This is a genomic window from Streptomyces sp. NPDC093261 (genome assembly GCF_044753645.1).
In the GTDB taxonomy this organism is placed as follows: Bacteria; Actinomycetota; Actinomycetes; order Streptomycetales; family Streptomycetaceae; genus Streptomyces.
The window spans coordinates 25011-81241 of record NZ_JBIVNO010000023.1; the positions used below are offsets into that span (position 1 = coordinate 25011).

The following is a 56231-nucleotide window of genomic DNA, read 5'->3' on the forward strand; positions in this document are numbered from 1 at the left end:
TCACCGTCCCGACGGTCGAAGCCACGGTCACGGTCGAACCCACGCTCACGGTCACGGTCGCGGTTGAAGCCGCCCCGGTCGTCACGGCGGTCACGGTCGAAGGGGCGACGGTCACGGTCGCCGTCCCGGCGGAACCCGCCACGGTCGTCACGACGCTCGAACGAACGACCGCCCCGGTCACCGTCCCGACGGTCGAAGCCACGGTCACGGTCGAACCCACGCTCACGGTCACGGTCGCGGTTGAAGCCGCCCCGGTCGTCACGGCGGTCACGGCGCTCGTACGACGACGAACCCGCCGGACGCTCCGCGCGCTCGGCCTGCTCGACGTCCTGGGCGGTCGGCTGCTCCGGCACGGAGACCTCAAAGGCCTGCGCCTCGACGGCCTCCGACGGCTCGGCGGAGACGGTGCCCTGCCCGTCCGCCGCCGCGGCTGCCGCCACCGCCGCCTCCGGGTCCTCGCCCCGCTCCCGGGCGGCCCGGGCGATCAGCCAGTCGGCCTCCTCGCGCAGCTCGGCCGCGCGCCGCGTGGCACGCTCCAACTGCTTGGTGAGGTGGGCGACTTCGCGCTCGGCCTGCTGCGCGGCGTTCCCGGCCGACTCGGCCTGGACCTCGGTCATGGAGCGGGCGCCGGTGATCTCGGCGACCTCGGGGTCGAACGCGGCCCCGCCCTGGATGATGTGGCGCGAGGCGTCGACGCCCGCGTCCTCCATCAGCCGGAAGATCTGGCGCCGCTGGTGCGGCAGGGCGAGGGAGACCACCGTGCCCGTACGCCCCGCACGCGCCGTACGCCCGGCGCGGTGCAGGTAGTCCTTGTGGTCCCCGGCCGGGTCCACGTTGAGCACGAGGTCGATGCCGTCGACGTGGATGCCGCGGGCCGCCACGTCCGTCGCGACGAGCACGTTGACGTACCCGTCCTTGAAGTCGGCCAGGGTCCGGGTGCGCGCGCCCTGGGTCATGCCGCCGTGCAGCGCGTCCGCCTTCGCCCCGGCCTCGCGCAGCTGCTCGGCCACGCGGTCGGCGCCGAGCTGGGTGCGCACGAAGATGATGGTCCGGCCCTTGCGGGAGGCGATGGCGGCGGTGACCGGGGCCTTGTCCTTGGGCTTCACGATCAGGATGTGGTGCGACATGGTCGTCACGGCGCCCTGGGCGGCGTCGACCTCGTGGCTCACCGGGTCGGTGAGGTAGCGGTCGACGAGCGTCTGGATCTCGTTCTCCATGGTCGCGGAGAAGAGCATGCGCTGACCGCCGGCCGGCACCTGGTCGAGCAGCTCGGTGACCTCGGGCAGGAAGCCCAGGTCGGACATCTGGTCGGCCTCGTCGAGCACGGCGATCTGCACGTCCTCGAGGGAGCAGGCGCCGCGGTTGATGATGTCGCGCAGGCGGCCCGGGGTGGCGACCAGCACGTCCACGCCGCGCTCCAGGGCGTAGATCTGGTTGCCCATGGAGGTGCCACCGCAGACGACCTTCATCTTCAGGCCGAGGACGTCGCCGTAGGGCTGCAGCGCGTCGGCCACCTGCATGGCCAGCTCGCGCGTCGGGGTCAGGATGACCGCCCGCGGCCTCTTCTTCTCGGTGTGCCCGCCGGCCAGGGTGGCGAGGGTCGGCAGCCCGAAGGACAGCGTCTTGCCGGAGCCCGTGCGGCCACGGCCGAGGATGTCCTTGCCCTTCAGGGCGTCCGGGATGGTCGCGGCCTGGATCGGGAAGGGGACGGTGACACCGTTCTGCGCGAGCTTGCGGACGACGCCCTCGGGGAGACCGAGATCCGCGAAGGTGATCTCGGGAGCGGTGTCCTTGTCCTCGGTCTCCTCGGACAGAACGACGTGCTCAGTACTGGCAATGGACATGCGAAATGCGAACCTTCCGGAGTTCACGGCACGCGCCCAAACATCCGTGAAGTCGCATTCGACCGCCTCGATGCGGTCCGGCCACGGCAGGGGAGAGTACGCGCCACACGCGGCGCGTCTTTTAGGCGCCGGGCAAATGGGATCAAACGATCTACCACCATACGCACCCACCCCCACCAAGCGCAAACCGAATCCCAGGCACGCCGGGTGACCCTCACCACACGGACCGTCCGGGCACCGCGGGCCCCGGCTAGACCGCCGCGGCCCCGGCCTCGGGGGCCGCTTCCCGCACCACCAGCCGTGCGGACTGCTGCGCCGAGGAGGAGGGATCCACGGTCGAGGGAGTCGGTGACGGCGGGTTGGGCTCGCTGGTCGGCGACGGCTGCTCGCTGGCGGTGGGGGTGGGATTCCCCTTGGTCGGGTCGGGCGGCACCGCGCCGCCGCCCCCGGCGCCGCCGCCCGCCGACTGCCCGCCGCTCGGCTTGGGGTCCTTGGCCCCGGCGCCGTGCGACGCCGATGCGGAGGGCGAGCCGGAGGCGTCCTTGCCGGACTTCCCCGACGTCGACGAGCCGCCCTTGGCCGCCGCACCGCCCAGGTCCGCGCCACGGCCTCCACCCCACCCCGAGCCCCCGTCCGGGGCGGCCGCGCCGTGGCGCCCCGCCGAGTGCGACGGCGAAGGGCTGCCCGCGTCGTCGCCCACGCTCATACAGCCGGCGGCCGCGGCGACGGCGATCGCCGTGGCGGCCAGACGAACGGATACGTAACAGGCACGCACGGGCAGCCACCTCCGGGGCGGTGAGAAAAGTCCCCCTGCCCAACTCCCGTCACCCGCAAGAGGACACGCGCCTCGCGCGAAGAGCGTCACACGTCACAGCGAGGCAGGGCGAGGAGCGGGTGAACGGGGCGGCACACCGGCCGCATCCGGACATACCGCCGCCACGGAGAGCCCTGGGGCACGGCACACACCGCGGCTCAGCCATACCCCAGCGCGTGCAACCGCGCGTCATCGATCCCGAAGTGGTGCGCGATCTCGTGCACCACCGTCACCTCGGTCTCCGCGACCACGTCCTCCCGCGTCTCGCAGAAGCGCAGGATCGGCCCGCGGTAGATGGTGATCCGGTCCGGCAGCACGCCCGCGTACCACTCCCCGCGGTCGGTCAGCGGAGTGCCCTCGTACAGCCCGAGCAGCTCGGGATCGCCGGCCGGCGGCTCGTCCTCGACGAACACCGCCACGTTGTCCATCAGCCGCGTCAGCTCCGGCGGGATCCGGTCGAGCGCCTCGGCGACCAGCTCCTCGAACTCCTCGCGCGTCATCTCCAGCACAGGGCCATTGTCCGGTACGACACCCTCGGACGTGAGGCGTCGGGCGCCCCGCATATCGCCCCGGCGATCTGGGCATACGGCACCAATGGTCCGTGTCCCCCTCGTTCCCCGCGTCCCCGTCACCGTCCGGAACCGCACACGCAGGGCACTTGGCACTCTCGCCCGGTACCACCGCTCGCTCCGCCCGCACCCCGCCGCCGAACTCGTCCCGCAGCCGCACCCCTGGCTCCGGGCGCTCGGCATGGTCGCGGTGGTCCTCCTCGGCACCTGGCTGGGCCTGCTGGTCGTGGGCGACGTACGCGTGCCGGTCGGACCCGTGAACACCACCATGGCCCTGCGCCCCTCGCTGGCCGGGGGCACGAAGATCAATGTCTCTCCGCTGGGCGCCCTGCGGCTGGACAGCCACGAGGCCCCCGTCCGCCTCGACGTCAATGTCGACCAGCTCGACCCCGTCCGCGCCCAGGCCCTCGTCGACCACCCCGAGCGGATCTCCGGGCTCCAAGCGGAGATCACCCACGACGTCGAACACGGCACGCTCGACCTGGCCGTCCGCTCCTGTGTGGCGGTGGCCGCCGGCGCCACCGCGCTGGGCCTGGCCGTCTACCGCCGCCCCCGCCGGGCCCTGGCGGCCGGCGGCCTGGCGCTCGCGCTGCTCGCGGCGTCGGGCGCGACGGCGTACGCCACCTGGAACCCCAAGTCGGTCCTCGAGCCGAAGTTCTCCGGACTGCTCTCCTCGGCCCCCTCCCTGGTCGGCAACGCGCGCAGCATCGTCACGGAATTCGACGTCTACCAGAAGGAGTTGGCCCGCCTGGTGACGAACGTGACCAAGCTGTACGACGTCACCTCGACCCTCCCGGCATACGAGCCCGACCCGACCACCATCCGGGTCCTGCACGTCTCCGACATCCACCTCAACCCGGCGAGCTGGAAGATCATCGCCTCGCTGGTACGGCAGTACGACGTCAACGTGATCGTGGACTCGGGCGACACCATGGACCACGGCTCGGCGGCGGAGAACGGCTTCCTGGACCCCATCGCGGATCTGGGCGCCCCATACGTCTGGGTCCGGGGCAACCACGACTCGCGCACGACCCAGCACTACCTAGAGCACATGAAGAACGTGCACGTCCTGGACGACGGCAGGGCGATCACACTCGCCGGCGTGCGCTTCGCGGGGATCGGTGACCCGCAGTTCACCCCCGACCGGTCCGTGGCCCCCGGCGGTGACCGCGCCGAGGAGCTGGCGGGCGCGCGCCTGGCCTCCGCCCTGCGCGACCAGAAGGCCGCCGGGAAGCCCGTCGACGTCGCGATCGCGCATGAGCCGACGGCCGCCCGCCAGACGGACGGCGAGGTGCCCCTGGTTCTGGCCGGCCATCTGCATCACGAGGGGATGGAGATCATGCCGTACGGCACCCGGCTGCGCATCGAGGGCTCCACGGGCGGCAGCGGGCTGCGCGCGGTCGAGCACCAGTACCCGGCACCCATCGAGGCCTCGATCCTCTATCTGGACCGGGACACCCGCCGCCTCCAGGCATGGGACGAGATCAGGCTCGGCGGCCTGGGTGAGACCACGGCGGAGGTGACCCGCCATCTGGCCCAGGGGAACACGCCGGGAGCGGCCCCGTCCCCCGGCGCGGCCTCCCCGGGCACCACACCCACGGACCGCTCCGCCACCGCCCCCAGCCGCTCCTCCGCAGGCCCGAACCGCTCCGGCGCGCACCCCGCACCGAGCGCCCCCTAAACCGTTTTGGCGAACCCTCGCCCGATCCCATATGCTTCTCACGTCCCCGACGCGCTGAGAAGCGCCCAGGCGGGCCGATAGCCCTCATCGTCTAGCGGCCTAGGACGCCGCCCTTTCAAGGCGGTAGCACGGGTTCGAATCCCGTTGGGGGCACGCAACATCGTGTGCGACACTGTCGTACGCGCAGCTTGGTCCTGTGGAGCAGTTTGGAGTGCTCGCCACCCTGTCAAGGTGGAGGCCGCGGGTTCAAATCCCGTCAGGACCGCTGAGGTTTCACGTGAAACCTCGTGGCTGGGTAGCTCAGTTGGTACGAGCGTCCGCCTGAAAAGCGGAAGGTCGCCGGTTCGACCCCGGCCCCAGCCACCACCGCCCTCGCCAGGGCATACGGCCCCACCGAAGATCTTCGGTGGGGCCGTTTTCATGCTGCCTACGCCAATCGGTCCGCCAACGGCTCCCGAGCGTGCACCGAACCCCCTGTGATCCCAACCCGGGCCAGTAGGACATGCGTGATTTCCTCAGTCGCTCTCCAGCCCGGGTAACGGTTTCGTCACCTGGAGCAAGCAGCCCCGGCGCTTCGGGCCGGAGCGGAGCTCAGCAGCAGGCTTCCTCCATCCCGCGCTGCCCTTCCGGATGAACGAGGCGCGCCAAGCCCGCAACGACGTCGGGTGAGTCACCCGGTCATGCGGCAGTCCGGGCTCTGGCGCGGCGGCTGGCGTTGGCGCGTTCGGTGTCGAAGGCGACGATGGGGTCGTTGCTGCTGGTCCAGGGTGTGGCGCCGCACCAGGGGCCGATGCGGCGGAACTGATCGAGAGCCTGGTCGAACATTCTCGCGTGGCTGAGTCTGTGGGCGAGAAGGTGGCGCAGCACAGGCAGGTACGGATTGTCCTCGGGGACCTGGTTCAGAGCCCGGTGCACGTCCGCGAGTAGGCCCTTGCGCCTGGACGAGGGAGCTGACGGCAGCTTGCCCTGGCGTTGAAGGTGGTCGTGGAACTGGCGCATGTGCAGTGCGGGAACCTTGCGGGCGTACCCGCTGCCGCGAGCGGCGGGCCGGCACGGCCGGGATCCAGTTCGTCACGGGAGGGCAGGCCGTACCGGGTCGGGTCGAAGCGCCGCGCGGCTGGTTTCGCCCGTGCTCGTGCCAGCGGCTGCCGGAGAATCAGGCCCACGAGCAGGACAAGCACTGCGAGGTCGGGGAGGATCTGCGTCACGGCACAAGATCATGGAGTTGCGGGTGGGCGGGTTCCACCACGGCCCGAGGCCAGGAGCGCTCCGCGCATCCGACACCCTCCCTCGCAGTTGCCGGTCACCGCCAGTGGCGAGCCGTCACACCAGCGGGGCTCCCGTCGCGGCCACCCGCGATCACGGCAAGGGGCGCGGATGGCGCTTGGCATGTTCCCGCTCAGGCGCTACGTTCTGGCGGTCGACGCAGCCGTGCGGGTGGGGGAGATCATGGGCGGGAACCAGGCGAAGGCCATGGGGGACGTCGAGCTGGAGAAGGACCGGGCGCGCTACGGTCTGCTCGCGGTGATCATCAGCAACCTCGCGATCGCCGGAGTGGCGGTCTTCGGGGTGTGGCGCCTGGGCGGCGACAAGTCCGTGATCGTCGGCGTCCTCACCGCGGCCTTCACCGCCGTCAGCAGCATGACCACCGCGTATCTGGGCATCAAGGCCGTCTCCAACACGGCCAGGTCGATGGCCCAGGAGAGAACGGCCCGCGCCTCGGCCACCCCGGCCCCGGCCGTCCCGGCCGCCCCCACACCGGCCACGCCGTCCACGCCTGCCACCCCGGCCGCCCCCGCCGCGACCGACTGACCGGCCCTCCCCCGACCGGCAGGCGAGGCGCCTCCCGCCCCGGTCCAGCAGGCATGATCACCACCCGGCGAATCGCCGGAGGCAAATCGTTAGCCATGAATTTCGCCAAGGTGAGATCCTGGACCGCGTATGTCTACGCATCCCGCCCCCGCCCTCGGCGCCCTCGCCCCCCGCCTGGCCCAGCTGTCCCTGCGCGACGCGCACCGTCTCGGGCGCAGGCTCGAGGGCGCGCGCAAGATCCGTAAGCCGGAGGCCCGGGCCGCCGTGCTCGGCGAGATCGAGGCGGAGGTCGCCAAGGCCGAGGACCGGATGGCCGGGCGCGCCGCCCGTGTCCCCGCCGTCACCTACCCCGAGCAGCTCCCGGTCAGCCAGAAGAAGGACGAGATCGCCGCCGCCATACGCGACCACCAGGTCGTGATCGTGGCCGGCGAGACCGGCTCCGGCAAGACCACCCAGATCCCCAAGATCTGTCTCGAGCTCGGCCGCGGCGTCCGCGGCATGATCGGCCACACCCAGCCCCGCCGTATCGCCGCCCGGACGGTCGCCGAGCGGGTGGCCGAGGAACTGGACACACCTCTCGGCGAGGCGGTCGGCTGGAAGGTCCGCTTCACCGACCAGGTGAACCCGGACGCCACCTTCGTCAAGCTCATGACGGACGGCATCCTGCTCGCCGAGATCCAGACGGACCGCGAGCTACGCGCCTACGACACGATCATCATCGACGAGGCCCACGAGCGGTCCCTCAACATCGACTTCCTGCTCGGCTACCTCGCCCAGCTCCTGCCCCGTCGCCCGGACCTCAAGGTCGTCATCACGTCGGCCACGATCGACCCCGAGCGTTTCTCCCGGCACTTCGGCGACGCGCCGATCGTCGAGGTCAGCGGTCGTACGTATCCCGTGGAGGTGCGCTACCGCCCCCTCCTCGAAGACGACTCCGGCGACGCCGACCGCGACCAGATCACCGCGATCACCGACGCCGTCGAGGAGCTGATGGCCGAGGGCCAGGGCGACATCCTGGTCTTCCTCTCCGGAGAGCGCGAGATCCGCGACACCGCGGACGCCCTGACGAAGAAGCAGTACCCCCGCGCCGTAGGCGCTGATTGGCAGAGCACCGAGATCCTGCCCCTGTACGCCCGGCTCTCCCATGCGGAGCAGCACCGCGTCTTCCAGCCGCACACGGGCCGCAGGATCGTTCTGGCCACGAACGTCGCCGAGACCTCCCTCACCGTCCCGGGCATCAAGTACGTCATCGACCCCGGCTTCGCCCGTATCTCGCGCTACAGCCACCGCACCAAGGTCCAGCGCCTGCCCATCGAGCCGATCTCGCAGGCCAGCGCCAACCAGCGCAAGGGCCGCTGCGGACGTACGTCGGACGGCATCTGCATCCGCCTCTACGACGAGGAGGACTTCGAGACCCGGCCCGAGTTCACCGACGCCGAGATCCTGCGTACGAACCTGGCCTCCGTCATCCTCCAGATGACCGCGGCCGGTCTCGGCGACATCGATAAGTTCCCCTTCATCGACCCGCCGGACCACCGCAACATCCGCGACGGCGTCCAGCTCCTCCAGGAACTGGGCGCGCTGGACCCGGACCAGAAGGACCCGCGCAAGCGGCTCACCGACACCGGCCGCAAGCTGGCCCAGCTGCCGGTCGACCCGCGCCTCGCGCGCATGGTCCTGGAGGCGGACAAGAACGGCTGTGTCCGCGAGGTCATGGTCATCGCCGCCGCGCTGTCCATCCAGGACCCGCGGGAGCGCCCCGCCGACAAACAGGCCCAGGCCGACCAGCAGCACGCCCGGTTCAAGGACGAGACGAGCGACTTCCTCGCCTATCTCAACCTCTGGCGCTACCTCCGCGAGCAGCAGAAGGAGCGCGGATCGTCGTCGTTCCGCCGGATGTGCAAGCAGGAGTACCTGAACTTCCTGCGCATCCGCGAGTGGCAGGACATCTACACCCAGCTGCGCACGGTCGCCAAGCAGATGGGCATCCATCTGAACGAGCAGGACGCCCCCGCCGACCGCGTCCACATCTCGCTGCTGGCCGGTCTGCTCTCGCACATCGGCATGAAGGACGTGAAGGAGTCCAAGGACTCCGGTCCCGGCACGCGCAGGGACGGCGGACGCAACGAGTACATCGGCGCCCGCAACGCCAAGTTCGCGATCTTCCCCGGCTCGTCCCTGTTCAGGAAGCCACCGCGCTTCGTGATGTCGGCCGAGCTGGTGGAGACCTCCCGTCTGTGGGCCCGGGTCAACGCGAGGATCGAGCCCGAGTGGGTCGAGCCGCTCGCCGACCACCTGCTCAAGCGGACCTACAGCGAACCGCACTGGGAGAAGGACCAGGCGGCCGTGATGGCGTACGAGAAGGTCACGCTCTACGGCGTCCCGATCGTCGCCCAGCGGAAGGTGAACTACGGGCGGATCGATCCGGAGGCGAGCCGCGAGCTGTTCATCCGCAACGCGCTCGTCGAGGGCGACTGGCGCACACACCACAAGTTCTTCGCCGACAACCGCCGGCTCCTCACCGAGGTCGAGGAGCTGGAGCACCGCGCCCGGCGCCGGGACATCCTGGTCGACGACGAGACGCTGTTCGACTTCTACGACCAGCGGGTGCCCGACCATGTGGTGTCCGGCGCCCACTTCGACTCCTGGTGGAAGCACAAGCGGCACGAGCAGCCCGACTTCCTCGACTTCGCGCGCGAGATGCTCATCAACGAGAAGGCGGGCGCGGTCACCAAGGACGACTATCCCGACTCCTGGCGCCAGGGCCGGCTGAAGTTCAAGGTCACCTACCAGTTCGAGCCGGGCGCGGACGCGGACGGTGTGACCGTCCACATCCCCCTTCAGGTCCTCAACCAGGTCACGGAGGAGGGCTTCGACTGGCAGATCCCGGGCCTGCGGGAGGAACTGGTCACCGAGCTGATCCGCTCCCTGCCCAAGCCCATCCGGCGCAACTACGTCCCGGCGCCGAACTACGCGAAGGCGTTCCTGGAGAAGGCGTCGCCCCCGGAGGGACGCGAGGGAACGCGGTCCCCCCAGGAGCCGCTGACCACCGCCATGGCGCGCGAGCTGAAGCGCATGGTCGGCGTGCCCTTCGAGGCCGAGGACTTCGACCGGTCCAAGGTGCCCGACCACCTGAAGATCACCTTCCGGATCGTCGACGAGCGGCGGCGCACGCTGGCCGAGGACAAGGATCTCGAGGCGCTCAAGCTCCGGCTGAAGCCGAAGGCGCGCCAGGCCCTCTCCCAGGCCGCGGCGGCCACGGCCGAGCGGCAGGGCGGGGAGTCCCTGGAACGCACAGGCCTGAAGGACTGGACGATCGGCTCCCTCACCCGTGTCTTCGAGACCCGGCGGGCCGGACAGCCGGTGAAGGCGTACCCGGCGCTGGTCGACGACGGGGACACGGTCTCCGTTCGCCTCTTCGACACCGAGGAGGAGCAGGCGCAGGCGATGTGGAAGGGCACCCGCCGTCTGATCCTGCGCAACATCCCCGTCAATCCGGCGAAGTTCGCCTCCGAGAAGCTGACCAACCAGCAGAAGCTCGGCCTGTCCGCGAACCCGCACGGCTCGATCCAGGCCCTGTTCGACGACTGCGCGACGGCCGCCGCGGACAAGCTGATCGGGGACTTCGGCGGACCCGCGTGGGACGAGGAGTCGTACCGGAAGCTGTACGACAAGGTGCGGGCGGAGATCGTCGACACCACGGTCCGCACGGTCGGGCAGGTGCAGCAGGTGCTGGCCGCGTGGCAGGCCTGTGAGCGCCGCCTGAAGGCCGTACGGAGCCCGGCGCTGCTGCCGAACCTGACGGACGTACGGGCCCAGCTGGACGCCCTGGTGAAGCCCGGCTTCGTCACGGAGACGGGCATCCGGCGCCTGTCCGACCTGATGCGCTATCTCGTCGCCGCGGACCGCCGGCTGCAGCAGATGCCGACCAACGTCCAGCGGGACACGACGCGTATGGCGAAGGTCCACGAGATGCGCGACGAGTACGCGTGGCTGCTCGAACAGCTGCCCAAGGGCCGGCCGGTCCCGCAACAGGTCCTGGACATCCGCTGGATGATCGAGGAGCTGCGCGTCAGCTACTTCGCGCACGCGCTGGGCACGGCGTACCCGGTGTCGGACAAGCGCATCGTGAAGGCGATCGACGCCGCAGCGCCGTAACGGTTCGTTCACGGTGGGTGAGTTCGACCAGGGGCTCACCCTCCTGTACAGTCTCTTCTCGCAGCGCACCGCACGAAACACCGGACATCCGGACCTTCGGTCGATCGCCGCGAAACCTGGTCCTGTGGAGCAGTTTGGAGTGCTCGCCACCCTGTCAAGGTGGAGGCCGCGGGTTCAAATCCCGTCAGGACCGCAGCAGAGCCCCGCATCCCGTCGGATGCGGGGCTTCTTCGTGTCGTCGTCGCGCCGGCCCCGCCGCCAACTCGCCCGCCCCTGCCACCCGGACGCCAGGCCGTGCCCGCCGCACCGCCGCCCTCGCGAGGCTGAGGTCCGCCTTCTTCGGCGCGGGCCTTCCGCACCCCTCCCGGCGCCGCCGCGGGCCGGGCAGGCCCGGAGGCTGTTTCCGGGCGCCTCGCGGTCGCCGGGGGCCATCTGTGCGCCCGGGGCGTCTTGACGGTCCCGCCTTCCACCGGTACCCCAGAACTCAGGACCCTGACCCTTCGGGCCCGGGAGGTGGCGTATGGCGGCATCCGCTCGGCACGAGACCCGTGCTCTGCTCCGTGCCCATCTGTCCGCCGCTTCCGGGTACCGCCATCTGACCCGGCACTGCGCGATCTGCCACCACCTTCTGCGGCTGGCCATGGAACCAGCCCAGCGGGGCGAGGAAGACCCCGGGACGGTACCCGAGGAGGACCACGCCCCGACGGCGTGACGTCCCCCCGGGCCCTGGTCCGGGGAGATTGGCAGGGTGTCCGCCGGGGCACTCCTGCACGTACGGCCCACCCAACACCCCCCGCACCAAGCGGTGTTCCTCTAGCAAGGACACCATGGGCACAACAAGACTCCGGGAGTGTGACGGGTGTCACCGGATGAGTTTCGCGGCAGGGGGACCTTACACCCCTCCTACAACAGGTCAATTTAATATGTGCAATTGCACTGTCTTCCGAGGTCCCGCACAGCAGATCCGACACCCCTCCCCAGACTCCGACAAGGCCGCGCACAGCCGGGCCCCGCACCCCGGTCGAGGGCACAAAAAAGATCGCGCTGGACCCGGCGGAGTCCAGCGCGATCGACGACGCACCCGTGTCGTGCCTCTACTGACCTTGGGCGAGGGACCTGTTGGGGCAGAGCCCGCGTCGCTTGGAGCTGTGGTTCGGACGTCGCGGCAGATTGGGGGACCCGCCGATATGTCCGGCTATGCAGTTGTTCAGGCCTCGCTGCGCTGCTGCGGGATGCCCGCGAGCAGGGCGCGGACCTCAGCCTCGCGGTAGCGGCGGTGCCCGCCGAGCGTGCGAATCGACGTGAGCTTGCCGGCCTTCGCCCACCGCGTGACCGTCTTGGGGTCGACGCGGAACATCGTGGCGACCTCAGCCGGGGTCAGCAGCGGCTCGGCATCAGGGGTGCGAGCGGTCATGAGCGGCCTCCTCGGGAGAACCGAACCTTCTCGGTTCTTTCCTCTAAATTCTGCACCTTGACCCGCGTTGCCCGAAATGGCGGACGCGAGTCGAGTCGGTTATAGGACGAACGGCTTGTCCTCGGCACTACAACTACACCATCTGTCCAGCCGCGTCGGCCAAACCGATGGAATTGCCCTCCCAGGTGTTCATCAGCGACGGAAGCCGATGGACCATGCCATAGCGGACAGTCACGCCACTGTGACGATCAGTCACAGGACGATCAGGAGGCACCAGACCCCCCAAAGAGTGCAATGCTGAGATTCCGCCCAAAAGTGGTTACATCTGGACAGAGGGAGCCTCCCCCGGGCTCCTTGTCCTATTTTGGCATGAGGAGGGCCGTAAGACGCAAGGTCCTTGTAAGTGCTGTCCGTCACGCTTGCGGCATAAGCCCGGATCAGGGCATACGTCACCCAGGTGGGACTGCGGTAGGTCAACCATGGGCCAAGGGTTATGACTTCACCATGTCCTGGAGGTCACAATTCGTGCACTGGTTCCCGAAGGCCCCATCGCGGAACCGCCCTGCCCCGGGCCCGCCGGCCGCGGGAGGCCCGCCCTCAGTTCGCCGAGCGGCGGTCCCGCACGGCCCGCCAGCGCTCCACCAGCCGCCCGTACGCCTCCCCGGCCGTGGCCCCGTCCCCGTGCCGCAGGGCCTCGATGCCCTCGGCGACGTCCGCGGCCGAGTGGTCCGTGTCCAGCGCCGCGGGCGGCAGGACATGGACGAGCCCGCCGTAGTCCAGCTCGACCAGCGACCGGGGGTGGAACTCCTCCAGCCACCGCCCCACATCCACCAGCCCGTCGATCAGTGGGCCCTCGTCGATGGCGTCCCTCAGGGTGCGCAGCGCCCGCGCGGTGCGCCGCCGCGCCTGCACCATCGGCGTGCGGTAGCGCAGCATCGGGGGGATCCCGGGCGACCCCTGGTCATAGCGCCGCTCGGCGTCCGAGACCAGCACGAACCAGTGCAGCGGCACCTGCCAGGTCGCGGTGCGGATCCACGGGCGGGCGTCCGGGTTGCCCTCCAGCCAGCGCTCGTAGTCCTGGGCGGCCTGGCGGCGCACGACCGGCGGCAGGACGGCGTCCAGGACCGGCGCCGGCAGTTCCTGCGTCAGCTCCCCCAGCGCCTGCCAGCCGCGCAGCCGGGTGCGCCACGGACAGACGCAGAGCACCCCCTCGACCTCGGTCACGAAGGCATCGCTGCTCTCGTGCACGGGCACCGCGACCGGCGGCGTGGGCACCAAGTCGGCAAGGGAGCGGCGCAGTTCGTCCTGGTATGAGGGGCGGTCGGGGCGCCGGGCGTAGCGCGCCCAGTGGCTGCGCTCCGGCTCGGGGAAGGCGGCCAGCGGCTCGTACACCCGCAAGTAGGACGCGTACGGGACGATCACCGAGGACACCTTGGGCACGCCTGCTCCCTCCCCATCGGACCTGACGCGAAACCCGTCCGAGTGCCGCCCGGACGAGGTCGAAAACCATTGCAAATCGTCCCACGAACCGATCCCGGTGTACTCCGAGGGAGGGTGATCCTCGGCACTGCGCGGCTGGCGGGCGCCCGCACGCTCTACGCTCATGCCCACGGGAACCGCCACCCGCACGGGGCCCGCCCCCAACCGCCGCTACTCAACCGGGAGTCACCACCGTGACCGACGTAACCGACGGCGTCCTGCACACCCTGTTCCGCTCGGACCAGGGAGGCCATGAACAGGTCGTGCTCTGCCAGGACCGGGCCAGTGGCCTCAAGGCCGTCATCGCGATCCACTCCACCGCCCTGGGCCCCGCGCTCGGCGGCACACGCTTCTACCCGTACGCGACCGAGGAGGAGGCCGTCGCCGACGCGCTGAACCTCGCGCGCGGGATGTCGTACAAGAACGCCATGGCCGGGCTCGACCACGGCGGCGGCAAGGCCGTGATCATCGGTGACCCAGAGCGGATCAAGACCGAGGAGCTGCTGCTGGCGTACGGCCGCTTCGCGGCCTCGCTCGGTGGGCGCTACGTCACCGCCTGCGACGTCGGCACCTATGTCGCCGACATGGACGTCGTGGCCCGGGTGAACCCCTGGACCACCGGTCGCTCCCCGGAGAACGGCGGCGCCGGCGACTCCTCCGTCCTGACCGCCTACGGCGTCTTCCAGGGCATGCGGGCCTCGGCCCAACACCTGTGGGGCGACCCGACCCTGCGCGGGCGCACGGTCGGCATCGCGGGCGTCGGCAAGGTCGGGCGCTACCTGGTCGAGCACCTCCTCGAGGACGGCGCCCGGGTCGTGATCACGGATGTGCGCCCGGACGCCGTCGCCCGGATCACCGACGCGCACCCCGAGGTGGCCGTGGCCGCCGACACCGACGCCCTCATCCGCACCGAGGATCTCGACATCTACGCGCCCTGCGCCCTCGGTGGCGCGCTCAACGACCACTCCGTGCCGGTGCTGGCGGCAAGGGTGGTGTGCGGCGCGGCCAACAACCAACTCGCGCACCCGGGGGTGGAGAAGGACCTCGCCGACCGCGAGATCCTGTACGCCCCCGACTACGTCGTCAACGCCGGCGGTGTCATCCAGGTGGCCGACGAGCTGCACGGCTTCGACTTCGACCGGTGCAAGGCCAAGGCGTCGAAGATCTTCGACACCACGCTGGCCATATTCGCGCGTGCGAAGGAAGACGGCATTCCGCCGGCCGCCGCGGCCGACCGGATCGCCGAGCAGCGGATGGCGGAGGCACGGGCGGGGGCCCTCACGGAAGCCCTCCCCGGGGGTGGCGCACAGCGTTGACCGGTACCCGCCGATGGGAGGGTGGAGAGAACTCTCACTCTTATCGGCGGGTCGTCCGCCAATAAGTGGTTAAAATCGGCCGTGACCAGCGAGGACGGGGCGCCTCGCCGGTCCTGTGCACACGCCCGCCCTGCGGGCGACGTACCGTATGGGCGTGGGCTCAGGTACCGTGGAAGCCCTACGGACCGGTCTCTCCACGGAGAGCCCGTTCCGGATCATGAACGCGTGTCAAGACTCTGGGGCCGTCGAGCCCCGTCGTTGAGGGGGTCGAGCCATGGGGCGCGGCCGGGCCAAGGCCAAGCAGACGAAGGTCGCCCGCCAGCTGAAGTACAACAGCGGTGGGACGGACCTCTCACGCCTGGCCGAGGAGCTGGGCGCATCGACGTCGAACGCGTCGCCGAACGGCGACCGATTCGAGGACGATGAGCACGACGACGACCTGTACGCACGGTACGCCGACCTCTACGAGGACGACGACGAGGACGAGGACGACCAGTCCCCGCAGCAGCGTCGCCGCGGCGCTTGACCCTGCGCTGAACTCCCACCCGGTCCGTGACCCTGGTCACGGACCGGGTTCTGTGCTGTCCGCCGGGGATCAGTTCGCGTAGTCGCCGACCAGCTCGGCGCCCGTCGTGTGCTCACCCCGGTGGGTGATCTCGCCGGCGACCCACGCCTCGACCCCACGGTCGGTCAGGGCGGCGAGCGCGACGTCCGCCGACTCCTCGGGGACGACCGCCATCATGCCCACGCCCATGTTCAGGGTCTTCTCCAGCTCCAGGCGCTCGACGTCGCCGGTCTTGCCGACGAGGTCGAACACGGGCGCGGGAGTCCAGGTGGACCGGTCGACGACCGCGTGCAGGTCGTCCGGGATCACCCGGGCAAGGTTGGCCGCGAGCCCGCCACCGGTGATGTGGCTGAACGCGTGCACCTCGGCGGTGCGGGTCAGAGCCAGGCAGTCCAGTGAGTAGATCTTCGTCGGCTCCAGCAACTCCTCGCCGAGGGTGCGGCCGAGTTCCCCGATGTGCTGGTCCAGGCCGAGCTTCGCCCGCTCGAGGAGGACATGCCGGACGAGCGAGTACCCGTTGGAGTGAAGTCCGGAGGCGGCCATGGCGATCACCGTGTCGCCCTCGCGGATGCGTTCGGCGCCGAGCAGCCGGTCGGCCTCCACAACGCCTGTACCGGCTCCCGCGACGTCGAAGTCGTCCGCACCGAGGAGGCCGGGGTGTTCGGCCGTCTCACCGCCCACCAGGGCGCATCCGGCCAGCACACAGCCCTCGGCGATGCCCTTCACGATCGCGGCGACGCGTTCGGGGTGGACCTTGCCGACACAGATGTAGTCGGTCATGAACAGCGGCTCGGCACCGCACACCACGATGTCGTCCATGACCATGGCGACCAGGTCGTGGCCGATGGTGTCGTAGACGCCCATCCGGCGCGCGATGTCGACCTTCGTGCCGACGCCGTCCGTGGCGGAGGCGAGCAGCGGACGCTCGTAACGCTTGAGGGCGGAGGCGTCGAAGAGGCCGGCGAAGCCGCCGAGGCCACCGAGGACCTCGGGCCGCCGCGTCTTCCTCACCCACTCCTTCATGAGCTCCACCGCGCGGTCGCCCGCTTCGATGTCGACGCCCGCTGCTGCGTAGCTGGCGCCGCCCTCGGCACTGACGGTCTCAGACATGACGATGAGAACTTTCGTGTCGTACGGCAGATGTCACGGGCGACGGAGCGCGTCGGCCGCGGCCGTGGCGGCCGGACCGGCCGCCAGCTCGGTCTCCAGCAGCTGCTTGCCCAGCAGCTCCGGGTCGGGCAGCTCCATCGGGTACTCGCCGTCGAAGCAGGCACGGCACAGGTTCGGCTTGGCGATGGTGGTCGCCTCGATCATGCCGTCGAGGGAGATGTAGGCCAGGGAGTCGGCGCCCAGCGAGGTGCCGATCTCCTCGATCGTCATGCCGTTGGCGATCAGTTCGGCGCGGGTGGCGAAGTCGATGCCGAAGAAGCAGGGCCACTTCACCGGCGGGGACGAGATCCGGATGTGGACCTCGGCGGCGCCCGCCTCGCGCAGCATGCGGACCAGGGCCCGCTGGGTGTTGCCGCGCACGATCGAGTCGTCCACGACGACCAGGCGCTTGCCCTTGATGACTTCCTTCAAGGGGTTGAGCTTCAGCCGGATGCCGAGCTGGCGGATGGTCTGCGAGGGCTGGATGAAGGTGCGGCCGACGTACGCGTTCTTCACCAGGCCGGCCCCGAACGGGATCCCGGACGCCTCCGCGTAACCGATCGCGGCGGGGGTCCCGGACTCGGGCGTCGCTATGACCAGATCGGCCTCGGCGGGCGCCTCCTTGGCCAGGCGGCGGCCCATCTCGACGCGCGAGAGGTAGACGTTGCGGCCGGCGATGTCGGTGTCCGGACGGGCCAGGTACACATACTCGAAGACACAGCCACGGGGCTTCGCCTCCGCGAATCGGGAGCTGCGCAGGCCGTTCTCGTCGATCGCGATGAACTCGCCGGGCTCGATCTCGCGGACGAAGCTGGCGCCCGTGATGTCGAGGGCGGCGGTCTCCGAGGCGACGACCCAGCCGCGCTCGAGGCGGCCGAGCACCAGCGGGCGGATGCCCTGCGGGTCGCGGGCCGCGTACAAGGTCTGCTCGTTCATGAAGACAAGCGAGAAAGCGCCCTTGACCTGCGGCAGGACCTTCGTGGCCGCTTCCTCGACCGTCAGCGGCTTGCCGTCGTCGTCGACCTGGCCGGCGAGCAGGGCGGTGACGAGGTCGGTGTCGTTCGTGGCGGCCACCTGCGTGGCGCGGCCGTTCTCCTTCGGGAGGTCGGCGACCATCTCGGCGAGCTGGGCCGTGTTGACCAGGTTGCCGTTGTGACCGAGCGCGAGGGAGCCGTGGGCCGTGGCCCGGAACGTCGGCTGGGCGTTCTCCCAGACGGAGGCACCGGTGGTCGAGTAGCGGGCGTGTCCCACCGCGATGTGACCCTGGAGCGAACCGAGCGAGGTCTCGTCGAAGACCTGGGAGACCAGGCCCATGTCCTTGAAGACGAGGATCTGGGAGCCGTTGCTGACCGCGATTCCCGCGGATTCCTGACCCCGGTGCTGAAGGGCGTAGAGCCCGAAGTACGTGAGCTTTGCGACCTCTTCGCCCGGAGCCCAGACACCGAAGACGCCACACGCGTCCTGGGGGCCTTTCTCGCCGGGGAGCAGATCGTGATTGAGTCGACCGTCACCACGTGGCACAGCTCCGAGTGTAGGCGAGATCGCGCACTGGTCCGAATCCGGTCATCCGCCCCGCACGGCGTCCGGCCGCGTCGGCCGCCTGGGCTCACCGTTCGGCGACCGCCTGGAAGCCCTTGCCGTTTGTGCTGGTCAGCGCGATCGTGCGATGGCCGAGCCGATAGACCAGCGGCCGGGCGAGGCGTTCGGTCAGGTGTTTCTCGACGCCCATGAGTGAGCCGTCGCACATCCTGCGGGTGGTCCTCGGACTGCCCAGGGTGAGGTGACCGTCCCGTACGGTCGCCCTGGCCGTGAACCGGTTGCAGCCGAGGCTTCCGGACGCCCTGCCCGCCTTCCGGTCCAGGGTGAACCACGCCTTGCCGGCGGCCGTGACCGGCAGCGAGGAGGCGACGTCCCCGTCGACCAGCGCGGTGATCCGCCACCTGGTGCCGCCCAACGGCGCGTCGCTCTCCCTGGACAGCCGCACCCGGTCCCCGTCCTCGGTGGTGAGGGTCAGCCTGCCGTGGTCGACGGCGGCGGTGACGGAGCGGCCCGCGAGCGCCCGGGAGAAGGCCGCCTCGAAGGCCATCGGGGCCTTGCCGCAGGCCATCTCGGTGGCCTCGGCGGGGCCGAAGTCGATACGGCGGCCCCGGAAGGCGGCGGGCGCGCCGAAGCTGTTGCAGCCGTAGTTGCCGTGGGCCCGGCCGTGGTCGTCGATCCGCAGGTACGCGCCGCCGGGGGCCTTCCGGGTGGTGGCGCCGGAGGTGAGGCTGTCCACCCGCCAGTGGACGCCGGTGACGGACGCGCCGGTGCCCGGGGAGACGGAACCGCTGCCGCCGCCCGGCGTGGCTCCGGCGGCGCCGCCCGACGCGGCGCCGGTGCCGCAGGCCACCGCCAGCGGGAGCAGGGTCAGCACGGTGAAAAACAGTCGGTGCTTGTCCATGGGGGTGGGACGGGTGGGGCTCGGGCGCGGTTCCACGGCCGCGCCCGGCCTCTCAGGCCATCAGGGGCAGCAGGGGGCCCAGGTCGGCCCGTTCGCCGCTCGCGCTGACCTTGGCGTCGGCACGCGCGGAGTCCCAGGAGGTACGGCCCGTCGCCAGCCGGATCCAGGTCAGCGGGTCGGTCTCGACGACATTCGGCGGGGTGCCGCGGGTGTGGCGGGGACCCTCGATGCACTGCACGACGGCATAGGGCGGCACGCGTACCTCCGTGGAGGCGCCGGGCGCCTTGACGGCGAGCGCGTCGGCGAGCAGCCGGGTGCAGGCGGCGAGGGCCTGACGGTCGTACGGGATGTCGAGACCCTGGACGGCGGCGTTCAGATCGTCGGTGTGGACGACGAGCTCCACGGTGCGGGTGACGAGGTAGTCGGCCAGCGGCATGGCGCCCGCGTTGGTCTCGAGCAGCCGGCTGGCGGGCGCTTCGGCGAGGCGCCGCGTGAAGTGCTTCTCCGTGTCGGCGAGGAAGGCGTCGAGGTCGGGGTGCTGCTCGGCCAGTGCGCGGGCGATGCCGGCGAGGGCGCCGGAGTCGGCGGAGGTGGCGAGGGGCCAGTCGAGGAGGGTGGCGTTCTGCCGGGCCGGCTCCGGCCTGTCGAGGAAGCGGCCGACGGCCTGGAGGGCCATGCCGATGTGCGCGACCAGTTCCCGTACGGTCCAGTCCCCGAGCCGGGTGGGGAGCGCGAGTTGCCCGGGGGTGAGGGTCTCCACGGCTTGTCGTACGTTTCCGAACTGGGCGAGGACCGCGGCGCGGATCCTTGTGGCGTCGTACGTCCGTGTGCGCTTCTTGGCCGGGGGCATGCCCGTGAGCCTATGCCTTCACCGCGTACCCGTTCAGGCCCTTCGCGAGCAGGTCGAAGGCGCGGTGGGCAGCGTTCGGCGGCGTCGGTGGCGACCTCGTCGACGTCTCGCCGCCGTCGATGCGGCGGTGGTGCTCCCCGACGAGGGCGTTGAGGGCGGCACTCAGCGTGGCGGCGGCGATCAGGGCGAGCGTGCCATCGGAGGCTCGGCGGTCTCCGCGGTCGTCTTCCTCCACTCCTCCACCTGTTGGCCATCACCCCCGCAGCGACATCTGCCTGTGGTGGCTCCGCGCCGGGCTCCCGGAGTCCTACGTCGGCGCGTGGGACGCCGTGTTCGTCCGCGTGGCCGCCCTCATGGTGGTGTGTCCGCAGCCGGCGCTGCGACTGCCCGGGACCACCCGGCACAGGGCGCACCGGCACCGGCGAGCGAGCCCGTCGCGGCCTGACGGCCACGGCGGCAGGCCCCGCCCGTCGCAGCGGGCGGGGCCTGCACCGTCGTACGGCCCGGGTCTACTTGAGGAGTGCCGGGATCGTTCCCTCGTGGGCCTCGCGCAGCTCCGCCAGCGACAGCTCGAACTCGCCCTGGACTTCCACCGTGTCACCGTCCACGACACCGATGCGGGTGGCGGGCAGGCCGCGCGCGCCGCACATGTCGTTGAAGCGGACCTCCTCGGAGCGCGGCACCGCGACGATCGCGCGGCCCGCCGACTCGGAGAAGAGGAAGGTGAACGCGTCCAGCCCGTCCGGCACGATCAGCCGCGCGCCCTTGCCGCCGAGCAGCGCCGACTCGACCACGGCCTGGACCAGACCGCCGTCGGACAGGTCGTGCGCGGAGTCGATCATGCCGTCGCGGGAGGCGGAGATCAGGATCTCGGCCAGGAGCCGCTCACGCTCCAGGTCGAGCTGCGGCGGCAGACCGCCGAGGTGGTCGTGGACGACCTGCGACCACGCCGAACCGCCGAACTCCTCACGGGTGTCGCCGAGGACGTAGAGCAGCTGGCCCTCCTCCCGGAAGGCCACCGGCGTACGGCGGGCGACATCGTCGATGACACCCAGCACCGCAACGACCGGGGTCGGGTGGATGGCCACCTCGCCCGTCTGGTTGTAAAGGGAGACGTTGCCGCCGGTCACCGGGGTGCCCAACTGCCGGCAGGCGTCGGCCAGTCCGCGGACGGCCTCCGCGAACTGCCACATCACGGCCGGGTCCTCGGGCGAGCCGAAGTTCAGGCAGTCGGAGACGGCGAGCGGCCTGGCGCCCGTGGTGGCCACGTTCCGGTACGCCTCGGCGAGCGCGAGCTGCGCGCCCGCGTACGGGTCGAGCTTCGCGTACCGCCCGTTGCCGTCGGTCGCGATGGCGACACCGAGCCCGGTCGTCTCGTCGATGCGGATCATCCCGGAGTCCTCGGGCTGGGCGAGGACCGTGTTGCCCTGGACGAAGTGGTCGTACTGCGACGTGATCCACTTCTTGGACGCCTGGTTGGGGGACGCCACCAGCCTCAGGACCTGGTCCTTGAGCTCTTCGGACGTCTCGGGCCGCGGCAGCTTGTTCGCGTCGTCGGCCTGGAGCGCGTCCTGCCACTCGGGGCGGGCGTACGGGCGTTCGTAGACCGGGCCCTCGTGCGCGACCGTCCGCGGGTCCACGTCGACGATCTTCTCGCCGTGCCAGTAGATCTCCAGCCGGTCCCCGTCCGTCACCTCACCGATGACGGTGGCGATGACGTCCCACTTCGCGCAGATCTCCAGGAAACGGTCGACCTTCTCCGGCTCGACGACCGCGCACATCCGTTCCTGCGACTCGCTCATGAGGATCTCCTCCGGCGAGAGCGTGGAGTCGCGCAGCGGCACGTCGTCCAGGGTCACGCGCATACCGCCGGAGCCGTTGGACGCCAGCTCCGAGGTGGCGCAGGACAGACCGGCGGCGCCGAGGTCCTGGATGCCGACGACCAGCTTCTCCTGGAAGGCCTCCAGGGTGCACTCGATGAGCAGCTTCTCCTGGAAGGGGTCGCCGACCTGGACGGCCGGGCGCTTGCTCGGCTTGGCGTCGTCGAACGTCTCGGAGGCGAGGATCGAGGCGCCGCCGATGCCGTCGCCACCCGTACGGGCGCCGTAGAGAACGACCTTGTTGCCCGCGCCGGAGGCCTTCGCGAGGTGGATGTCCTCATGCCGCATGACACCGATGGCGCCCGCGTTGACCAGCGGGTTGCCCTGGTAGCAGGCGTCGAAGACGACCTCGCCGCCGATGTTGGGCAGGCCGAGGCAGTTGCCGTAGCCGCCGATGCCGGCGACGACACCCGGCAGGACGCGCTTGGTGTCGGGGTGGTCGGCCGCGCCGAAGCGCAGCGGGTCGACGACGGCCACCGGCCGCGCCCCCATCGCGATGATGTCGCGCACGATGCCGCCGACACCGGTCGCGGCGCCCTGGTAGGGCTCCACATAGGACGGGTGGTTGTGCGACTCGACCTTGAAGGTCACCGCGTAGCCCTGGCCGACGTCGACGACACCGGCGTTCTCGCCGATGCCGACGAGCAGGGCGTCGGACTCGGGGGCCTTCTCACCGAACTGGCGGAGGTGGACCTTGGAGGACTTGTACGAGCAGTGCTCGGACCACATGACCGAGTACATGGCGAGCTCGGCGCCGGTGGGGCGGCGGCCCAGGATCTCCACGACCCGCTCGTACTCGTCCTTCTTCAGGCCGAGTTCGGCCCAGGGCAGCTCGACGTCGGGGGTCGCGGTCGCGTGCTCGACCGTGTCCAGAGGCGTCCGGCTCATGCGCCCACCAGCTTCTTGAGGATCGACGTGAAGAACGGGAGCCCGTCGGTACGCCCGGTACCGATCAGCGGCTCGACGGCGTGCTCCGGGTGCGGCATGAGGCCGACGACGTTCCCGGCCTCGTTGGTGATGCCGGCGATGTCGCGGAGCGAGCCGTTCGGGTTGAAGTCCAGGTATCGGAAGACGACCCGGCCCTCGGCCTCCAGCTTGTCGAGCGTGTACTCGTCGGCGACGTACCGGCCGTCCATGTTCTTCAGCGGGATGTGGATGTCCTGACCGGCGGTGTAGTCGCTGGTCCAGGACGTCTCCGCGTTCTCCACCCGCAGCTTCTGGTCGCGGCAGATGAAGTGGAGGTGGTCGTTGCCGAGCATCCCGCCCGGAAGGAGGTGGGCCTCGGTGAGGATCTGGAAGCCGTTGCAGATGCCGAGGACCGGCAGCCCGGCCTTCGCCTGCTCGATGACGGTCTCCATCACCGGCGAGAAGCGGGAGATGGCACCGGCGCGCAGATAGTCGCCGTACGAGAAACCGCCCGGCAGCACCACGGCGTCGGCCTGCTTGAGGTCCTTGTCCTTGTGCCAGAGAGCGACGGGCTCGGCGCCGGCGAGGCGGATCGCGCGCTGCGTGTCCCGGTCGTCGAGGCTCCCCGGGAAAGTGACGACGCCAATACGAGCGGTCACTTGGCGGCCTCCGCCACTTCCTCCACCTTGACGGTGAAGTCCTCGATCACGGTGTTGGCGAGGAAGGATTCCGCGAGCTCATGGATGCGGGCAAGCACGGCGTCATCGACCGGCCCGTCCACCTCGAGTTCGAATCGCTTTCCCTGACGTACGTCGGAGATGCCTTCGAAACCGAGCCGCGGCAGGGCGCGCTGGACCGCCTGGCCCTGGGGGTCGAGGATCTCCGGCTTGAGCATGACGTCGACTACGACGCGTGCCACTGGCACTCCCGATGTGTGGTGCTGAGCAGGTTCCTTCAGACTACCCGCACAAAATTTCTACTCGCGTAGATTGGTAGCTTCCTACGTGAGCCCCATCACGATCCCGCAACGCCGGGCGGTCTCTGGACGGAAAATCCTTGGAAAAACCGCAGAAGAGCGGCGGCGGAGCATTGCCGGTGGACACGCGGACGTATTCAGTCGGTCTTCACAATGCAATGCCGGGCACTGTACAAAGGAAATGGCAATAGCCGATACTTTGCCCAATTACTGCCGGACAGTCGACATCTCCCCGGCATCCCCGGACGTCCGCGCACGTCATGGCGGATGATCGCGGAGGTGCCGCACGAAGGGACCGATATTCGTGGCGCAGCGTGTCGTGGTCACTCTCTTTGACGACATCGACGGCTCAGAAGCGGCGGAAACGATCGTCTTCGGACTGGACGGCAAGTCGTACGAGATCGACCTCAATCAAGCCAATGCCAAGAAACTGCGTAAGGCGCTGGCGCCCTACGTCGAGGCCGGCCGCAAGAAGGCGAAGTCCGGCAAGGCCTACACGCACACGGCGTTGACTCCCGACCCGGCCGCGGTCCGCGCCTGGGCGCGCTCCAACAAGATGGACGTGCCGCCGCGGGGCCGCATCCCCAAGAAGGTCTACGAGGCGTTCGCCGAGGCGCACTGAGGCTGTTCGGGGAGCGGCGCGCCCGGCGTTGGGCCGGGCGCGCCGATCCGCGCACCGGGCGCGCTGACCATTCGGGGGGCGCGCTGACCGTTCCGGGCGCGCGCCGCCCCGTCACGGAGATGTGGCCTCTCGACTCTCTCCTCTCGGGCCGAGGTTCCCGTGTCGGCAGGGGTTGCTGTGTCCGCCGTGGTTCTTGTGTCCGCCGAGGCTTGGGTTCCGGGCTCATGTGCCACCGGGGTCGTGTGCCGCTCGGGGTTTTTGCGCCACTTGGGCGTTCCTGTACCCAGTCTGGCGTTCCCGTCACGGCGGCCTTGTCGTGGCTCGTGGGGGCACGCGGGGCCTCCATCCCGCCCCGTTCGCAGCCGACTTGCGTTGCACCCCAGGTGATCAGCTAGAGTCTGGAGCACGCCGAGGGGCGAGGCCGAAAGGCCGAGGCCCAAGGGGTCACGCGGGTGTAGTTCAGTAGCAGAACACCCCCTTTCCAAGGGGGAGGCGCAGTGTGCAATCCCTGTCACCCGCTCCACGGCACCGGCTCAACCAGTCTTCTGGATCAGGTAAGCTGGTGCTTGCACCGATCGGTGAGAGCCGGTCGGGAGCAATGCGGACGTAGCTCAGTTGGTAGAGCGCAACCTTGCCAAGGTTGAGGTCGCGAGTTCGAGCCTCGTCGTCCGCTCCACGGAGCAAAGGCCCCGGTCAGTCGACCGGGGCCTTTCCCGTGTGCGGGTCCGAGGCGGCGTGGGCCGCACGGACGTCTGACATTTGTCGCACCGAGCGATGACATCGCGCACTCCCGGCCGCTTCGGCACGCGGAGGCGCTTGAACCATGAACACGAACGAGCGCGACGAAGTGATCCAGGTCACGGATCCGCGCCGACTGTACGGGCGGCTTCGAAGCCGTACGCGGGATCCCTTTCGGTGGCCCGCGGCGAGCTCTTCGCGCTCCTCGGCACCTACGGTGCGGGCAAGACCTCGACGGTGGAGCTGCTGGAGGGTCTCGCACCGCCGACCGGCGGGCCGGATGCGGATCCTGGGACATGATCCGCACGAGGAGCGGGCGGCCGTACGCCCCGGAATCGGTCTGATGCTCCAGGAGGGCGGCTTCCCCTCTGAGTTGACGGTCGCGGAGACCGTCAGGATGTGGGCCGACCGCACAAGCGGCGCCCGTCCCACGGAGAGGGCGCTGGAGCTCGTCGGCCTCGCCCACCGCTCGGGCGTCCGGGTGAAGCAGCCGTCCGGGGGCGAGGGCGGCGACCGGTCCCGAGGCACCGGCCATGGCCCGGGCGCACCGGCCCGATGTGGCGGTACTGGATCTCCAGATGCCGGGGCGGACGGTGTGAAGGTCGCCACATCCCTGCGGGCCGAGCTGCCGGCGTGCCAGGTGCTGATCGTCACCGGTCACGGCCGGCCCGGGCATCTGAAACGGGGCCTCGAGGCCGGTGTGCGCGGTTCGTCCCGAAGACCGTCAGCGCGCAGCGGCTCGCGGAGATCATTCGCACCGTGCACGCGGGAAACCGCTATGGAGACCCGGAATTGGCCGCGGACGCGATCTCCGTCGGGGCCGGCGCTGACCGCCCGCCAGGCCGAGGTGCTCGAGCCGGCCGGCGAGGGGGCGCCCGTGACGGAGATCGCCGAGCGGGCCGCGCTGTCGCAGGCAACCGTGAGGAACTGTCCGTCCTCGGCCGTCTCGAAGCTCGGGGCGGAGAACCGTCATGCCGCGGTGCGTCTCGCACGGGAGCGAGGTTGGGTATAGTTGCTCTCGCGCAACGGCGCAGTGCGGACGTAGCTCAGTTGGTAGAGCGCAACCTTGCCAAGGTTGAGGTCGCGAGTTCGAGCCTCGTCGTCCGCTCCACGGAGCAAAGGCCCCGGTCAGTCGACCGGGGCCTTTCCCGTGTGCGGCGGGCGGCCGTCAGGCCCAGCGGACGCCCGTCAGACGCTCGTACGCCTCCACGTACTTCGCCCGGGTCGCCTCCACGATCTCCTGCGGCAGCGCCGGCGGGGGCTGCTCGCCGTTGCGGTCCCAGCCGGCGGCCGGAGAGGTGAGCCAGTCCCGGACGAACTGCTTGTCGAACGACGGCTGGGAGCGGCCCGGCTCCCACCGGTCGGCCGGCCAGAAGCGGGAGGAGTCCGGGGTGAGGACCTCGTCGGCGAGGACGAGGGTGTCGCCGTCGTACCCGAACTCGAACTTGGTGTCCGCCAGGATGATCCCGCGCTCGCGGGCGATGTCCCGGGCACGGCCGTAGACCGCGAGGGTCGCCTGCCGGAGCTGGGCGGCGGTCTCGGCGCCGACCTGGCGGGCGACCTCCTCGTAGGAGACGTTCTCGTCGTGCTCGCCGACCGCGGCCTTGGTGGCGGGCGTGAAGATCGGCGCGGGCAGCTCCGAGCCGTCCACCAGTCCCTCGGGCAGGGCGAGGCCGCAGACCGTCCGGGACTCCCGGTACTCGACGAGACCCGAGCCGGTCAGATAGCCCCGGGCCACGCACTCCACGGGGATCATCCGCAGGGACTTGCAGACCAGGGTGCGGCCGGCCCAGTCGGCCGGGGCGCCGGGCGGGAGCTCGGTGCTCAGGACATGGCTCGGCACCAGATCGCGGAGCTGGTCGAACCACCAGAGCGACAGCTGGGTGAGGATCCGGCCCTTGTCCGGGATCTCGGTCGGCAGCACCCAGTCGAATGCGGACGTACGGTCGCTGGCGACCATCACGAGGTCGCCCGCCTCGTTCTGGTACAGCTCGCGCACCTTCCCGGTGTGCAGATGCACCAGACCCGGCACCTGGACGGGCTCGGGCTTTTCCACGAATCCGGACACGGTTCCTCCCCGTGGTTCTGTCCAATTGGCTCGATTCTCCCGTATGCGGGAAGCGAGCCAGGGGTGGGGGCGGCCGGGGAGGGCTCAGTCCCGCTTGCAGATGCGGTCCAGGAGGTTCGCCGTGGCCTGCTGGATTCGGGCGTCCGTGTGGCCGGGGCGGTCCAGGGCGGGGGACCAGGCGAATGTCCCGGAGGCGAAGACCAGGGCTCCCGACGGGGCCCGGTACAGGGAGGTCTCCTGGTGACGCAGGACGCCCTCGCCGTCCCGGTACGGGGAGTGCGCGAGCAGGATCCGGCCCTGGTGCTCGGGCAGGGGGGCACGGGGGAAGTAACGGTCCGCCTCGCCGGCGACCATCCCGTCCAGTTCGTCACCCTCGTGGGCGCCGGTCGACTCCCACAGCCAGTGCTCGGCGTTGCGGACGACGAGGGGGTGCGGCTCGGGGACCCGACCCGCGTACTGGATGCCGATCATCTCCTGCTCGGGACGGTCGATCTCCCGCCATAGCGCGGGCTTCCCGGGGCCGCGGCGCTTGCGGCAGGTGAGCAGCCGGTCCGGGACCCCGGACGGGGAGGGTCCCAGCTCCACCTGCCAGTACATGGTGTTGGCGGACAGGAACACCAGCGAGGTGCCGTGTTCACGGGCGAGTTCCACGGTGCGGCGCATCTGCGTCGACCAGTACTCGTCGTGGCCGGGGAAGACGAGGCCGCGGTAACGGGTGGGGTCGACACGGCCCGCGTGCAGATCGCGGGCGTCGGCGTAGGCGATGTCGTAGCCGTAGCGCTCGGCCCAGCGGATGAAGTCGTAGGCGTGGCCGACGTGCAGGGGCAGGCCCGCGCCCGCGTACGGACGGTCGAAGGAGACCGTGGTGGCGGCGTCGGCCTCGCCGAGCAGCCGGCCGTTCTCGTCCCAGGCGTGGTAGAGGCTGGCACCGGTGTGCCCGTCCTCGGGATAGAGGTTGTACGCCTGCCAGGTGACGTCGGGAAGCAGCAGGAGCAGGTCCGCGGGGCGGCCGTCGCGGACGGTGAAGGGCACGTGGGAGCGGTAGCCGTCGGCGGTGGTGAGGACCGCGACGTACGCGCCGATGCTCCAGTACGAGGGGACCTGGAGCCGCCAGGAGAGCCACCAGTGGTGGCAGGAGACCGTGCGGTCGGCGGTGAGCGGGGGTGGCTGGACGATGCCGGAGAGACGGGGGCTGGTAGTGATCTTGGATGCGCCGTCGCCGCCGTAGTGCCCGATCCGGTACACGTCGACGGCGAACTCCTGGGGAGGGTCGACGGTGATGCGGAAGTCGATGGCGTCGCCCGGCGCCACCGCGCCCGTCGAGGTGAAGCCCTTGATCTGGCGGTGGACGTCGTCGGCGGAGCGGGGGCCGCTGGTGCGGGGCGCCGGGATACGGGCGCCCGTGGAGCCCTGGGACGGGATGTGGGCCGGTGCCGGGTCCACGTACCAGGGGACCACGTGTCCCGTGTCGTCGAAGTACGTCTCACTTCCCCGGAGCCAGGGAACGGGGCCCTGGCCGAAAGGATCCGTCACGGCATGCGCGAGAGCGCCCGACTCCCAGCGGCGGATGTGCTCCGACCCCATGTGATGTCCCCTCCCTCGTCCCCCGTGAGCCGTCGTCAGCTCTTGCTTTGGCATGTGCCTCGTGCGCTTATCGGTCCCAGCACATCACATTACGCACGCACTCCGTCACCGTTCGTCGTGAATTGACGTGAACGGAATGGGATTCTCCGGCCAGGGGCCGGGGTGCGGAACCGGAGGGCCTGGCATTTCCGCAGGTGGGCGCGGCGGGGCTGTCGACGGATGGGGCGGGTGCGGGCGGGAGCGGGTTCCGGGTCGGCCCGGGCCGAGGGGTCGCGGGTGCCGTCTGGCCGGATGTCAGACCAACCGGACCGGCTTCTCGGCGCGCACCCCCAGGCTCAGCAGCCAGCTGCGCAGCGGGGCCGGGTCGCCCTCCTCGACCAGGGTGAGGACCCGGGGGGCGAGGTCGGCCGCGCGCTCGCCCCTGACCAGGAGGGACGGCCCGTCCAGCCAGTCGAGCCCCGGCACCGCTCCCGCCGTGTCCATCGCCGCGCAGCACACCATCGCGGTGACATGATCCACAAGCAGTTCCCGGCCGGTGCGCGGCGGCTGGAGCGGGAACAGCGGGAGCACTCCCTCGTCCCACAGCGCCGGGATCGGGCCCGGCGCCTGTCCCGCCTCGCCGCCCCCCGCTGTCCGGCCGACGGCCGACTCCTCCCGCGCCATCGCGGCGCTGAGCCCGGCGACGAGGGCGGCGGCGCGCACACCGGCGACCACACCGTCGTCGTCGGCGGCGGCCGTGGGCACCGGCGCCTCGTCCCCGGTGCGTGGCGCCCGGACCGTCAGATACTCCAGCACCCGCTCCAGCGTCGGGCCGTCCGCACCGGGCAGCGTCCTGGGCGTGGGCTGGTGGACGCCCAGGGCGTCCAGAACGCGCTGGAGGCGGGCGGCGTCCATGCGCCACTTGCGGTCGACGACCTCCTCCGGGTAGTCGCGCCAGTCCACGGGAGCCCACTGCGGGCCGGGCTCGGCCGGGCCCCCGTGGAAGAGGCGGGCGGCGAGCAGCGAGGCCGCCTCGTCCATGACACCGGGCTCCTCCAGCAGGTCACAGGCCGGTCGCTCGCCCAGCCGGGAGGTGAAGCCCTCGGCCAGCCGGTCCCGGCGCGACAGCTCGGTCAGCGCCGCGACCACACCCGCGTCCAGCCGCGAGGGCCAGCGGCCCATCCGCCAGGCCGGCAGCGCGACCCGGGTCAGCAGGCGGTCCCAGCCCGCGTACGCCAGCCCCACCTGCTCCTGGGCGACGATCCGCAGTCCGTAGTCCACAGCCTGTGCACGCTCGGCCGCGGCCGCCGCCACCCCCCGCTCCATCTCCGCCGCATGCCCCCGGCAGCTCCGCAGCAGCAGGCGGGCCACCCAGCCGGCACCGGCGAGCAGCGTGCGTATCAGCGGGCTGTGCTCGGGTGCGGCCGTCACGGCCACGGCCGCGTCCAGTCCTCGTACGAAACGGCGGGCCGCCGCTATGTCCGGGTGCGCCGACGGGCCCGTGCCCGCCACGACCGGGGCGAGGACCGCGCGCAGCTCGCCCACCCGCATCCACCACAGGAACGGCGAGCCTATGACGAGCACGGGCGCGGTCGGGGCCCGGTGGGGCCGGGGCGAGGACAGGGCGCGTATCCCCCGCGCCGCGGCCATGTCCTCCCGGACGCGGGACGGCGGGCCGTGGGCACGGTGTGTGCGGTCCTCCAGCCAGCTGTCGCAGTCGGGTGTGAGGGCTATCGCGGACGGGGCCGGGACGTCCAGGCGGTCGGCCAGGTCCCTGACCATCCGGTACAGATCGGGGGCCGCGTCCTCCGGGACCGGGACCGTCGGGCTGACGGCGGGGCGGGCGCGGGCGACGACGAGGGCGATACCGGCGGCGGAGAGCAGCACGACAGCGGCGACGGCGGTCATGACCCAGCGGGCGATCCCCCAGTGCCGGCCGCTGATGTGTCCGGTGGACTCGCCGGCCATGAGCACGATGGCGACGGCGGCGGGCAGCAGGGCGACGGCCAGTGCCCTGCCGCGGATCCGCAGCACGGCAAGAGCCCGTGCGCGCGCGGCCTGCGCGCCCACCTCCACACCCATACCGGTCACGACCGGACGTCACCCCCTCTGTCCCGCCTCTGTACAGCCCGCCTCCGTCCGGCGCGACCTGCGCCGTGACGGTCTCCGTCGTGTCCGTCGCGGAAGACGTCGCCGGACACCCGTGCGTTGCTCACTCCCCCACTGTGGCACCCGCCACTGACATCGCAATGCCGGTGGGCCAAGTGCCGGAACTGCTTGCGCCGCACCCTAGTTGGGGCTCCGGCCGCCGTCAGCCGGATGGGTCACCGCTCACCCGATGGAATGGCTTTGGGGAAAGGTGGATGACGCAGGGCGGGGGCCGGGCTCCGGTTCGCGATCACCGTACGGCGGCCACATGACCACCAGGTGACCACGCTGACGACCACCAGGTGACCACGCGCACATGGCACGGGCCCCACATCCGGAGACGGATGCGGGGCCCGTGGGGTTCATCGTTCAGGCCCGGGCGGCGGCCCCCGCGGCCTTCGCCGCGATGTCCGTACGGTGCTGGGAGCCCTCGAGGCGGATGCGGCCCACCGCCGCGTAGGCCCGCCGGCGCGCCTCGGCGAGGTCCTCGCCGGTCGCCGTGACGGACAGCACGCGGCCGCCCGCGCTCACCACCGCGTCGCCCTCGCGCCGGGTGCCCGCGTGCAGGACGTACGCGTGCGGGGCGTCCTCGGCCGCCACCTCGTCGAGGCCGGTGATCGGATCGCCGGTGCGCGGGGTGCCCGGATAGTTGTGCGAGGCCACGACCACGGTGACGGCCGCGTCGTCGCTCCAGCGAAGGGGTCCGACATCGGCGAGGGTGCCGTTCGCCGCGGCCAGCAGCACACCGGCGAGCGGGGACTTCAGCCGGGCCAGGACGACCTGGGTCTCCGGGTCGCCGAAGCGGGCGTTGAACTCGATGACCCGCACACCCCGCGAGGTGATCGCCAGGCCCGCGTACAACAGACCGGAGAACGGGGTGCCGCGGCGGCGCATCTCGTCGACCGTGGGCTGGAGAACGGTCCGCAGGACCTCGTCGACCAGCTTCGGATCGGCCCAGGGAAGCGGCGAGTACGCACCCATGCCGCCCGTGTTCGGCCCCTCGTCGCCGTCCAGCGCGCGCTTGAAGTCCTGCGCGGGCTGGAGTGGGAGCACCGTCTCGCCGTCGGTGATGGCGAAGAGGGAGACCTCGGGGCCGTCCAGGAACTCCTCGATGACGACGCGCTCGCAGTGGGCCGCGTGCGCCCGCGCGGCGTCGAGATCGGCGGTGACGACGACGCCCTTTCCGGCGGCGAGACCGTCGTCCTTCACGACATACGGGGCGCCGAAGGCGTCGAGCGCGTCCTCGACCTCGTCGGCGTTCGTACAGACGTACGAACGTGCGGTGGGGACGCCCGCCGCCGCCATCACATCCTTGGCGAACGCCTTGGAGCCCTCGAGCTGCGCGGCCTCCCCGGAGGGGCCGAAGACGGGGATGCCGGCCTCGCGCACCGCGTCCGCGACACCCGCGACGAGCGGTGCCTCCGGGCCCACGACGACGAGGCCGACGCCGAGTTCCGCGGCGAGCGCGGCCACGGCGCCTCCGTCGAGGGCGTCGACCTGGTGCAGCTGGGCCACCTCGGCGATGCCCGCGTTGCCGGGGGCACAGTGCAGGGCGGTGACGTCGGGGTCGAGGGAGAGGGAACGGCACAGGGCGTGTTCGCGGGCACCGCTGCCGATGACGAGGACCTTCACGGGGTCAGCCTAACGGGCGCGAGGCCTTGCCCTTGTGGGGGCCGCCGAAGGGAGGCGGGTCGGGGGTTTGTGGCTTTACCCAACCCGTCACTCGTTGGAGAACTCCTCCACCACGGTGGCGCCCAGTTCCCGGACGATCAGTTCATGGCCCGAGAGGGCCGACTCCTCAAGGTCGGGGTCGTCGTCCTCCGGCATGTCGTCCTCGGGCGCGACCGGCCCCCGCGCCGGCGCGGGGGCCGGGGCTGAGGCGGGGCCCGCCGGCGCCGGGGACGGGGCCGCCGCCGGACGCGCCGCCGGTGCCGACTGCTGGAGTGCGGGACGCGGGGCGGCCGCCGCCCCACCGCCGCCACCGGCATTGAAGCCGCCGCCGAAGCCGGAGCCCCCGGAGGCCGGCGGGGCCGAGCCGCCCGACGGGTCGACGATCGCCTCGATCTTCCACTGCACGTTGAACTGCTCGGCCAGGGCCTGGCGCAGCACATCCTCGCTGCCGCTGCTCAGGAAGTTGTCCCGCGCGCCCGCGTTCACGAAGCCCAGTTGCAGCGTCGTGCCGTCGAAGCCCACCACCTGCGCGTTCTGGCTCAGCAGGATCCAGGTGAAGCGGCGGCGGTTCTTCACGGCCTCCAGAATGTTCGGCCACAGCATGCGGGGGTCGAGGCCGCCGGGAGCCGGGACGGCCGCCGCCGCCGGAGCGGACGCGGCGGCCGGAGCGGACGCGGCGGGAGCCGACGCGGCGGCGGGGCCCGCCGATGGCACGGGCGCGGCAGGGGCCTGCCTCCCGCCCGCGGGCGCCGCCGTGGGCCATCCGCCGGGCCGTCGGCCACCGCCGCCGGCCGCGGTGGCGGCGGGCCAGGCGCCGGGAGCGGGAGCAGCCGGAGCCTGCGGCTGAGCGGGGGCGGCGGCCGGAGGCTGAGCGGGGGCGGCGGCCGGAGGCTGAGCGGGGGCGGCGGCCGGAGGCTGAGCCGAGGGGGCCGGGGCCCTCTCCTGGGGCGCGGGCTGCGGGGCCGCGGCGGGCGTCGCCTCACCGTCCTGGCCACCGGGACCACCGGCCCCGTACGCATCCGCGCCGGGCGCCGGCGCACCGACGGGCCCGGTGCCCCCGGACCGCACCGCGGCCCGGGCCGCCGCGGCACCGCCGCCGGGCGGAACGGGCGCCGCGTGCTGCGGCACCGGCCCGGCCATCGCGTCGTGCGCCCCCGGTCCCGGGACATAGCCCATGGCGGGGCCCGCGCCACCGCCGGAGAAGTTGACGCCGCGCTCCAGCCGGTCGAGGCGGGCCATGACCGACCGCTCGTCCCCGTACGCGGCGGGCAGCAGCACGCGCGCGCAGATCAGCTCGAGCTGGAGCCGGGGCGAGGTCGCGCCCCGCATCTCCGTGAGCCCCTCGTTGACGAGGTCGGCGGCGCGGCTCAGCTCGGCCGGGCCGAACACGCCCGCCTGGGCCTGCATCCGCTCCAGTACATCGGCCGGGGCGTCGATGAGCCCCTTCTCGACCGCGTCGGGCACGGCGGCGAGGATCACCAGGTCCCGCAGCCGCTCCAGCAGGTCGGCGACGAACCGGCGTGGATCGTTGCCCCCCTCGATGACCCGGTCCACGACCTCGAAGGCGGCGGAGCCGTCCCCCGAGGCGAAGGCCTCGACCACGGAGTCCAGCAGCGAGCCGTCCGTGTACCCGAGCAGCGAGGTGGCCATGGCATACGTCACACCGTCGGCGCCCGCACCCGCCAGGAGCTGGTCCATGACGGACATGGAGTCACGCACGGACCCCGCGCCCGCGCGCACGACGAGCGGCAGGACCCCGTCCTCGACGGGGATGTTCTCCTTCTGGCACACCTCGGCGAGGTAGTTCCGCAGGGTCGCGGGCGGCACGAGCCGGAAGGGGTAGTGGTGGGTGCGCGAGCGGATGGTCCCGATGACCTTCTCCGGCTCGGTGGTCGCGAAGATGAACTTGAGGTGCTCGGGCGGCTCCTCGACGACCTTCAGCAGCGCGTTGAAACCGGCCGACGTGACCATGTGGGCCTCGTCGATGATGTAGATCTTGTACCGGCTGCCCGCGGGTCCGAAGAAGGCCTTCTCGCGCAGGTCACGGGCGTCGTCCACACCACCGTGCGACGCGGCGTCGATCTCGATGACGTCGATGGACCCCGGTCCGTTCCTCGCCAGGTCACGGCAGGACTGGCACTCGCCGCAAGGAGTCGGCGTGGGTCCCTTCTCACAGTTCAGGCAGCGCGCCAGGATGCGAGCGCTGGTCGTCTTGCCGCAGCCGCGGGGCCCGCTGAACAGGTACGCGTGATTGACCCGGTTGTTCCGCAGCGCCTGCTGCAGCGGGTCGGTGACATGCTCCTGCCCGATGACCTCGGCGAAGGACTCCGGGCGATAGCGGCGGTACAGCGCGAGAGACGACACGCTTACGAGGTTATAGGCGCCCACCGACAACCCGCCCCGCCCCGAGCCGCTCCCCCCACGAGGCCCGCCCGGGCCACCTGCCGGGCAGCCGCTCCCCCCACGAGGGCCGCCCGGGCCACCTGCCGGGAACCACCCTCCCCGCCCGGAAACGGAAAAGACCCCTCACGCACCCGCCAGAGCCGACCTACCCTTGCTGCCTTCCGGCCCTGGGGGAGTTCAGTCAGATAGCGCCGCGTGAGGGGCTGACACCCAGCCTACCCGATCGCCGGGCCCCCGAACGAGTTCGCTAGCACTCCCCGGCGTCATGTAATGTTTCCGGCGGAGGATTCGCCTAGAGGCCTAGGGCGCACGCTTGGAAAGCGTGTTGGGGGCAACCCCTCACGAGTTCGAATCTCGTATCCTCCGCCAGTGCCTCACCGGGCACGATGTCGAAGGGCCCCACTGTTCGCAGTGGGGCCCTTCGACGTGCGTGGTCTCATTTTTGGTCTCATTCGGCTCCGGGCGAGCCCCACAGCTTCTCGCCGACCTGGTCCGCGACTTTCCGGAGCATGAGCCCCGTCACATGCATGTAGCGGGCCCGCATCCGCGCGGCGCCACCCGGCTCCCATCCCATGATCGCGTCCACGATGACGTCCGGGACACCAAGCACGAGGAGGACCGTGGCCGCCGTGTGGCGGGCGTCATGGAGGCGACCGTCCCGCACACCCGCGTCGCGAAGGAGCCGCTTCCACACGTGGTAGTCGGTGTTCGGGCTCAGCGGACCACCAGTCGGCGACGTGAAGACGTAGCCCTTGTCTTCCCAGCCGGCCCCGACCTTCGTGCGCTCCCGGTCCTGCTCTTCCTTGTGCTTGCGGAGCAGCTTGATCAGTGGGTCAGGCAGGCCAACCGTCCGGCGGCCAGAGCGTGACTTCGTGCTCTTGTGCTCGCGCCGGATCTGCTCACGCTTAGGGCAGTAGCCCGGCTTCCTGCCGCACGACTCGCCGCCGCAGCCATGCCGGTACCTCGGCCGGAGCCGATTCCGCCGGATACGCAGGTACCCGGCGTCCAGATCCACGTCATCCCACTGGAGCGCGAGGGCTTCTCCCTGCCGGAGGCCGAGCGCGAGGGCCACGACCCAGCGCGCGCTATTGCGGAGCTTGGATGCCTCCAGGAGCAGGCTTTGCACCTCCTCGATGGTGTACGGCTCCACCTCCTCCTCTTCGAGCCGGGGAGCCCGGGCGATCTCGGCGACATTGCGCGAGACGTGCCCGCGCCGCCGGGCCTCGGCAAGCGCCACGCGCACAGTGCGGTGCACGTGATGAGCCGTCCCGGCCTTGCTGCCCTCACGCTGCATCTTGGCGTAGAAGGCCTCCAGGTGCTCCGGCTCCAGGCGGTCGAGCCGGTGAGCACCGATGCCCGGGACCAGGTGCACTCGCACGTCCACCTCGTACCCGGCGTACGTGTTCTCTGAGACGTACTTCTTCGCGATCTCATATACCCAGTGCTCCAGCCAGCTCCCGAGCGTCCACCTCTCACCCGGCTTGCTGAGGCTCCCCGAGTCGCGCTTGCGCTCGATCTCCCGAACCGCTTTGACGACTTCGGCCTTGGTTTTGCGGCCGACGTGCCGCCGGTCGGGTTTGCCGTCCGGACGGATGCCTACGGTCACACGGCCGTGCCATCGGCCATCGGCACCCTTGTAGATCGAGGCCGCCCCGTTCGGCTCACGGCTCCGCTTCCCCATTACCTGTCCCTCATCGAGGAAGCGCCGCTGCCACGCAGGCGAGCCACGTACGCGGCGAGGGCATCGGCCGGTATGCGCCGCAGACTGCCGACCTTGACCGACTCCAGTTCGCCCGAAGCGATGAGGCCGAAGCACGTAGTCCGGCCGATACCCAGTCGGCGGGCGGCTTCCTCAACAGTCAGGAGGAGGAGCGTCGGGTCGGCGCGCAGCGGGGCAAGTGGGGCTGCAGCTGTGGTCACTTTTCCTCCTTGGAATCGAGGCCGAGCAAGATCAAGACCTCACGGGCCGGCACGACCGCAGAGCCACCGCAAACTGGGCATGGAAAGCGCGGCTCGGTCTGGTGACGGCCATTGCCACCGCACTCCAGGCAGGCGGTCCATTCGTCGGCCCTGAAGGCTGCCCAGCAATCGGCGCAGTCGGCACATGGCAGTTCGCGGCACACCGGGCAGTTTGAGCCCTGCACCGTTCGCAAGCGTTCACGCATGATCGGCTCCCCCTAGGACGGCGAGTTCCTCACGGGCGGTTTGGCGGTTGAGCTGGAGGTCGCGGGCGATGGTGGCGGCGAGGGCGGATTCGCCGGGGGTGTGGCCGTGTCCGGCGTACTGCCAGTCGGCCAGGACGAGGACGGTGTCCGGCTCGGTGTCGTCCAGGCCGAGTGCCTCCTGTTCCTGGGCGGCGCGGTAGTCGGCGCGTTCCTGGCGGAGGGTGCCGAGGGTGGTCGAGTACTGGCGGGACTTGGTGGAGAAGTGGCCGCGGAAGCCGAGCATGTGGGCCCAGGCCCACAGGCGGCGGTCCGGGTACAGGGGGTCGAGCGTCTTGCAGGCCTGGATGAGTCGGCGGGTGTGGTCGGGGACCTGGTGGCGGTCGAGTTCGGCCAGTTCGCCGATGCGGCGGTCGAGGGTGCCGGTGTTCTCGGCGGCTTTGGTGGCGTACTTGGCGACGTAGGAGGCCACGGCCTGTTCGGTGATCTCGGAGCCGTCGCCGAAGGCCTTCACGGGCCGGACGTCGAGCTGGGTGCCCCAGCGGAACGTGCGGGCCGGTTGGTCCTGGGCGGCCGGGACGGAGACCGAGGTGTAGGAGTGCGTGGCGGCGGCACGGATCGCGTCGGTGAGGAGGCCGACCGTTGCCCAGGCGGGTGGTGGGGTGTCCGGGCCGTCCGGGCCGTCGAGGCGGATCACGGCATGGAAGTGCACGGCGCCGCGTTTTTGGAACTCGGCGACCTTGCCGTAGGACAGCCGCGCGCACTCTTTCAGCTCGCGTTGGGAAAGGCCGGCGCGGGCGGCGATTTCGCGGCGGAGTCGGTTGGTGAAGCGCTGCCAGAGCTGTCCGGCGTGGTTGTTGAACAGGACGGCGCCCGCGTAGTCGTAGGTGGCCGGGTCCAGGGCGGTGCCGAGGGTGGGATCGTCGGTGGGGTGGCGGGTGCCGCAGCGGCAGGTGCCGCGGTCCGGGCGGTTGTGGACGGGGCCGAAGGAGGGGGCGGTGAGGGTGGCGAAGACGCGCGGGTGGTCGCGGACGGTGGCGGGGATGTCCCGGCGGTCGTCGCCCGCGAGTCCGGCGCGGATGAGGTGGTAGGTGTCGCCCGCGTAGGTCCAGGCGCAGGCCGGGCAGCGGGAGGCGCGGCGGTTGCCGCAGGCGACGCGGAGGCGTCCACCGGGCTCGTTCTCGGTGGTGTAGTGGTGCAGGGTCTCGCCGGTGGTCTTGTCTTTGTGGAGGATCCAGCCGCGCAGGTGGATGGGGTCGGCGCAGCCGCCGGTGCGGCGGATCTGGTCTTCCCAGCGGGTGTAGTCGGGGGCCGAGGCCACCCTCAGCAGGTCGCTGAGGGTGGTCGGGTCGAGCAGCGTGTCAGGCACGGGCACCCTCCCGGACGGCCGGGCGGTGCACGGTGCCGGTGCCGTGGCAGGCCGGGCAGTGTGCGGTGATGGTGCGCAGGTGGCCGCGGGCGTCGCGGCCTTCGAGGGTGATGGCGGCGGAGGCGAAGCCGTCGCAGTTGCCGCAGATGCGGGGCCGGGGTGTGGTGCGGTGGGTCATGCTGGACGTTCCTTCCGGTTCGCGTGATCGGACAGGGACGGCGCCCGGGCGGCGGATGCTTGGCGGTATCGAGGCCGCCCGGGGGCCGGTCAGCGTCGCTTGGCGTCGGCGTGGATCAGGGAGCGGATCACCAGCGCGCAGACGGCGACGGACACGCCGGTGATGGCGACCGCGAGGAGCATCGAGACGAGGACGGCGCCGACGACCAGGACTACGGCCGTGCCACCGCCGACCAGGGCGACGACGGCGCCGGGGGTGAGCTGGACCGTCGGACGGTACGTTGTGGGCGCGGCCGGGGCAGGGGCCGGGCGGTGCTGCATCACGGCGGTGGGCTCGACGACGGCGGGCGGGGTCACTCGTCCGGTCGGGGTGGGCATGGTCGGGATCTTGGGGCGGAGCATGGTGGATCTCCTTTCGCTGCGGGCTACTTGACGGCTGCGTTGATGGCGGGGGCGAGGAGGCTGTCGGCGAGGAGGTAGCCGCCCAGGAGCAGGATGGCGATGAGCCACCAGGGCGGGCGGATGAGCTTGATGCCGAGCCATCCGACGACGAGCAGGGCGAACCAGAGAGGGACCTGCATGGCGGGGGTCTCCTAGCGGACGCGGCAGCGGTGGGTGCGGGCGGCGAGCTGGGCGGCGGAGGCACTGGAGTAGTCGGCGGACCAGCCGCAGCGGTCGGCGGTGCACACGGCGGCGTGTTTGGTCCGGCCGTTGCGGTCGCGGTGCGTGCCGATCTGCACCGGGCCGATACTCATCACGGAGTGGAAGTGGTCGCGGGCAGGCATGACGCTCAGTCCTCCTTGGTGAAGTCGTCGGCGTGGTCGGTGAGCCACCGGCGGATCTCGGCGGACTCGTCGGAGTCGGCAGCGAGGATCACGGGCTCAGCGGTGGCCATGGCTTCGGTGAGGCGTCCCTGCCGGGTCAGTTCGGCCGCCCGTTCAAGGGCGCGGCGGGTCGAGTCACGCATGTCTGATCTCCGTCCTGGTCAGGCGAGGTGGGCGGCGATGGCGTCGGCGAGGTGGGGCGGGACGCCGAGGCGGGCGCGCAGGGTGTCGGTGTCGATCGGGGAGCCGGTGCGGGTGCGGTACTCGTCGGCGACCTTGCGGGCGTGGTCGACCAGCACCGCCGGAACCGCAGGCGCCGGGGCGGAGACGGGCAGAGCCGGGGCGGCGTCCTGGATGGGTGCCGGAGCGGGTTCGTGCTGGGGCTCCGGAGGCGGGGTGGTGACGTGCTCGGATCCGGGATCAGGTGCCGGGGTGGGGGTGGGTGCCGACGGGACCGGCACCCGGTGCTCGGCTGAGTGCGCCAGGAGAGTTCCGCCGAGGAAGGCGACGGCGGGCCATCCGGCGATGCCGAGGCGGAGCAGAGCGGGCGGATTGGCCAGGTTCAGGAATCCGGCGGTCGCGACGTTGGCGCCGAGTGAGGCGAACAGGGCGACGATGAACCAGCACCAAGCCAGCCGGGACGGCCCATCGGAGCGGAGGCGTCGCCAGGCGGCGACCAGGAGAAGGTCAACGCTGATCGGGTACGCCCAGGCCTTCCATCCAGACTGTCCGGCCGCAGCGGCCAGGTCATGCAGGTGGGCGAAAGACAGGGCCCCAGCGATGACGGCCTGAACGAGGACGGCGTCCGGGCGGATCGAGCGGGTCATGGTGTGCTCCTCCTTTCGGCTCAGAACAGGGGCAGTTGGCCGTGTGAAGCGGTGGGGCTCGTGGCCGGTGCGGCGGTCCGGATGGCGTCGAGGACGCGGGTACGCCAGCGCAGGGCGTACTCCAGGCAGTTGGCGCAGTTCTTGTGCGTGGTGTGGCCGGGCAGAGCGGGCCGGTAGCGGGCGTGGGAGCTCCAGGCGGCGGAGTCCGCGGAAGCAAGCAGATGGCCGACCTTGGCCAGGCCAAGGGTTTTGAAGCCGAAGCCGTGCAGGCGCAGCCCGTGGGCGGCCATGGCGGTGACGATGGCAGCGCCCTCGCGGGTGGACTGCAACCGGCACACCGAGCCCAGCCCCACGACCGGTTCCCGCCGGAGGTCGGCCCCGGCCCGCTCGTACATCTCCAGGCAGCGTTCATAGTCGGGGATCGTGCGGCCCTGCAGGACCGGGATGATCCGCAGGTCCGGCGCCAGGGAGCGCAGGTCCAGGAAATTGGCCACGGTGCGGCGCTGGTGCTCGATCACGCTCAGGTGGGTACCGGCGAAGTGCAGCGGCCCGGCCGTGCCCCCGTGGATGATCAGGTCCTCGCACATCCAGTCCTGCGGGGCGGCCCAGTCGTAGGGTCCGACGCACTCCCAGATGCGCCGCAGGTCGCCCACGTACTGGCGAGGGCTTCGTGTCCACTGCCCGTGACGCTGGAGTTCGGTGAAGCCACCGGAGTCCACCGCGTACGGCCCCTGGGCCTCATCCAGCCTGACCGCGTTGGCGAAATGCTCGGACTTCACGAACAGTGGCACCTTGGTCAGCCGCACCCAATGGCGCTTGTGGGTGGTCAGGTAGAAGCGCATCGCGGGAGCTCCCTCACGCAGCCGGGTTCGGATCGAGGCCGGTGCCCCAGCAGGTGAGGCACAGGCCGCTCTGGCGGTCGTCGGTGATCCGGCCCTTGCGGGAGCCGACCCGGACGGCTTCGGTGATCTCGCCGTTGCCGTCGCAGCCCGGGCACTTCGCGGGCTCAGGCTTGGGCGGGGCCGTCTTGCGGCGGGGGGCGGGCCGTTTCGCGCTGGCCACGGTCACCCCTCGCCGGGGTACTCGGGACCCTCGTTGGGGTCGTAGCCGGGCGGGAAGAGGCCCGGGGGCGGTTCGGGCAGCGAGACGGCCAGGGAGGGGCTGACGGCTTCCACGAAGTCGAGGTCTGCGCCGGTCATGTCGGCGTAGAGGGCGAGTTGGCCCAGGAGGAGCACGGTGCGGGCGAAGTCCTCGCAGTTGGGGCACATGCCGGGATCTCCCTTTCATCAGGCAAGGCGGGGGTAGGGACCTGGCGCGAAGGCGGTCGCGCCGACCGGGGGTGTGGGGAAGGTCAGGCCGTAGCGGGGGCCGTCTTGGACAGCGAAACCACAGCCGCCGGGGGGCCGGTCAGAGCGGGCCGGAAGGGGGCCAGTTCAGGCAGGCCCGGAGTCTGGTGGGCGTGCCGGTTGCAGGTGTTGACGGCCTGGCGCAGTGAGGTGTGCGGGGCGCGGATGCGGTGCCAGCCGCCGGTGGAGTCCCCGGCGATGGCGACCCCGCGCATCTCGGCAGGGATCTGGATCGCGGCCAGGACGGCGTCCGGGGAGATGTCGCCGAACGCCATGTTGGCGGAGGTTTCGTCGTTGACGCGGTGGGCGGTGCGGCCGGTGAGCTGGGCTCGCAGCATGGTGATGCCCTTGCCGAGTTCGGAGCCGAAGCGCTGCCCGCAGATCTCCAGGTAGATGCCGGCCGCGCGGCCGAGCTGGGCGAGGCGGACCAGAGCAGTGACGATCCGGTCCCGGCGCTTCTCCTCCTCCTTCGTGGCGAACAGGGCGAGTTCGGCGACCTCGTCGACCAGGACCACGACCGGGGTGGGGCGCAGGTGATCGGGCAGGTCCCAGATATCGGCGGCGATCTCGGCGTCGGGAACGTCTGCGGTGATGCGCTGTTCGGAGCGGATGAGCTGGTAGACGCCTTCCATACGGGCCACGAGGGCTTCGAGGAGTTTGGCGGCGGTGTCCGGGTTGTCGGCGAGCGCGGAGAACCGGCGGGCCAGCGGGAACAGCTCCACCCCCTGTTTACAGTCGATGCCCACCAGGGCGACGTCCATCGGAGCCAGCCCGGCGACCAGGTTGCGCTGGTAGACCGACTTCCCGGACTCGGTGGCGCCGAGGGTGAGCGCGTGGGGTATCGCCCGGTAGTCGCGGTAGTGGACCGCGCCGTCCTCCCGCAGGGCGACCGGGACCCGCATCGGACGGGTGTCGGTCTTGGCGGGCATCTGCACCCGTTTGAGGACGTCGTAGCCGGTCATCCGCACCTCCACGACACCGGAGCGCACCTCACGCGAGGTGACGCCGTACATCCCGAAGGAGTGCCGCAGGCGGTCGGAGGCGGCGGCGACGTCGAAGGCGTCCTGCCCGGGCCGCAGCTTGAGCCGCAGGACCAGGCCGGTCCTGGTCGGGCGCAGGCGCAGGATGCGCGGCGGGCGGGACTCAGGCACGGGCCGGTTCGTGGCCCGGGCTAACGCCAGGCGCCAGCGCGAAGGCGGCATAGCCAGCCCGCAGGCATCCATGACAGAGGCATAGCGGACCAGGACCCGCAGCGTGGCGAGGGTGACCCCGAAGGTCAGCCAGTACCAGGCGGGGCGCCGCCACCGCAGGAGACCCGCAGCGGCGACGACCAGCACGAGCGTGACCGTGAAGGCGGTCACGATCAGGCCGCCTTGGGCTTCGACGCAGCAACGGCGAGCGAGGTGACCGCGACCGCGCGGAAGGCGATGCCGTGCCGCTTCTGGCCGTTGAAGTCGTTCTCCCACGGCCGGGCGATCAAGCCCGTGAGCGCGACCGGCGTGCCCATGGCCAGCTCCCCGGAGATACCCGGCTCGGGGACGGTGACGGACAGGATCTCGACCTCGTCGTTCGCCGCGAACATCACGTCCACGGTCATCAGCTTCGCGCCGGTCTCGGCGTCCGTGGCGATCTCGCCCGTACGGCGGTCCTTGACCTTGGGCTGCGGGGTCTTGGCGACCAACACGGTCGCGGCGGAGGTGTCGACGGGAATCTGACGCATGATGGAACTCCCTTGAAGAGGGGCGGGAGCGGCGTACTTGCTTGGCGGTGGGTCGCCGCTTCCGTGCGTTGACAGATGACCGCAGCAAAGCTGCGGGGGTTTGCGCTCCCAACTGGTGCGCACCAATAGGTTGCATCTGGTGCGCACCAGAAGTCAAGCGGTGCCGCCGCGCTGGCTTCTCAACTCGCCTTACTGCGACCCTTCTAGGGAAGCTCCTTCGCCAACTCCTCGGTAGTCAACAGGGGTTAACACTTGACGCGTTAACCCCTGCCGACCTGCACTGATGTGAGGCATGCTGCAATGAGGTCTCTGTAACCCAGGCAGGGCGGCAAGACGTGATGAACGGACTCAAGGCAGCAAGGAGCGCACGGGAGTGGTCGCAGGAGCGGCTGGTCCGAGAGATCGAACGCTATGCGCGACAGCACGCGCTCGACGTCGCATCGACCGCCAGCCTGCGCGTGTACGTCTCGGAGTGGGAGAACGGCCGACGCGTCATCTCGGCACGTTACGCGAAGATACTGCGAGCCTTGCTCGGCATCACTGACGACGAACTCAGCGGCAAGGCAGAGCTCTTGACGCCGACGACCATGACGGACGGATACGACGACCTCATGGGCCGTATAGACGCGGCTCGCAGTATCAGCCTGACCATGGTGAACACATTCATGGATCAGACGGAGCTGCTCAGGACCATGGACCGGCAGATGGGTGCCGCCAGCCTCGTCGATCAGATGACAGCCCACCTGGCGACCCTTGAGGACGCCCTCACCTTCGCCGTACTGCCGGATACCCGTCGTCCAGTCGCTCGAGCACTGGCCGGAGCGGCGACGCTGGCGGCCTGGCAGGCACTCGACGTCGGAGCCGTTGAACGTGCCTGGCGCCATTACGAGTTAGGCAAGCGAGCCGCCCAAGAAGCCGAAGAGCCGATGTATCTGGCGCACGCCACCGCCGAGCAGGCATACGTGCTCTGTGACGCGGGCCGGGCGCCCATGGCAGTGCAGCTGATACGCGATGCGCAACGGCTCGGCGGCAAAGCCATGTCTCCACGCCTCACCGCCTGGCTGTACGCAGCCGAAGCCGAGATCTGCGCCCGGGCAAGCCTGCCCGACGACTGCCAGCGCGCCCTGGAGAAAGCGACGCGAACTCTCCCGCCAGGCGACGAAGCCCGCGATCCGGACATGCTGAGCATCTTCCTGAACGAAGGGCACCTCACCAGGTGGCGCGGAAACGCGCTGGCCCTGATCGGCAACGACGAGGCGGTGAGCAACCTCTACACGGCGCTCGACAACGCCGACCCCACGTTCATACGGGCGTCCGCCGGACTGCGCTGCGACCTCGCCCAGGCACACATGGCCCGCGGCGAGTACGACCAGGCGCACGACCACCTCCGCCAGGCCCGTTTGATAGCGAACCGTACGGGATCAGTTCGTCAGCGGCGGAGGGTCGAGCAGCTTACGCAGCAGTTGTAGGCGAAGTGCCGGCGCCGCGCGAGGACAGGACATGGAGGAGAGCGACGAGCGTTCCCGAACCCATGAGTTCGCCACGTGCCATGAGTCCCGGGATGTCCGAGAGGGGCACCCAGGCGATGTGCCCCGCCTCTTCGAGGTCCGTCGGTTCCCCGACGAGCTTGGCGCCCTTGCCCACGAAAATCTCGTGCGGCGAGTCGACCATGCCCACCATGGGTTGGTAGGTGACCACGTGCTCAAGGGCCTCCGGCCGCCAGCCGGTCTCTTCCTCGACCTCACGCAGTGCGGTCTGCGTCGGCTCTTCACCGTCCTCGACGATGCCGCCCGGTAGTTCCCAACCGAAGGAGTCAGGGACGAAGCGGTAGCGCCACATCATCAGGACACGGCCCTGGTCGTCGAGGACGGCCGCGATCGCCACACGGTGCAGCTTCACCACGTGATGCTCGAAGCGCTCAACTCCGGGCGGCTGGACGTCGACGAGACTGAGCTTCACCCAGCGGTTGTCGTACAGGGTGCGCTCACCGTGGATCTGCCACGGCTCGATGTCCGTCGGAGCCTCAGTCGTGACGGAATGGTCAGGGACGCGGTAGGAACTGCGGCCATGCACCTCGATCGTGCCTTCGGCAACCAGCTTCGCCAGGACCTGGCGCAGTGCCGTACGGCCGATCTCCAAGTCTTCGGACAAGGTCCGCTCGGACGGGAGCTTGGCCCCAGGTTGGTACTTGCCTGTCGTGATCCACTCGCGAACCGTGCGGTAGACCCGCTCAGACTTCGGTCCCATCCCCTAAGCACGCTCCTCCATAACCCATGGCGTACGCCATAGCCTACGGGTTGCATACGACGCCCGTCAGGGACGATCAGCCAGAGCGCGGTAGAACTTTCCCTACGTCCATCAAGGCCCGCGCACAGCGCGGGCGCGCGCCGCCTCTGCGGCGCGGCCTGCCTCCTGTCTCCGCCCCGGCTGGCCGCGCCCGGCGGCGCGCTACGTGCAGCGGGCAGAGCAGAGAAAACCCTCTGTGGCTGAGGCCGGTGGGCTCCACGGCTTTAGCCACCTCCCCGGTCCGGGTCCCGCGTCGAGCAAGACCAGGGGGCCACTCGTGCACATTGCGGGCAGGTCCAAAGCCTGCCCGAGTTGCCAACCAGCGTACGGCCCCCTGGCCATGCTCGACCCCAGACCGGGCAGGCCACCGGCCAAACCCGTTCCGCCAGCATCCCTAACCGGAACCTTGGAAACCGCAGACCAACAAGCGCGGCCGCGGCTAAAGTACCGGCTGTAACTTCAACGCAAGGGGTGACTCGTGTCGGAGCAAGAGTCTGACATCAAGAATCTGGAAATCAGCGAGCTGGACGAAGACGAAGCGACAGGCCAGATCGATGAGTATGAGATTGTGGCCTCCCCTAACGATTTCAACACACGCACAATTAACAGCTTCATCGAAGAGGGGGCAATTAAGATCCCCCCCTTCCAGCGCAACTACGTTTGGGACCGCAAACGTGCATCAAAGCTTATCGAGTCCCTTATCCTCGGCTTGCCCGTGCCTCAGGTATTCCTCTACGAGGAGGGAAATAATGACTTCTTGGTGATTGACGGACAGCAGCGCCTCATGACCGTCTTCTTCTTCGCGAAGGGGAGGTTCCCGCGCAAGGAGAAGCGGAGCATCCTGCGAAAGTTCTTCAACTCGGAAGGTGGCATCTCTGAAGAGATTCTAGCCGACGATGACTACTTCGAGCCTTTCAAGTTGAGCCTGCCCTCACTTCCAGGCCAAACCAATAGGTTCAACGGCCTAGCTTACAAAACGCTCGATCGATACAAGCGTCAATTTGACCTCCGCACCATTCGCAACATTATCGTCAAGCAAGTCAATCCGGCGGACGACGATTCCGCCATGTTTGAGATGTTCAATAGGCTGAACACTGGAGGCGTGAATCTCAATCCTCAAGAGATCCGCGCAAGCCTATACCATTCCAGGTTCTTCGAGAGCCTCTTCGACCTAAACCAGCAGAACAAGTGGCGAGAGCTGTTGGGGTCATCAGACCCAGATTCCCGAATGAAGGACATGGAGGTGATCCTGCGCAGTCTCGCTTTGCGAGAAGGGACGGCGGGATATGCAGGCTCCATGACAGGTTTCGTGAACCGCTTCTGCAAGAGCTCCAAGAAATTTGACCAGGCCAAGGTCAGCAAAACCGAGGGCGAGTGGTCATGGTTCATGTCACTCAATAGGGACTGTGATCGCACTACCTATCAGACTGGCTCTGGCCGCTTCAGCCCTCTTCTATTTGAATCCGTGTACGTAACTACACTTCACCTGCGGGATCAAGGACGGGCGGTGCCCACTCTCCGACCGGAATGGATCACCCAAATTGGGAGTGACCCCGACTGGGCCAAGACCACCCATGAGGGTTCCACTAAAACCACCAATGTCACATTGCGCCTTGAGAAGACAAAGGAACTTCTCGCTGAGTTTGTCGGCGGCGTGGCATGAGTCCAGTGGACAGGATGTACGAAGATCACAGGAGCGTACTCAGTTACCTAGAAGACCAGCAACAAGCATCGCACCATGCCACTCTTCAAACCACGCTACCCAAAGTACTACTTCTCGCGGCGGCCAGTGAATTCGAGGAGAGGGTATGCGATGCCCTGAGAGACCATGTCTCCGCGCATACTTTAGACAACAAATTGCTGGAACTGATCGAGCAGAAAGCTATCCGGCGCCAATATCACACACTGTTCGACTGGGATAGCAGGAACGCCGGGAAGTTCTGGTCTCTCTTCGGGCAAGACTTCAAAAGCAACATGAAGAAGCATTGCGCCCAAGACTCGAAATTGACCTCCCACATTAGCGCCTTCATGGAGATAGGCTCTCTCCGCAATCATATGGTGCACAACAATTACGCTAGCTTCGTCTTGGAAAAGACACTAGATGAAGTTCACGAACTTTACCAACTGGGGGATCAATTTGTTGACCAGCTGCCCGAACTACTGAAGATGACGTTTACGCAGCCGGAATGACACGTCTGATGAGGCGGCAGGATCATCTGAGTCCCGAACCATGCCGGATCAGGTGAGACAGTCGCCCAGCCATCTCTGGCGATGAGCCAGGTCGACCTCCCCCGTAACGGCTAGGCAGCGATCCACTAGGCCGGCCATACTCCTGCGCATGCCTTTGGACGCCAGCGAGCATGACGGACCGACAGCCCCGGATGGCACCCTTTGGTGGGAGCTCACAGTGGAGCCTGGCACGCGAAGCAAGCCGTTCGGCCAAGAGCGGCGCCTGGCGGCCTGGCTGTGGTTCAACAAGGAGATCGGCGACATATTCACGATGAACGAGCTCCGGGACGCACTGGGGCCAGACATCGTTGGTAAGTCCGAGCACCTCAATCGCCGACTCCGCACCTTGCGGGCGGTCGGGTGGGTCCTGCCATCCAACAAAGATGACGGCTCGCTGAGACCAGATGAGTACCGCGTACAGGTCAAGGGTGCTCGGTACTGGCTGGCCGAGGACCGCAGGGCTCATAGGCCCTTCGCGCCATCCGCCCGAGTCCGGCGCGAGGTGTTCCTGCGCGATGATAGCCGCTGTGTTGTCTGCGGCATCGCGGCCGGGGAGTCCTACCCGGGTGAACCCAACAACAAGGCCGCGCTGACGATCGGACACCGGGTGCCCCAGGAGCGCCTCAGGACCCGAAGAACTGCTGACGACATCGACAACTGGCGAACCGAGTGCGCACGGTGCAACGAACCAGTGCGAGACGAGATCCCAGATCCCAGGCAGCACGACGAAGTACTAGCCCAGGTAAGGCGTCTGAACCGCGCCAACAAGCGAACCCTGCTCGGTTGGCTACAGCGGGGGGAGCGTACTCGTTCGGAGCTTGATCGCGTCTACGATCACGCCCGGGTCCTCACTCACAACGAGAAAGAGGACCTCATCGCGTACCTGCAGAGCAGTGCAGGGTCCTCCAGTTAAGGAGCATTTCTCACGTGACAGCGGCGCTTACCGCGGCCAGGAAGAATTTTCACGATGATCTCGTCGGTAGACAAACGCTCTCCCTATCGCCCGATGATGTGGCTTCGAATGCCGATAGCAGTCAGAAAACCAGCGTAGGCATAGCACTGAGCATCGCAAAGGTTCTCTCGGCTCAGGTCATCCCGAAGAAACTCACGGGGCAGCGAGTCGGGAAGCAGTTCGAGGAGGCTGTGGAAGGGTTCTTGAAGAATACGTTCCCCCTCCTTCAGTCTCTTCGTCCAGGTGACTGGACTATTGAGAACGTTGGTGGATCCCGCGCCGAGTACCAAATCTCCAAGTACGAGCCCTACAGGCATCTGGCCGACCTGGCCAGGGCGATCGAGAACGACCGGAATCTCGCCTCGGTACTGGGCAATTCGTATGAGATCAGTCCTGACATCCTGGTACTGCGGCACCCTGAGCCGGACGACATAATCAATCGTGATCACAATCTCGTGGACTCGGAATCGGGTCGATACGCCGTCATCAGGAAGGCTAATCAGCCGCAACCCATCGTCCACGCCATAGTTTCATGCAAGTGGACACTTCGGAGCGACCGTGCGCAGAATGCACGCTCCGAGGCTCTTAACGTAATCCGCAACCGGAAAGGCCGTACCCCGCACATCGCGGTTGTCACGGGTGAGCCCTCGCCGTCCAGATTGGCATCTTTGGCACTCGGTACTGGCGACATCGACACCGTGTATCACTTCGCCCTGCCGGAGCTAATCAAGGCAGTTGAAGAAACTCAGAACGACGAAGCAATCAGTATGCTACACACATTGGTTGCTGGTAAGCGGCTAAGGGATATCAGCGACCTGCCGCTCGATCTGGCCATCTAGCGGCAGGTTTCACCTATCGGCGTCACAGTCAGCTGATCCGGGACCGCATCTCGGCGAAGCGTGCGTGCCGCTCGTGACCTTCCTGGCCTATGAATCCCTTGAAGCCCGCAAGGCGGTACGCACGTCCCCCGAGTTGGTCGTCCTCGTCGATCACGAAGTCTCGGGCGAGCATGGCCATCCGGCGCTCAAAAGTCAGAGAGTCCATCTTCTCGCCCGAGAGCTTCACCAGCTCCTTCTCCGTCAGTGCAGTCGGAGCACTCTTAAGGGCCAAATAGAGCCGGTCATGCATGACCTCGGTCTCTACCTCAGCCAGTTCCTTGGGCTGACCCTTACGGCTCAACGCATTGGCAATGGAAGTGCCAACCGCTCGTGCTACGGGGGGCGGAAATGCATTACCGATCTGCCGGTACCTCGTCGTCTTGCGGCCAGTGAAACGCCACTCGTATTCAGGCTCCTTGCCCCAGCCTTGGATACGAGCCACCATCTCCGTGGTGAGTTTGGGTGTGAAGTCGATGGGATCATTCACTGTGGGCGGTCCGTCGGCAACGCCCATGGGATCGACACCAAGGTTACGCCAGGCTGCTTTAGCACGGGTTGGCCCGAGGTCTGCGCCACCGTGTTTCTTTGAGCCGCCAACAATTGTCGGGGCGATATCGGTTGCTTTCTTGGTCGCCCAGTCGTCGGCGCCCAGCCAGCCCTTAGACTTCATCATTTCGTGCAGGGCACTTCCAACGGTGTCCTCGGTGGGCGTTTTCTCAGGCCACTCGAACCATTGAGCGTCTTCATGTCGCATGGCGACGAGGACGAAACGTGGCCTCAATTGGGGAACGCCATAGTCATTCGCGTGAAGTAGTTCCCAGTCGGACCAATACCCAAGGTCCCTGAGACGATCTTTCACGTGCTGACGATATGCGGAGAAACGAGGCATCGAAAGACCGCGCACGTTTTCGAGAAGCAATGCCCTGGGCTGCATCTTCCCGGCCAGTTCGACGGCCCATGCGAAAAGGTCTCGCTCATCAGTGGCACCGAGCTGCTTACCGGCGATCGAGAACGGAGGGCAGGGCACTCCCCCCGCCAGGAGATCCACGCCATGGTATTTGTTGGGTTCCCAGCGGTCCTCGTCGGCGACGTCCCCCTGTACGACCTTCCAGTCGCGGTTCTCACGCAACGTGTTGACAGCGTTCTCGTCCAGCTCGACGGCCACCGCGTGATCGAACCCTGCCAGCTCAAGGCCGAGCGACTGGCCCCCAGCGCCCGCGCAGATCTCCACGGCCGACAGATCAGCCACGCTCGTACCTCCAGGTCGGGATTTCACAGGTCTACCATCCTGACCCATCAAACACCGAAGGTCTGACACTCTTGGCTACGGTGTAACCGATGACCCTCGACAGTGATCCCGCAGCGTCGACGCCGCCGACTCCCGGCCGCTCGCGCAACATGGCTGCGATCAAGCGGCGAGACACCAAGCCTGAGCGGATCATTCGGTCCTTGCTCCACGCCGCGGGGAAGCGGTACCGCGTGGACGTCCGTCTACAGCTGGAGGACGCGCGCCCGCGGCCAGACATCGTCTTCACACGCGCACGAGTTGCCGTCTTCGTGGATGGGTGCTTCTGGCACTGCTGCCCCGAACACGGTCGGCAACCTGGTGTCAACGGCGGGTATTGGGGGCCCAAGCTAGAACGCAACGTCGCGCGGGACAGGGCCGCCGACGAGGCCCTGGGAGCCGCAGGGTGGACAGTCGTCCGCGTATGGGAGCACGAGGCCCCGGAGGAGGCCGTAGAGCGCATCCTCGCGGTTCTTGACGCCGCTGCCCCGGCTAGTCGAGGCGCCCGAACTGGATGAGGTCCTGTACCGCGTCCTCTTCCCTGCGCAGCACGAGCCGGCCGTCGCCATTGCTGTAGGCCAGCACGGAGCTCCCGGGAGATAGCCCTGCCTCGGCGAGCACCCCAAGGGGGAGGACGACCGAGCCGTCTTCTGCGATCGTCAGCTGGATAGGTTCCCTAAGCACGAGGCAGAGCCTTCTATGCCGCGGCCGCCGCCGCAACCGACGGGTGACGTGGCAGGTCAGGGCGCCCGATCGGACGTGGTCGATTGCCCGGCAACCCGGCTGTGCCGGTCCGGGCAGTGGTCTCACTTCTGGTCTCATTCGCACGCGTACCGCCCCGTCCAGACGAGTACGAGCGCAAGTCGATACCCAGGGCAACGAGCACCCCCAAACGCAGGTGAACGGTCCCGTACGACCCTCCGGCGGGCACGAGCACACTTGGAAAGCGTGTTGGGGGCAACCCCTCACGAGTTCGAATCTCGTATCCTCCGCCAGTTCAGAGGGCCGGACCACGAAAGTGGCCCGGCCCTCCGGCATTCCCGTCTCAGTTTCCGTCGCGGTTTCCGTCGCGGTTGGTTTCTCGGCCCCGCCGGGCGGCTCCCGGAGAGCGTCTCCGACGTGCTGAGCGGTCCTGCGGAGCATGGTCCTCGTCACATACCTGCACCGAGCGCGCATCCGCGCCGCTCCCCTTAGGCTCCCGACCCGTGCTCGCGTCGGTCACGACGTCCGGGACGCCAAGGATCGGCAGGACGGTTGCGGTGGTGTGGCGGGCGTCATGAAGACGCCCGTCCCCTACGCCGGCGGCTTGCCGGAGCCGCTTCCGGACGCGGTAGTCGGTGGCGGGGCCGAGGGGACCGCCGGTGGGTGAGGCTGTGCTCCCGGCGGGTCTGCTCCCGCTTGGGGCAGCAGCCAGGCCCGCGGCCACAGGAGTCGTCTCCGCAGCCGTGGGCGTCGGGTGGAAGGATGGAAGGGGGTTCACCGCTCTGGAGGGACCATGTCCCCAGCCCTTGCCACAGCGAAGGCGCCACCGATCAAGGAGTTGAACGGGCGCATGCTGATGGCGGCCGTGGTATCCGCGGTCAGCGGAATGCTGTACGGCTACGACACGGGCATCATCTCCGGTGGGCTACTGCAGATCTCCAAGGAGTTCCACATCGGGAACGGCATGAAGGAGATCATCGCGGCCGGGATCCTGCTGGGCGCCGTGATCGGCGCCCTCGCCTGCAGCGTGCTGTCCGAGCGCGTCGGCCGGCACCGCACCATCCTGCTGATCTGCTCGGTGTTCATTCTGGGCAGTGTGACCTGCTCGCTCGCGCCAACAGCGGTCACCCTGGCCCTGTTCCGGGTGCTGCTCGGCTTCGCCGTCGGCGGCGCGACCCAGACCGTGCCCATGTACGTGGCCGAACTGGCGCCCAAGAGGATCCGCGGACGGCTCGTGCTCTGCTTCCAACTGGCCATCGGTGTCGGCATCGTCATCGCGACGCTGGTGGGCGCGAGCCAGTCGGTGTCGTGGCGTACGGCGATCGGCGCAGCCGCCGTACCGGCACTGGTGATGCTGATCCTGCAGCTGCGCCTGCCCGAGAGCCCGCGGTGGCTGATCCTGAAATACCGCCGCGCGGACGAAGCGGCCAGGGTGCTCGAGCAGATGCGGCCCGATGGATACGACATCTCCTCCGAGCTCGAGGAGATCGTGGCCCTGGAGGGACGCCGGCAGCGGACCAGCAGCCACCACCGCGGGTGGAAGGGACTGCGGCAGCCATGGGTGCGGCCGGCGTTGGTGGTCGGCTGTGGCATCGCCGTCTTCACCCAGCTGTCCGGCATCGAAATGATCATTTACTACGCCCCGACCATCCTGACCGACAACGGATTCTCCAAGACGGTCGCGCTGTGGGTCAGCGTGGCGCTGGGCGTGACCTACCTGGTGATGATGGTGGTCGGCCTGCTGATCGTGGACAAGGTCGGGCGGCGCCGGCTGACCCTGGTGATGGTGCCCGGCGCGGCACTCAGCCTGTTCGCGCTGGGCGCCTTCTTCGTCACCGGCCATGCCGGCCGCGCATATGTGCCGTCCATCGTCGCCTGCCTGCTGGTCTTCATGTTCTTCAACGCCGGTGGGCTCCAGCTGATGGGCTGGCTGACCGGCTCCGAGATCTACCCGCTGGCGGTGCGTGCCGCCGCCACAGCCGTGCAGTCGGCCACGTTGTGGGGCACGAACCTGGTGATCACGCTGACCTTGCTGACGATGATCAGCGTCTTCGGCGTGGGTCAGGTGTTCTGGATCTACGGGATGTTCAACGTCGCGGCATGGCTGTTCGTGCACCTGCGGATGCCGGAGCTCTCCGGGCACAGCCTTGAGGACATCGAGAGGCATCTGAGGAGTGGGAAGTTCCGCCCCCGCGACTTCGTCCGCGTCTGACGCGAGCCACACGGCGGAGCGCGGCTTCGGAGGGTCATAGTCGGGGCCTGTGGGTCGGACAACTCGTCATGCATAGTCCGACCCGGGGTTCGCGCTCCGCGGATGGCGTAGGTCCGGGCCCCTGGCTCCGGCCGTCTCACGGTCAACAACAGCCACTCTCAACGGCGATGGCGGGGAAGCCGCGTCGACGGACCGTCAGGCCTCGCCCAAGCCGCGGAGCGTCCCCGGTTCGTCGGCGGCATCGGCGGATTCGCGCCGCCTCCCGCCATGTCCCGCACCGTCGCCGCGCCGGACGCCCGTCACCTCCAACTCCCTCCCGTCTGCCCGAGGTTCCGCAGCTCCGTCCAGGCGGCCGGGGTCCGGCCGCGCTCCTGCCAGTACGGGTGGAAGAGCACCGCAGTCGACAGCCGGTACAGGCGCCGACGCAGCTCGGTCCGGCCGGGCCGTTCGGCGAGCTGGTGGTAGGTGGTGCTCCACTGCCGCTGGGCCTGGACGAGGTCGTCGGGGAACGGTCGCATGCACGAATTCAATCATGTGTTCGATTTTCTCCGCCATCGGACTCGCCGCCCTCAAGGTCGTGGGCAGCACCGGGATTTGACATCGACGGGTAAAGACGCCATCAGCAGGTAACGACATCAATGGATAAATATGGATATTCCGTTTTGCCGACGGGCTCTCGGGAAAACTGGGATTGTGCGGTGTCCGCCGTCATCCCGACATGGAGTGCGGGGGTGCGTCCCGTGGACAGGGAGATCACACCGCGGGTGGACGGGCAGGAGCACCGGGTCGTCGTCGACGTCCGCACCAGCCTGCTGGACGTCCTGCGCGAACGTCTCGGGATCACCAGCCCGCAGAAGAGGTGTGACCACGGGCAGTGCGGCGCCCGTACCGTGCGGCTCGGTGGCCGGCGCGCGCTCAGCTGTCCGGCGCCGGCGGTTCAGGACTTCGCGGGATATCACTTCCGGGACCTGCCGATCACCCTGGACAAACTGCCGCACTAGGCCATCGCCGGAGAGACATGGACCCGTTCGACTACGTCGTGGTGGGCGCGGGCAGCGCCGGCTGTGTCCTCGCGGCACGGCTGTCAAAGGAACCGCAGCGCCGGGAGCTCCTGCCGGAGGCCGGGGCCGCCGACGGGCCGGAGACCATGGCCGTCCCGCCGGCGTGGCCGCTGCCGATCGGCAGTGGGGCCGACCGGGGCTACACCACCCTCCGGGATCTCAACATCGTCGACGGGATGCGGCAGTCCGCCGCGGACGGCCATCTGCGCCCCGTCCTCGGCCGCGCGAACCTCACCGCGCTGACCGGGGCGTTGGTGCACCGGCTGAGCGAGGCCGGGGGCCGTTGCGGCCCGCCCTTCCCCGCGCGGGCCCTCACGCCACCGTGCCGGCCCTCGCCGAACGGGCCGCCGCACTGGTCGCCCGATGAGAGCGGCACGCACCTCACCGTCACCGCGGTGTACCACCGAGGCCGCGCGGTCCCTGTCTCGTGCCCCCGCCCGCCCGTGGAGGCGGCACACGGGCGCGAGCCGGCTCCGCTGCGTTCCCTCGCGCCTCAACCGGCCCCGGAACACCCTGCCTTCACACCCGGACCGACAGCGGCGGCCGCCTCCGGGACCGGCCCGCCGGCCGGGATGTTCGAAGGAACCGGAGCACGGGCGGATGGTCCGTCTCGGGAGAGTAGGTCCTTGTTTGCCCCGCGGTGTTATGAAGGGAGCATGGAGGTGTCTTCCGGCGACATCGGAGCCCGTCGTGTCCGCTGAACACCGGCCGCGCACTGGTCGTCGCGTCCGCCTGCTGAACCTGCACAGCATGGCCGGACAGGTCTTCCTCGTCCAGTTCGTGATCGTGGTGCTGCTGGTCCTGGCCGCGGTGGCGGTCATGGCGCTGCAGTCGTCCCGGGACGCCCTGCAGCAAGGCAAGCGGGAGTCGGTCGTCGCGGCGCAGACGTTCGCGAGCGCGCCCGGTGTGGCCCAGGCGTTCCAGAGCCGTGACCCGACCGCGGTGCTCCAGCCGAGGGCCGAGGAGGCACGGAAGAGGGCCGGCGTGGACTTCGTGGTGGCCCTGAGCACCAAGGGGATCCGTTATACCTACCCGTACCCGCAGGAGATCGGGAAGAAGTTCGTCGGGAACATCGAGCCCGCGCTGCACGGCCATACCGTCGTGGAGCAGGTCGGCGGGCCGCCCCTGCCCACGG

53 protein-coding genes, 8 tRNA genes, 1 other RNA gene and 2 pseudogenes (1 of these 64 only partly in view) are annotated in these 56231 nt (G+C 69.5%); 26 read left to right on the top strand and 38 right to left on the bottom strand.

Annotation, left to right across the window (positions count from 1 at the left end):
* The 3 genes from ACIP94_RS32830 to ACIP94_RS32840 all read right to left on the bottom strand — a co-directional run.
* On the bottom strand, nt 1–1844 hold a 1844-nt coding region (locus tag ACIP94_RS32830), incomplete at its 3' end, for a DEAD/DEAH box helicase (protein WP_402433904.1).
* A 250-nt stretch (nt 1845–2094) separates the two neighbouring features.
* Nucleotides 2095–2619 carry a hypothetical protein gene (locus ACIP94_RS32835; RefSeq protein WP_402433907.1) on the bottom strand — a complete coding sequence of 175 codons (525 nt, stop codon included), beginning with the start codon at nt 2617–2619 and terminating at the stop codon, nt 2095–2097.
* A 197-nt stretch (nt 2620–2816) separates the two neighbouring features.
* Nucleotides 2817–3167, bottom strand: a complete 351-nt coding sequence (locus tag ACIP94_RS32840; protein WP_402433910.1) for a metallopeptidase family protein — start codon at nt 3165–3167, stop codon at nt 2817–2819.
* Nucleotides 3168–3252: 85 nt separating this feature from the next.
* Between ACIP94_RS32840 and ACIP94_RS32845 the strand changes: the two genes are divergently transcribed.
* The 4 genes from ACIP94_RS32845 (at nt 3253) to ACIP94_RS32860 (ending at nt 5274) form a co-directional block, all read left to right on the top strand.
* Complete coding sequence (locus ACIP94_RS32845; RefSeq protein WP_402433913.1) at nt 3253–4908, top strand: metallophosphoesterase; 1656 nt, start codon at nt 3253–3255, stop codon at nt 4906–4908.
* A gap of 80 nt (nt 4909–4988) precedes the next feature.
* Nucleotides 4989–5061 (top strand) — tRNA-Glu (locus ACIP94_RS32850).
* Nucleotides 5062–5098: 37 nt separating this feature from the next.
* Nucleotides 5099–5173 (top strand) — tRNA-Asp (locus tag ACIP94_RS32855).
* A gap of 24 nt (nt 5174–5197) precedes the next feature.
* Nucleotides 5198–5274: transfer RNA gene (locus tag ACIP94_RS32860), tRNA-Phe, on the top strand.
* Nucleotides 5275–5586: 312 nt separating this feature from the next.
* Here the strand turns inward: ACIP94_RS32860 and ACIP94_RS32865 are convergent.
* The gene (locus ACIP94_RS32865) at nt 5587–5907 is read right to left on the bottom strand and encodes a hypothetical protein (RefSeq protein WP_402433916.1); all 321 of its coding nucleotides are present in this window, start codon (nt 5905–5907) and stop codon (nt 5587–5589) included.
* 378 nt (nt 5908–6285) lie between these two features.
* Here ACIP94_RS32865 and ACIP94_RS32870 point away from each other — a divergent pair, with 378 nt between their 5' ends.
* The 4 genes from ACIP94_RS32870 (at nt 6286) to ACIP94_RS32885 (ending at nt 11590) form a co-directional block, all read left to right on the top strand.
* Nucleotides 6286–6720 (top strand): hypothetical protein, encoded by a 435-nt coding sequence (locus tag ACIP94_RS32870; RefSeq protein ID WP_402433919.1) that lies wholly within the window; start codon nt 6286–6288, stop codon nt 6718–6720.
* A 129-nt stretch (nt 6721–6849) separates the two neighbouring features.
* Entirely contained in the window at nt 6850–10878 is a 4029-nt protein-coding gene (gene hrpA / locus ACIP94_RS32875) for an ATP-dependent RNA helicase HrpA (RefSeq protein ID WP_402433922.1), read from the top strand.
* A 118-nt stretch (nt 10879–10996) separates the two neighbouring features.
* Nucleotides 10997–11071, top strand: a tRNA-Asp gene (locus ACIP94_RS32880).
* A 327-nt stretch (nt 11072–11398) separates the two neighbouring features.
* Nucleotides 11399–11590: a DUF6274 family protein gene (locus tag ACIP94_RS32885; protein ID WP_402433925.1), complete on the top strand. Its 192-nt coding sequence runs from the start codon at nt 11399–11401 to the stop codon at nt 11588–11590.
* A gap of 495 nt (nt 11591–12085) precedes the next feature.
* On the opposite strand, the gene bldC is transcribed toward ACIP94_RS32885, so the two are convergent.
* A complete protein-coding gene (gene bldC, locus ACIP94_RS32890) occupies nt 12086–12292 on the bottom strand; it encodes a developmental transcriptional regulator BldC (RefSeq protein WP_003949541.1) in 207 nt (68 codons plus the stop codon).
* Between the two features lie 597 nt (nt 12293–12889).
* Entirely contained in the window at nt 12890–13732 is an 843-nt protein-coding gene (locus ACIP94_RS32895; RefSeq protein WP_402433928.1) for a hypothetical protein, read from the bottom strand.
* Nucleotides 13733–13965: 233 nt separating this feature from the next.
* On the opposite strand from ACIP94_RS32895, the gene ACIP94_RS32900 reads away from it, so the two are divergent.
* On the top strand, nt 13966–15087 hold the full coding sequence (locus ACIP94_RS32900; protein WP_402433930.1) for a Leu/Phe/Val dehydrogenase: 1122 nt from the start codon (nt 13966–13968) through the stop codon (nt 15085–15087).
* Between the two features lie 274 nt (nt 15088–15361).
* Nucleotides 15362–15613, top strand: coding sequence for a DUF3073 domain-containing protein (locus ACIP94_RS32905; protein ID WP_234519094.1), 252 nt, complete (start codon nt 15362–15364; stop codon nt 15611–15613).
* A gap of 69 nt (nt 15614–15682) precedes the next feature.
* On the opposite strand, the gene purM is transcribed toward ACIP94_RS32905, so the two are convergent.
* The 8 genes from purM to purS all read right to left on the bottom strand — a co-directional run bounded on the left by purM (nt 15683) and on the right by purS (nt 23796).
* Nucleotides 15683–16762, bottom strand: coding sequence for a phosphoribosylformylglycinamidine cyclo-ligase (gene purM, locus ACIP94_RS32910; protein WP_402433933.1), 1080 nt, complete (start codon nt 16760–16762; stop codon nt 15683–15685).
* Between the two features lie 33 nt (nt 16763–16795).
* A complete protein-coding gene (gene purF / locus ACIP94_RS32915; RefSeq protein ID WP_402433936.1) occupies nt 16796–18322 on the bottom strand; it encodes an amidophosphoribosyltransferase in 1527 nt (508 codons plus the stop codon).
* Between the two features lie 85 nt (nt 18323–18407).
* Entirely contained in the window at nt 18408–19241 is an 834-nt protein-coding gene (locus ACIP94_RS32920) for an META domain-containing protein (RefSeq protein ID WP_402433939.1), read from the bottom strand.
* A gap of 52 nt (nt 19242–19293) precedes the next feature.
* Nucleotides 19294–20091 (bottom strand): sterol carrier family protein, encoded by a 798-nt coding sequence (locus tag ACIP94_RS32925; RefSeq protein WP_402433942.1) that lies wholly within the window; start codon nt 20089–20091, stop codon nt 19294–19296.
* A gap of 10 nt (nt 20092–20101) precedes the next feature.
* On the bottom strand, nt 20102–20326 hold the full coding sequence (locus ACIP94_RS32930) for a hypothetical protein (protein WP_402433945.1): 225 nt from the start codon (nt 20324–20326) through the stop codon (nt 20102–20104).
* A gap of 274 nt (nt 20327–20600) precedes the next feature.
* Nucleotides 20601–22859 carry a phosphoribosylformylglycinamidine synthase subunit PurL gene (gene purL / locus ACIP94_RS32935; RefSeq protein ID WP_402433948.1) on the bottom strand — a complete coding sequence of 753 codons (2259 nt, stop codon included), beginning with the start codon at nt 22857–22859 and terminating at the stop codon, nt 20601–20603.
* Complete coding sequence (purQ, locus tag ACIP94_RS32940) at nt 22856–23536, bottom strand: phosphoribosylformylglycinamidine synthase subunit PurQ (RefSeq protein WP_402433951.1); 681 nt, start codon at nt 23534–23536, stop codon at nt 22856–22858. The genes purL and purQ overlap by 4 nt, the downstream gene beginning before the upstream one ends.
* On the bottom strand, nt 23533–23796 hold the full coding sequence (purS, locus tag ACIP94_RS32945) for a phosphoribosylformylglycinamidine synthase subunit PurS (RefSeq protein WP_356132307.1): 264 nt from the start codon (nt 23794–23796) through the stop codon (nt 23533–23535). The genes purQ and purS overlap by 4 nt, the downstream gene beginning before the upstream one ends.
* 361 nt (nt 23797–24157) lie before the next feature.
* On the opposite strand from purS, the gene ACIP94_RS32950 reads away from it, so the two are divergent.
* From ACIP94_RS32950 to ACIP94_RS32975, 6 genes and pseudogenes are all read left to right on the top strand, one after another.
* On the top strand, nt 24158–24475 hold the full coding sequence (locus ACIP94_RS32950) for an Lsr2 family protein (protein ID WP_351230561.1): 318 nt from the start codon (nt 24158–24160) through the stop codon (nt 24473–24475).
* Between the two features lie 448 nt (nt 24476–24923).
* Nucleotides 24924–24998, top strand: a tRNA-Gly gene (locus ACIP94_RS32955).
* A 77-nt stretch (nt 24999–25075) separates the two neighbouring features.
* Nucleotides 25076–25151, top strand: a tRNA-Gly gene (locus tag ACIP94_RS32960).
* A gap of 187 nt (nt 25152–25338) precedes the next feature.
* A pseudogene (locus ACIP94_RS32965) lies at nt 25339–25718 on the top strand (ATP-binding cassette domain-containing protein); the annotation flags it as partial.
* A pseudogene (locus ACIP94_RS32970) lies at nt 25714–26225 on the top strand (DNA-binding response regulator); the annotation flags it as partial. The pseudogenes ACIP94_RS32965 and ACIP94_RS32970, both read left to right, overlap by 5 nt.
* A gap of 23 nt (nt 26226–26248) precedes the next feature.
* Nucleotides 26249–26324: transfer RNA gene (locus ACIP94_RS32975), tRNA-Gly, on the top strand.
* A gap of 57 nt (nt 26325–26381) precedes the next feature.
* Here ACIP94_RS32975 and ACIP94_RS32980 read toward each other — a convergent pair.
* The 6 genes from ACIP94_RS32980 to ffs form a co-directional block, all read right to left on the bottom strand.
* Nucleotides 26382–27281 (bottom strand): phosphoribosylaminoimidazolesuccinocarboxamide synthase, encoded by a 900-nt coding sequence (locus ACIP94_RS32980; RefSeq protein WP_402433955.1) that lies wholly within the window; start codon nt 27279–27281, stop codon nt 26382–26384.
* 84 nt (nt 27282–27365) lie between these two features.
* Nucleotides 27366–28865, bottom strand: coding sequence for a N,N-dimethylformamidase beta subunit family domain-containing protein (locus ACIP94_RS32985; RefSeq protein ID WP_402433958.1), 1500 nt, complete (start codon nt 28863–28865; stop codon nt 27366–27368).
* A gap of 294 nt (nt 28866–29159) precedes the next feature.
* Nucleotides 29160–30926, bottom strand: a complete 1767-nt coding sequence (locus ACIP94_RS32990) for a hypothetical protein (protein WP_402434129.1) — start codon at nt 30924–30926, stop codon at nt 29160–29162.
* Between the two features lie 435 nt (nt 30927–31361).
* A complete protein-coding gene (gene purD / locus ACIP94_RS32995) occupies nt 31362–32624 on the bottom strand; it encodes a phosphoribosylamine--glycine ligase (protein WP_402433961.1) in 1263 nt (420 codons plus the stop codon).
* Between the two features lie 87 nt (nt 32625–32711).
* Complete coding sequence (locus ACIP94_RS33000; RefSeq protein WP_402433964.1) at nt 32712–35027, bottom strand: DNA polymerase III subunit gamma and tau; 2316 nt, start codon at nt 35025–35027, stop codon at nt 32712–32714.
* 150 nt (nt 35028–35177) lie between these two features.
* Nucleotides 35178–35274: signal recognition particle sRNA small type (gene ffs / locus ACIP94_RS33005), an RNA gene on the bottom strand.
* 73 nt (nt 35275–35347) lie between these two features.
* On the opposite strand from ffs, the gene ACIP94_RS33010 reads away from it, so the two are divergent.
* Nucleotides 35348–35435: transfer RNA gene (locus ACIP94_RS33010), tRNA-Ser, on the top strand.
* A gap of 79 nt (nt 35436–35514) precedes the next feature.
* On the opposite strand, the gene ACIP94_RS33015 is transcribed toward ACIP94_RS33010, so the two are convergent.
* The 14 genes from ACIP94_RS33015 to ACIP94_RS33080 form a co-directional block, all read right to left on the bottom strand.
* Nucleotides 35515–36747, bottom strand: a complete 1233-nt coding sequence (locus tag ACIP94_RS33015; protein ID WP_402433966.1) for a tyrosine-type recombinase/integrase — start codon at nt 36745–36747, stop codon at nt 35515–35517.
* Nucleotides 36747–36986, bottom strand: coding sequence for an excisionase family DNA-binding protein (locus ACIP94_RS33020; RefSeq protein WP_402433969.1), 240 nt, complete (start codon nt 36984–36986; stop codon nt 36747–36749). Before ACIP94_RS33020 ends, ACIP94_RS33015 begins: the two co-directional genes overlap by 1 nt.
* 237 nt (nt 36987–37223) lie before the next feature.
* A complete protein-coding gene (gene repSA / locus ACIP94_RS33025) occupies nt 37224–38597 on the bottom strand; it encodes a replication initiator protein RepSA (RefSeq protein ID WP_402433972.1) in 1374 nt (457 codons plus the stop codon).
* On the bottom strand, nt 38590–38775 hold the full coding sequence (locus ACIP94_RS33030; protein WP_402433975.1) for a hypothetical protein: 186 nt from the start codon (nt 38773–38775) through the stop codon (nt 38590–38592). The genes repSA and ACIP94_RS33030 overlap by 8 nt, the downstream gene beginning before the upstream one ends.
* An 89-nt stretch (nt 38776–38864) precedes the next feature.
* On the bottom strand, nt 38865–39176 hold the full coding sequence (locus tag ACIP94_RS33035) for a SpdD-like protein (RefSeq protein ID WP_402433978.1): 312 nt from the start codon (nt 39174–39176) through the stop codon (nt 38865–38867).
* Between the two features lie 23 nt (nt 39177–39199).
* Nucleotides 39200–39355 (bottom strand): hypothetical protein, encoded by a 156-nt coding sequence (locus ACIP94_RS33040; protein WP_402433981.1) that lies wholly within the window; start codon nt 39353–39355, stop codon nt 39200–39202.
* A gap of 12 nt (nt 39356–39367) precedes the next feature.
* Nucleotides 39368–39559, bottom strand: coding sequence for a mobile element transfer protein (locus ACIP94_RS33045; protein WP_311698312.1), 192 nt, complete (start codon nt 39557–39559; stop codon nt 39368–39370).
* Between the two features lie 5 nt (nt 39560–39564).
* Nucleotides 39565–39741 carry a hypothetical protein gene (locus tag ACIP94_RS33050; protein WP_402433985.1) on the bottom strand — a complete coding sequence of 59 codons (177 nt, stop codon included), beginning with the start codon at nt 39739–39741 and terminating at the stop codon, nt 39565–39567.
* A gap of 18 nt (nt 39742–39759) precedes the next feature.
* Nucleotides 39760–40425, bottom strand: a complete 666-nt coding sequence (locus tag ACIP94_RS33055; protein ID WP_402433988.1) for a DUF2637 domain-containing protein — start codon at nt 40423–40425, stop codon at nt 39760–39762.
* Between the two features lie 20 nt (nt 40426–40445).
* Nucleotides 40446–41267: a hypothetical protein gene (locus ACIP94_RS33060; RefSeq protein WP_402433991.1), complete on the bottom strand. Its 822-nt coding sequence runs from the start codon at nt 41265–41267 to the stop codon at nt 40446–40448.
* 13 nt (nt 41268–41280) lie between these two features.
* Nucleotides 41281–41487, bottom strand: a complete 207-nt coding sequence (locus ACIP94_RS33065; protein WP_402433994.1) for a hypothetical protein — start codon at nt 41485–41487, stop codon at nt 41281–41283.
* 2 nt (nt 41488–41489) lie between these two features.
* Complete coding sequence (locus ACIP94_RS33070) at nt 41490–41693, bottom strand: hypothetical protein (protein WP_402433997.1); 204 nt, start codon at nt 41691–41693, stop codon at nt 41490–41492.
* An 83-nt stretch (nt 41694–41776) separates the two neighbouring features.
* Nucleotides 41777–43132 carry an FtsK/SpoIIIE domain-containing protein gene (locus tag ACIP94_RS33075; protein WP_402434000.1) on the bottom strand — a complete coding sequence of 452 codons (1356 nt, stop codon included), beginning with the start codon at nt 43130–43132 and terminating at the stop codon, nt 41777–41779.
* Nucleotides 43133–43134: 2 nt separating this feature from the next.
* Complete coding sequence (locus ACIP94_RS33080) at nt 43135–43491, bottom strand: hypothetical protein (RefSeq protein ID WP_402434003.1); 357 nt, start codon at nt 43489–43491, stop codon at nt 43135–43137.
* Nucleotides 43492–43826: 335 nt separating this feature from the next.
* On the opposite strand from ACIP94_RS33080, the gene ACIP94_RS33085 reads away from it, so the two are divergent.
* Nucleotides 43827–44960: an XRE family transcriptional regulator gene (locus ACIP94_RS33085; RefSeq protein WP_402434006.1), complete on the top strand. Its 1134-nt coding sequence runs from the start codon at nt 43827–43829 to the stop codon at nt 44958–44960.
* On the opposite strand, the gene ACIP94_RS33090 is transcribed toward ACIP94_RS33085, so the two are convergent.
* On the bottom strand, nt 44944–45738 hold the full coding sequence (locus ACIP94_RS33090; RefSeq protein ID WP_402434009.1) for an NUDIX domain-containing protein: 795 nt from the start codon (nt 45736–45738) through the stop codon (nt 44944–44946). The genes ACIP94_RS33085 and ACIP94_RS33090 overlap by 17 nt on opposite strands.
* A 517-nt stretch (nt 45739–46255) precedes the next feature.
* Here ACIP94_RS33090 and ACIP94_RS33095 point away from each other — a divergent pair.
* From ACIP94_RS33095 to ACIP94_RS33110, 4 genes are all read left to right on the top strand, one after another.
* Nucleotides 46256–47440 carry a DUF262 domain-containing protein gene (locus ACIP94_RS33095; protein WP_402434012.1) on the top strand — a complete coding sequence of 395 codons (1185 nt, stop codon included), beginning with the start codon at nt 46256–46258 and terminating at the stop codon, nt 47438–47440.
* A gap of 14 nt (nt 47441–47454) precedes the next feature.
* Nucleotides 47455–47967, top strand: a complete 513-nt coding sequence (locus ACIP94_RS33100; RefSeq protein ID WP_402434015.1) for a HEPN domain-containing protein — start codon at nt 47455–47457, stop codon at nt 47965–47967.
* A 148-nt stretch (nt 47968–48115) separates the two neighbouring features.
* Nucleotides 48116–48919: an HNH endonuclease gene (locus ACIP94_RS33105; RefSeq protein ID WP_402434017.1), complete on the top strand. Its 804-nt coding sequence runs from the start codon at nt 48116–48118 to the stop codon at nt 48917–48919.
* A gap of 14 nt (nt 48920–48933) precedes the next feature.
* Nucleotides 48934–49797: an NgoMIV family type II restriction endonuclease gene (locus ACIP94_RS33110; protein WP_402434020.1), complete on the top strand. Its 864-nt coding sequence runs from the start codon at nt 48934–48936 to the stop codon at nt 49795–49797.
* Nucleotides 49798–49825: 28 nt separating this feature from the next.
* Here ACIP94_RS33110 and ACIP94_RS33115 read toward each other — a convergent pair whose 3' ends face one another.
* Nucleotides 49826–51085: a DNA cytosine methyltransferase gene (locus ACIP94_RS33115; protein ID WP_402434023.1), complete on the bottom strand. Its 1260-nt coding sequence runs from the start codon at nt 51083–51085 to the stop codon at nt 49826–49828.
* 89 nt (nt 51086–51174) lie between these two features.
* Between ACIP94_RS33115 and ACIP94_RS33120 the strand changes: the two genes are divergently transcribed.
* Complete coding sequence (locus tag ACIP94_RS33120; RefSeq protein WP_402434026.1) at nt 51175–51639, top strand: very short patch repair endonuclease; 465 nt, start codon at nt 51175–51177, stop codon at nt 51637–51639.
* On the opposite strand, the gene ACIP94_RS33125 is transcribed toward ACIP94_RS33120, so the two are convergent.
* A complete protein-coding gene (locus ACIP94_RS33125; protein ID WP_366024589.1) occupies nt 51614–51805 on the bottom strand; it encodes a hypothetical protein in 192 nt (63 codons plus the stop codon). The genes ACIP94_RS33120 and ACIP94_RS33125 overlap by 26 nt on opposite strands.
* An 811-nt stretch (nt 51806–52616) precedes the next feature.
* Between ACIP94_RS33125 and ACIP94_RS33130 the strand changes: the two genes are divergently transcribed.
* Nucleotides 52617–54035 (top strand): sugar porter family MFS transporter, encoded by a 1419-nt coding sequence (locus ACIP94_RS33130; protein WP_402434029.1) that lies wholly within the window; start codon nt 52617–52619, stop codon nt 54033–54035.
* A gap of 299 nt (nt 54036–54334) precedes the next feature.
* Here the strand turns inward: ACIP94_RS33130 and ACIP94_RS33135 are convergent, their stop codons facing one another.
* Nucleotides 54335–54553, bottom strand: a complete 219-nt coding sequence (locus ACIP94_RS33135; protein WP_402434031.1) for a hypothetical protein — start codon at nt 54551–54553, stop codon at nt 54335–54337.
* Between the two features lie 222 nt (nt 54554–54775).
* Here ACIP94_RS33135 and ACIP94_RS33140 point away from each other — a divergent pair, with 222 nt between their 5' ends.
* Both ACIP94_RS33140 and ACIP94_RS33145 read left to right on the top strand, forming a co-directional pair.
* Entirely contained in the window at nt 54776–55036 is a 261-nt protein-coding gene (locus tag ACIP94_RS33140; RefSeq protein ID WP_402434034.1) for a 2Fe-2S iron-sulfur cluster-binding protein, read from the top strand.
* Between the two features lie 810 nt (nt 55037–55846).
* Nucleotides 55847–56231, top strand: partial view of a SpoIIE family protein phosphatase gene (locus ACIP94_RS33145; protein ID WP_402434037.1) — the 5' end (the start) only. Its footprint extends 2324 nt past the window's final position; only the first 385 of its 2709 coding nucleotides appear in the window; its start codon is at nt 55847–55849; the stop codon falls past the right edge of the window.

Coding starts and splice junctions, on each gene's coding strand:
- ACIP94_RS33060 (WP_402433991.1), bottom strand. CDS start 41,267: ATGCGCTTCTACCTGACCACCCACAAGCGCCATTGGGTGCGGCTGACC.
- ACIP94_RS33090 (WP_402434009.1), bottom strand. CDS start 45,738: ATGGGACCGAAGTCTGAGCGGGTCTACCGCACGGTTCGCGAGTGGATC.
- ACIP94_RS32990 (WP_402434129.1), bottom strand. CDS start 30,926: ATGGGTGTGGAGGTGGGCGCGCAGGCCGCGCGCGCACGGGCTCTTGCC.
- ACIP94_RS33015 (WP_402433966.1), bottom strand. CDS start 36,747: ATGGGGAAGCGGAGCCGTGAGCCGAACGGGGCGGCCTCGATCTACAAG.
- ACIP94_RS32845 (WP_402433913.1), top strand. CDS start 3,253: ATGGTCCGTGTCCCCCTCGTTCCCCGCGTCCCCGTCACCGTCCGGAAC.
- ACIP94_RS33035 (WP_402433978.1), bottom strand. CDS start 39,176: ATGCTCCGCCCCAAGATCCCGACCATGCCCACCCCGACCGGACGAGTG.
- ACIP94_RS32920 (WP_402433939.1), bottom strand. CDS start 19,241: ATGGACAAGCACCGACTGTTTTTCACCGTGCTGACCCTGCTCCCGCTG.
- ACIP94_RS33120 (WP_402434026.1), top strand. CDS start 51,175: ATGACCCTCGACAGTGATCCCGCAGCGTCGACGCCGCCGACTCCCGGC.
- ACIP94_RS33135 (WP_402434031.1), bottom strand. CDS start 54,553: ATGCGACCGTTCCCCGACGACCTCGTCCAGGCCCAGCGGCAGTGGAGC.
- ACIP94_RS33030 (WP_402433975.1), bottom strand. CDS start 38,775: ATGACCCACCGCACCACACCCCGGCCCCGCATCTGCGGCAACTGCGAC.
- ACIP94_RS33070 (WP_402433997.1), bottom strand. CDS start 41,693: ATGTGCCCCAACTGCGAGGACTTCGCCCGCACCGTGCTCCTCCTGGGC.
- ACIP94_RS32985 (WP_402433958.1), bottom strand. CDS start 28,865: ATGGGGTCGGAGCACATCCGCCGCTGGGAGTCGGGCGCTCTCGCGCAT.
- hrpA (WP_402433922.1), top strand. CDS start 6,850: ATGTCTACGCATCCCGCCCCCGCCCTCGGCGCCCTCGCCCCCCGCCTG.
- ACIP94_RS32865 (WP_402433916.1), bottom strand. CDS start 5,907: ATGCGCCAGTTCCACGACCACCTTCAACGCCAGGGCAAGCTGCCGTCA.
- purL (WP_402433948.1), bottom strand. CDS start 22,859: ATGAGCCGGACGCCTCTGGACACGGTCGAGCACGCGACCGCGACCCCC.
- ACIP94_RS33105 (WP_402434017.1), top strand. CDS start 48,116: ATGCCTTTGGACGCCAGCGAGCATGACGGACCGACAGCCCCGGATGGC.
- ACIP94_RS33100 (WP_402434015.1), top strand. CDS start 47,455: ATGTACGAAGATCACAGGAGCGTACTCAGTTACCTAGAAGACCAGCAA.
- ACIP94_RS32885 (WP_402433925.1), top strand. CDS start 11,399: ATGGCGGCATCCGCTCGGCACGAGACCCGTGCTCTGCTCCGTGCCCAT.
- ACIP94_RS33050 (WP_402433985.1), bottom strand. CDS start 39,741: ATGCGTGACTCGACCCGCCGCGCCCTTGAACGGGCGGCCGAACTGACC.
- bldC (WP_003949541.1), bottom strand. CDS start 12,292: ATGACCGCTCGCACCCCTGATGCCGAGCCGCTGCTGACCCCGGCTGAG.
- ACIP94_RS33055 (WP_402433988.1), bottom strand. CDS start 40,425: ATGACCCGCTCGATCCGCCCGGACGCCGTCCTCGTTCAGGCCGTCATC.
- ACIP94_RS33040 (WP_402433981.1), bottom strand. CDS start 39,355: ATGCAGGTCCCTCTCTGGTTCGCCCTGCTCGTCGTCGGATGGCTCGGC.
- ACIP94_RS33130 (WP_402434029.1), top strand. CDS start 52,617: ATGTCCCCAGCCCTTGCCACAGCGAAGGCGCCACCGATCAAGGAGTTG.
- ACIP94_RS32870 (WP_402433919.1), top strand. CDS start 6,286: ATGGCGCTTGGCATGTTCCCGCTCAGGCGCTACGTTCTGGCGGTCGAC.
- ACIP94_RS32925 (WP_402433942.1), bottom strand. CDS start 20,091: ATGCCCCCGGCCAAGAAGCGCACACGGACGTACGACGCCACAAGGATC.
- ACIP94_RS33080 (WP_402434003.1), bottom strand. CDS start 43,491: ATGCGTCAGATTCCCGTCGACACCTCCGCCGCGACCGTGTTGGTCGCC.
- ACIP94_RS33045 (WP_311698312.1), bottom strand. CDS start 39,559: ATGCCTGCCCGCGACCACTTCCACTCCGTGATGAGTATCGGCCCGGTG.
- ACIP94_RS32905 (WP_234519094.1), top strand. CDS start 15,362: ATGGGGCGCGGCCGGGCCAAGGCCAAGCAGACGAAGGTCGCCCGCCAG.
- purM (WP_402433933.1), bottom strand. CDS start 16,762: ATGTCTGAGACCGTCAGTGCCGAGGGCGGCGCCAGCTACGCAGCAGCG.